Origin of the sequence: Paraburkholderia sp. BR10936, assembly GCF_040965735.1 — a bacterium.
In the GTDB taxonomy this organism is placed as follows: domain Bacteria; phylum Pseudomonadota; class Gammaproteobacteria; order Burkholderiales; family Burkholderiaceae; genus Paraburkholderia; species Paraburkholderia nodosa_A.
This window is the reverse complement of the sequence record NZ_JBFRCM010000006.1, coordinates 1-55,869: the sequence shown is the minus strand read 5'-3', so window position 1 is coordinate 55,869 and position 55,869 is coordinate 1. Positions and strand designations below refer to the sequence as shown.

Sequence of the window (55,869 nt, the reverse complement as noted above, 5' to 3'; positions counted from 1 at the left end):
TGCAACTCGCCATCGGCCTCGCGCGAGACGAAGCCGGGCAGGCCGTTGATGAAACCCGCGCGCACGAAAGTCGAGCCATTCTTGCGGAACAGGTCGGCTAGCTGCGCATGCAGCTTCATCACACTCTCGAAGCCGAACACCGGGCGGCCGATCGCCGGGCGCTTGCCGCCGCCGTCCGCGTGCAGGCTCACGTCATCGGCAAGCATGGCGCCCAGCGCGCTCATGTCGCCGCTGCGCGACGCCGCGAAGAACGCCTGCGCCAGTTCGAGGCCGCGCGCTTTCTCCACATGAAAACGCGGGCGCGCCTCTCGCACATGAGTGCGGGCGCGCGCCGCGAGCTGGCGGCATGCGGCGCTCTCGCGCCCGATCGTGGCCGCGACTTCGTCGAACTCGAGCCCGAACACATCGTGCAGCAGGAACGCCGCGCGCTCCAGCGGCGAGAGGCGTTCGAGCGCGAGCATGAGCGGCAGCGTGACGTCCTCCTGCTCGTCCTCTTCGACGACCGGGTCGGGCAGCCACGGACCGACATAGGTTTCGCGCTGATGCCGCGCCGATTTGAGCTGGTCGAGGCACATGCGCATCACCATGCGGCGCAGGAACGCCTCGGGCACGCGCACCTCGTCGCGCTCCACGTCCGCCCAGCGGATGAACGCGTCCTGCACGATGTCCTCGGCGTCGGCGACCGAGCCGAGCATGCGGTACGCCACGCGGATCAGCTTGCGCCGCAGCGGATCGAAACTCGCCGCGGCGTCCGTGAGGCCAGCGTCCGTCATGCGGCAACCATCTTCCTGGCCATGGCCTTCGCCGCCGCCGGATCGACCCACAGGCCGAAGCCGACCGCAAGGCGGTTCCAGCCGTTGATCACATTGATCATCAGCGTGAGCTTCACCTGCTCCTCCTCGGTAAAGTGGCCGGTGAGCGCCGCGCGTGCCTCCTCCAGCACATGACCTTCGGAAAGGCGCGTGAGGGCGTCGGTCCAGCCGAGCGCCGCGCGTTCGCGGTCGGTATAGCAAGGCGCTTCTTTCCACGCGGAAAGCAGGTAGAGACGCTGTTCGGTCTCGCCTTCCTCGCGTGCGTGGGCGGTATGCATGTTAAGACAATTCGCGCAGCCGTTGATTTGCGACGCGCGCACCTCCACCAACGCAATGAGGCTCGGCTCGAGGCTCCCGGACACGGCGAGCGAAGTGCCCATCCAGGACTTCATCAGGGTCGGGGCGGCGGCGAACAGGTCGAGCTTGGCAGTCATGTTGCATCTCCTTTCGGTTGGGTTGCCATGACATGACGAGACAGCCTGGGCCGCGTGTGACATTGGGCGAAAAAAGTTCGTTAGCGACAATTGCGCCGCCTCGGCCGGTATCACGGCCGGAGGCGGCTCGTCACGCTGCATCACTCTTTGGCCGACTGCGCCGCGGCTTGCTCGATGACCTTCGCCACTTCCGCCGGATGCGACATGTAGACCACGTGGCTCGAATTGATCTCGACCGTCTTGCTGCCTGCGCGCTGGGTCATGAAGCGTTCCAGATCGGGATTGATCGCACGGTCCGCCGTCGCCACGACGGCCCAGCTCGGTTTCGTTCGCCAGGCGGCGTGCGCGATCGGAACGCCGAATGACTGCGCGGCGGGCGTGACCTGCGAGATGGCCATGAAGCGGGCCTCGGCGGCGGGCAGGTCGGCGGCGAAATCCTCGTGGAAATTCGCCGGGTCGATATACAGGTGGCCGTCGGCGGTGGCCTTGATCGCCTGGGTGGCCGGCGGCGTCTTCTTCGTCAGTTCGAGCGGCGATTCTCCCGTATCGGGCTGGAACGCGGCCACATAGACGAGACCCGCGACCTTGTCGTCATTCCCCGCCTCGGTCACGACCGCGCCGCCGTAGCTGTGGCCGACGAGGATGCTCGGGCCGTCCTGGGCGTCGATCACGCGGGTCGTCGCCTTCACGTCATCGTCGAAGGACGTTTCCGGCTCCTGCACGACGGACACCTTATAGCCGTCGCGCGTGAGGATCTTCGACACGGCCTGCCAGCCCGAACCGTCGGCGAAGTAGCCGTGCACGAGCACGATGTTCTTGACCGGTGCGGCCGTGGCGGCCTGCGAGCCGAGCGCGGCGGCGCAAAGGGCAACGGCGGCGGCGATGCGGGTGACGTATGAGGAAATCTTCATTTTCATGCTCCAGGTGATTTTGAGGGCTCGACAGGGCGTAGCCTGTTCGATGCAGCCATCCTACTAGTAGGATGGCTGAGAAGCAAGAAAAAATTTGGAGGGTTTCGGGGTAGCAATGGGTTCCCGCTCCGCGTAAGCTGTCGGTAATTCAACCGACTAGATGGTAGGCAAAAATGACAGTAAGCGGCGAACTGACGGCCGACAGGATCATTGCGGCGGGACGGCAGCTCATCATGCGGCGCGGCTACAACGGCTTCAGCTATGCCGACATCGCGGATGCGATCGACATTCGCAAGGCCAGCATTCACCACCATTTCCCCGCCAAGACCGATCTCGTGGTGGCGGTACTGGACGCGTGGCAGGAAGCGCTCGACGCCGATGTGGCGGCGCTGGAGGCGAGCGGCGCGGACGCCATCGCACAGTTGCGCGCCTACATCGGCCATTGGGAGCGCTGCATTGCCGACGACACGGCTCCGTTCTGTGTCGCGGGCATGCTGGGCGCCGAACTGCCTTCGCTGCCCGAAGAAGTGGCTCAAGGGGTGAAGACGTTCTTCGATCACCTGACGGCGTGGCTCGAGCGGGTGCTCGAAGCCGGCGTGAAGGGCGATCTCCTCAAACTGGATTCGTCGGTTCACGCCGAAGCGGCCACGCTCGTCTCGCTGGTCTACGGCGCCATGCTCGCTGCGCGGGCGTATGCGAACGTCGAGCTGTTCAAGCAGGTGACCGAGGATGCGGTCGAAAGACTGGTCAAGCCTCGCAAACGCACCCGCTCCACCGGTCAGGCGACCGAGTAGCCGCCGTCGGCCACCAGAGCGTGGCCTGAAACGTAGCTCGAGTCGTCGGAGGCGAGGAACGCCACGATAGTCGCCATCTCCTGCGCGGTGCCCCAGCGGCCAGCGGGCGTGCCGGCGGCGAACTGCTGCTGCACTTCGGCCGATGGCCAGATGCCGCGATGATGGAACGGCGTCTCGATCAACCCCGGGCACAGTGCGTTTACGCGTATGCCTTGGCGGAACCATTCGATCGACGCCGATTTTGTCATGCCGACTACCGCGTGCTTGCTGGCGATGTACACCGACGCGTTCGCGAAACCGATCAGCCCGCCCATCGAGGCGTTGTTGATGATGCTGCCCGCGCCTTGCTCGAGCATGACCTGCGCTTCGTATTTCATCGCGTTCAGCACGCCGCGCACGTTCAGGTCGAAGACCATGTCGAATCTTTCGGAATCCTGTTCGATGAGCGGCGCGAATACGCCCTCGGTTCCCGCATTGTTGAAGGCGATGTCAAGGCGCCCGTAGGTCTGCACCGTGTAATCGACGAGACGCTCGATGTCGACCTCTTTCGAAACGTCCGCCACGAAGGTCGACGCTTCGCCACCCTCGCCCGAAATCTGCTGCACGAGCTGGTCGAGTTCGTCCTTGCGGCGGGCCGCCACGACGACCTTTGCGCCGCGGCGGGCGAGTTCGACGGCCGAAGCGCGGCCGATACCGGAGCTTGCGCCGGTCACGAGTGCAATCTTGCCTTCGAGCTGCCGTTGTGTGCTGATCGTGTTCATGATGTCGTCCTTTGTTCCAGTGGATATTGCGCAGGGTCTGGCGCGCTTGTCGCGGCTACATTGCCTCACGCCTGGAACGAAGTATGGATACGCAGCCCTCGAAGGTGAATGGAATAATCGCGCTTTCACAATTCCTGATTTGGGAATTTTCAACGACAATGGCTCGTCATTCTCAGCGCAGGAACAATCATGCTCAATCGCCTTGATCTCCTGAGGATCTTCCTGGCCGCCTCGTCGTGTACGAGCTTTCGCGAAGCCGCCGCGCGACTCGGCGTTTCGCCGCAAGTGGTCACGCGCGCGGTGCGTGAGCTGGAGGAGCAACTGAGGGAAACCCTGTTCCATCGCAATACGCGACGCGTGCAGATCACGACCTTCGGCCAGTCGTTCGTCGCACGCGCGCAGGCCGCGCTAGCAGGCGTCGACGGTCTGTTCGGCCAGGCAAGCATGAGCGACGACGCAATGGGCGTTGTGCGCATTACCGCGCCGTCAGCCTTGGGCCGCTACTACGTACAGCCGATTTTGATGGAATTGATGGCCCGCCATTCCGGTCTGATTGCCGATCTCAGACTCTCGGATGCCCCCTCGGCCGTCGTGGACGAGCAGATCGACCTGGGCGTGCGTGTGGGCGCAATTGGCGACAACCGGTTTGTCGCGCGCGCTATCGGTCCACTACCGGTGTGGACTGTCGCGTCGCCTGCATTGATCGCGCGGTTGGGAGAACCGAAGAACTTGAAGGACCTCGAAGCACTGCCTGTGACGTGCCTGATCGACCCCGCAAGCGGTCGTCCGTGGCCATGGATGTTCCGCGGCGAACGCCACTTCCAGCCGGCTGCACCTGCATTCGTAACCAACGATACTTCCGTGGAGGTCGAAGCAGCTTGCGCTGGAATTGGCTTCAGCCAATGCACCGAATATCTGATTCGGCCTTACATTCAGCGAGGTCAACTCGTCCGGCTTCTACCTCGCCTCGATCCCGATCCCTGGAAGCTATACGTCTACCGTCCCCAACGCGGCCCGGTGTCGAGGCGAGTCCGTGTCGTATTCGACGAACTGGTTGCCAGACTTCCCCTCGCAACGTTGCGTGTGTAGCTGGCGCGCCCCGAAGAGCGAACGTCAGTTCAACGCGAAAGCGAAGTCTGAAACCGGGCTAGAAACGCGTCGCCAGGAGTTTGATCCCGGCGATCCCGAATACGACAGCGCTGCGACCGTCGCCCAAAGCGTTGCTCGGCCCGGCACTCGCGGTGCCGACGAAGTACGCTGTGTAGCCAAGCAGCAGGTTGGTCGAGAAGAAGGCGTTTCCAGTCATGATTGAAAGGGGTTTCAAAACGTTGACATGCGATGCAAGCAAGCATGTTCCGGACGCTCCAGTGCCTGCTACTGGGGGGCAGGCGAATTCAAAAGCTTGCTCAACGGCTTCAGCGGGCCTATTGGGAAGAGCGAGAACGTCATCAAATGCGCTTTCCCCAAGGGCAGTGCCTCGAGCATTTCATGCGCTTGGTCGACGTCCGTTACGTTCAGGATGAATGCCACCCCGGCCCGGTCTTGCAGTGAATACCACTGATCAATCTTGCCCTCGAGGTAAAGCTGCGCCGTCTCGCGCACTTCGGTCGGCAGCGTGTGTTGGACAAGTTGCATGTCCGTGCCCGGCGGAAAAGTGCCGATCGCCAGAATCTTCGTGGTTGGCGTGGCAGGCATAGGCATGGTTTGCGACATGGAAACTCCAGCAGAAGCGACCAGCACAGAGGCGATGGTCGAATTAAGAAGAAGGCGTTTCATTCAGCGTCCAGTGACTGTGGTGCGAGCCGCTGATGCTCCGGACCAATGGCTGGTGCCAAGGTATCATCGCTATTCGCACGCGGCTATCCATCACATTGTTGACGGGCCATGAAGCAGAACTTCACAGTCAGGCAGGGCGCGCTGGACGGCGTGGAAGTGTTCCTGAGCGTTGCCCGGCATCGCAGTTTTCGCAAGGCGGCCGCGGAGCTCGGTGTGACGCCCTCGGCTATCAGCCAGACAGTACGTGTACTCGAAGCGCGCATTGGCGCAGCGCTCTTCATCCGCAACTCGCGCAGTGTCGGCTTGACCGAAGCCGGCGAACAGTTTTTCGCGCGCGCCAAGCCCGCCTTCGAGGAGCTGGTCGCCGCCAGTGAGCTGGCGCGTGGACTCGGCCAGCGACCGGCGGGATTGCTGCGCCTCTCCGCGCCGCGCGCGGTGATCCCCACTCTGCTTGAGCTGGTCACGTCGTTCTGCAAGGCTTATCCCGAGGTCGAGGTGGAGCTTGCTGCGAGCAAGGAGGTGACCGACCTTGCTGCCGAAGGCTTCGACGCCGCTGTCCGGCAGGGTCATCTCGTTGCTCCCGATATGGTCGCGGTGCCGATGACGCCGCCGTTCCGTCTCATCGTCGTCGGCAGCCCGGGCTACTTCGCCGGGTCAGGCCCGCCCGCTCACCCGAACGACCTGCGCCAGCATGCCTGCTTGCGATGGCGGCGGTCCAACGGCGCGCTCGCCCTATGGTCCTTCAACGACGAAGACGAGCCGATCGAGATCGCCGTATCCGGCCCCCTCATCGCCAGTGACTTTCCCACCGTGCTGGGCGCTGCGTCAGAAGGACTGGGCCTCGCCCAGGTACCCGAGCCGCTGGCCGCTGCCGGGTTGAGATCGGGTGAACTGATCGAGGTGCTGAAGGCCTACGCGCCGATGAGGCCGGGGGTGTTCCTCTGCTATCCGGACCGCCGGCAGGTCATGCCGAAACTGCGCGCGTTCATCGACCATTTGAAGAGCCGCACGGCGGGCGATGGAAAAGTCCGCGTAAAAGCTGATGCAAAACGCGCAGGGTCGCGAATAGAAAGCTGATGCCGCAAAGCATTCACAAACGCCGAACGCTAACAAACATCCCCTACGCCGCGCAGCGCGAAGCGCTCGCACCATCGTCCTACAATGTCGCATAGCCATACGTCGCCACGACATCACCGGTGCAAACCTCTCTTTCCCAGGAGCAGACGATGCCAAAGATGCACGTAGTGCAGGTAGCAAAACCCGGCGCCCCTCTCGAACTGGTCGAGCGCGATATTCCCGAGCCGCCCGAGGGACACGTCCTCGTCAAGGTGCAGGCCTGCGGGATCTGCCATAGCGATTCCCTCACGAAGGAAGGCCAGTGGCCCGGCCTGCAGTTCCCTCGCGTGCCCGGCCACGAGATCGCAGGCGTGATCGAAAAGCTTGGCCCGCGCGTCGACGAATGGAAGGTTGGTCAGCGCATCGGCGTGGGCTGGCACGGCGGACACTGCGGCCATTGCGAACACTGCCGTCACGGCGACTTCGTGCTCTGCAAGAACGGGCAGATTCCCGGCATCAGCTACGACGGCGGCTATGCCGACTACATGGTGGCGCCGCAGGAAGCGCTCGCACGCATGCCCGACGACCTCTCCGACGTCGACGCCGCGCCGCTCCTGTGCGCGGGCATCACCACCTTCAACGCGCTGCGCAACAGCGGCGCACGCGCGGGCGATGTCGTGGCGATTCTCGGCATAGGCGGTCTCGGCCATCTCGGCGTGCAGTACGCCCGCAAAATGGGCTTCGTCACCGTCGCCATCGCGCGCGGGCAGGACAAGGCGCCGCTCGCGAAACAGCTCGGCGCGCATCACTACATCGACAGTTCCTCGCAGGACGTCGCGCAAGCCTTGCTCGCGCTGGGCGGCGCGCGCGTGATCCTCGCCACGGCCACGAGCGGCAAAGCCATGAGCGCTGCGCTGGGCGGGCTCGGCCTGAACGGCAAGCTGATCATGATCGGCGTATCGGAGGAGCCCGTGGAAGTGCCGATCACGCAGTTCATCATGGGCCGCCACTCAGTGCAGGGCTGGCCCTCGGGCACCGCCGCCGATTCTCAGGATACCCTGGCATTCAGCGCGCTCTCGGGGGTGAAGCCGATGATCGAAGAATATCCGCTGTCGCGCGCGGCAGAGGCCTATGAACGGATGATGAGCGGCAAGGCGCGCTTTCGCGTGGTGCTCAAGCCCGGCGCCTGACGCGCATCGAGGCGAAGTACGGTGCGATGCGGCGCTGGAGGCCGGCACCGCATCGGCTTTTCACTACCGTCCCGTTTGCGGCCCGGCCTCGTCCTTCGCGAGGCCGGTCTCGTCGACATAGCGATCGACAGCACTGCTCACGGTCGGATCGAAGCGCTCCGGACCGATGTCTTCGAGCAAATCGAAGCGCTTGAGCTTGTCGCGCACCGGGTCCTTCATCTCAGCGAAATGCAGCGCGATGCCGCGCTCGCGCAACGTATGAGTCAGTTCGCGCAGCATGTCGGCGGACGTGACGTCCACACTCGTCACGGGCTCCGCCGCCACCACGACCCGGCGCACCGGCGTGGGCGACGCTTCCACCGCCTCCATCAGGCGCTGCTGAAATAATTCGGCATTCGCGAAAAACAGCGGCGCGTCCCAGCGAAACAGCACGAGTCCCGGCGTGCGCACCGCTTCGGGATAGCGCTCGATGTCGTGATAGCCGCGCACGCCCTCCACACGGCCGAGCACTGCGAAATGGGGCCGCCAGCCGTCCCAGAGGAATTCGATCACGGCGATCAGGACGGCAAGTCCAATGCCGGGAATCGCCCCGAAGACCGCGACTGCCACGAAGCAACCGATCGACAGCCAGAACTCCCACTGCTGAATGCGGTAGATGCGTTTGAGATCCGCGATTTCGAACAGGCCGAGCGCGGCGGCGATCACCACGGCGGCGAGCGCGCTATTGGGCAAATAGCGCAACAGATTCGGCGCGACCATGAGCAGCGCCGCCACGGCGAGCGCGCCGACTACGCCGGTTAGCTGCGTGCGGGCGCCCGCGGCTTCGGCAACCGGCGTGCGCGAGGCGCTGCTGCTGATCGGAAAGCCCTGGAACAAGCCGGCCGCGAAGTTCGCCACGCCGAGGCCCACCATCTCCTGGTTCGGGTCGACGCGCGCATGAAAGCGCGCTGCATAGGTGCGCGAGAGCACGCTCGTATCGGCGAAAGCGATCATCGCGACGGCCGCGCCGCCCAGCACGATCTTGACCAGGTCCGCGTTGGCGACCCATGGCAGCGAGAGTCCAGGCAAACCCTGGGGAATCGTGCCCAGCACTTTCACGCCCACGGTGTCGAGATGAAAGAGACTGACCGAGAGCGTGGCCACGATCACGGCAATCAGGATGCCGGGTACTTTATCGAAGCGCTTGAGCGCGAGGATCAGCACGAGGCTTCCCGCGCCCACGGCGAAGCTGTACCAGTTCGCCTCGCCGCGCGCGACGCCCTGGGCGAGGCTGAGCAGGTCTCTCATCGGCCCCTGCTCGTCGATGGAGATGGCGAAGAGCTTCGGCAACTGGCTAATGAGCACGGCGAGCGCAATGCCGTTCATGTAGCCGTAACGAATGGGCTTGGACAGCAGATCCGTGATGAAGCCGAGCCGCAACAGCCCCATGACCACGCAGACGAGCCCGGAAACGATCGCCATCATGCTCGCCACGCCGATGGCGCGTGCGGGGTCGCCGCCCGCTACCTGCACCACCACGGCGAGTATCGGCGCGGCAAGCGCGGAGTCGGGGCCGAGCACGAGAATGCGGCTGGGCCCGAAAATGGCGTAGGCCAGCAGCGGAATGATCGTGGCATAGAGACCGTATACGCCCGGCACACCGGACGCCGCCGCGTAGGCGATGCCGACCGGCACGAGCATGGTGGTCAGCACGAGTCCCGCAGCGAGATCGTTGAGCAACCAGGCGCGTTGATAAGTCCTGAACAACGTCACGCCGGGCAGCCAGCGCAACCAGGGCTGGCTTGCGCTGGCACTGGTGGGCTGTGCGTTGGGGGAAGCAGGTCTTTCCATTTCCATTGGCCGGTTAATTGTCGTGAGAATGCTGGCGCTGGGAATCGTGGAGCCGACGGCGTGCGCTAAAAAGAATAGGTGAAATATGCGTGTCACAAAAGACGCCGCAGTCCCCTGTCTTGACGCCGGAGTCCTGAGCGCGGACTCATGCTGCCCTCCGGCACTTTTTCGGGCATCGCCCGCGACCACTGCGCCAACCGGGTGCGCCGTATCGACCATCGCACTGCTGCGGTGCACAACACATCGCGCGCCGAGTTTTTGCGAGGCGCACCCAAAACCCCAAGCGGCATGGCTTTGCGGCCAACGGAGAAACTGGCACGCACTTTGCTGAACCCTCATGCGCGCCCAGCGATGGCGCGCAATGCACCGATTAACCGTCGAAGACGTCATGCCGACGACCACCGAATCCTCATGCTGCGCGTACTGCTCGTAACCGACACCGACAAGCCTATCGGCGACCTGCGCGACGCGCTCGCCAAGCTCGGCTACGACATGCTCCCCGAGCCCGCCACACCGCAGGCGCTGCATCGCGTCGTCGAGCGCGAGCGGCCCGACGTCATCATCATCGACACCGAGTCGCCCTCGCGCGATACGCTCGAACAACTCGCGGTGATGAACGCCACCGCGCCGCGCCCGGTGCTAATGTTCAGCCACGATGCCAACCAGCAGCTGATCCGCTCGGCCGTGAATGCGGGTGTGACCGCCTATCTCGTGGAAGGGCTCGCGAGCGAGCGCCTTGCACCGATCCTCGAAGTCGCGCTCGCGCGCTTTGCACAGGAAGCGCAGTTGCGCGAGCGTCTCACGCAGGCCGAAAACGAACTGGCCGAGCGCAAGCTGATCGACCGCGCGAAGCGCATCCTGATGGAGCAACAGAAGCTGACCGAACCCGCGGCCTACGCGGCACTGCGCAAACGCGCGATGAACGAGAGCGTGAAGCTCGCCGAAGTCGCCCGCCAGATCGTCGCGCTCGCGCAAGCGCAGGAACGACCCGATTGAGCAGGAACGAAGCTCGCCCATGAACGCCACCCCTATCCTCGCCGCGCCCGAGAAAACCCATCTGAAGATCGGCTTCGTGCCGCTCGCCGACGCCGCGCCGCTCGTCGCCGCGAAGCTGCTGGAGTTCGGCCACGCGCACGGCCTCACGCTCGAGCTCTCGCGCCAGCCCTCGTGGGCGGCGCTGCGCGACAAGCTGCTGTCCGGTGAGCTCGACGCCGCGCATTCGCTCTACGGCCTCGTGTATGGCGTGCAGCTCGGCCTGGGCGGCCCGCAGACCGACATGGCCGTGCTGATGGTGCTCAACCGCAACGGCCAGGCCATTACGCTCTCGAACCGTCTCTCAGATGCGCTCGCCGAACACGGCTCGCTGCCGCGCGCGCTCGCCACGCTTGCGCGCAAGCCCGTGTTCGCGCAGACCTTCCCCACCGGCACGCACGCGATGTGGTTGTACTACTGGCTCGCTTCGCAAGGCGTGCATCCGCTGCGCGACATCGAGAGCGTGGTGATACCGCCGCCGCAGATGGTGGCCGCGCTCGCCGAAGATCGCCTCGACGGCCTGTGCGTGGGCGAGCCGTGGCCAGGGCTCGCGCAGCAGCGCGGCGTAGGACGCACGATCATCGCGAGCGGGGCAATCTGGCCGGATCATCCCGAGAAGGTGCTCGCCTGCCGGCGCGATTTCGTGGTGCGCCATCCGAACACGGCGCGCGCGCTCGTACAGACGATGCTCGAAGCGTGCCGCTGGCTGGACGGCGAAGGCAATCGACGCGAGATCGCGCAATGGCTCGCGCGCCCGCAGATGCTGGGGGTGGACGCCGCGCTGATCGCGGCACGGCTCGAAGCGGACCCGGCATCGCACACGCCAGGCATGAAGTTCTTCGAGGAAGGCCGCGTGAACTATCCGCACGAATCCGAAGGCGTATGGTTTCTGACGCAGTTCGAACGATGGGGCATGCTCGCGCGCCGAAGCGACTATCGCGAGATCGCGCGCGGCTTGAACCAGACCGCGCTGTACGGGCAAGCGGCGGCGGCGATGGGAATCGCGCTGCCGGCAGAGACGGCCACCGCGCCGTTCGTCGATGGACGCGTTTGGGACGGGGAGGACGCGGTGGGGTATGTGGAGGGATTCGGTATCAAGGCGTAAGCGCGGCTGGCCGCGCCCAGCCGCTTACTTCACGACGACCTGCGTGTGCCCCACGACAGGCGGCTTCTCGAAGTACGGGCCGACGAGCCGGCGCCATTCCTGAAAGTCATCGGACTCGCGAAAGTGCACCATGTGATCTTCGACGGTATCCCACTGCACGACGAGCACATACTGGTTCGGCTCTTCCACGCCGCGCTGCAATTCCACGCTGCGGCAGCCGCGTGCGCGATGAAAGAGCGGCAGCGCCTGCGCCACGTTTGCCTCGAATTCGGCGTTCTTGCCTGCGCTCACCGTGATATGCGCCATCTCGTAGACCATCCTGTTCTCCTTGTGATTCGCGTTGATTCGCGTTGATTCGCGTTTGATCCGCCACTGCAGTCAGTGTGTTTTCAGGCGTTCGATGACTTCGTCCGCAATCGCGAGCGAAGCCGTCAGCCCAGGCGACTCGATGCCGTAGAGGTTCACGAGCCCGCTCACGCCGTGCTCGCGCGCGTCCTGGATCACGAAGTCGCCGCCATGCTTGCCCTCGGCCAGCTTCGGGCGAATGCCAGCATAACCCGGTTGCAGCGCGTCGTCAGGCAGCGCGGGCCAGTAAGTGCGAATCGCCTCGTAGAATTTCGCCGCGCGGCCTGGGTCCACGGTGTAGTCGATCGTGTCGATCCATTCCACGTCCGGACCGAAGCGCGCCTGGCCGCCCAGGTCGATCGTCAGATGCACGCCCAGGCCCCCTTCCTCCGGCACCGGATAGATGAGCCGCAAAAACGGCGCCGCGCCCGCCAGCGAGTAGTAATTGCCCTTCGCGTAGCGCCCCGGCGGAATCGATTGCGCCGGCACGCCTTCGATGCATGCCGCGATCTGCTGCGCGTAGAGGCCCGCACTGTTCACCACGCGCGTGGCGAGCAATTCCATCGGCTCGTCGCCGCCTACCTTGAGAAGCGTCGGCTGGCCCGGCCGCACGAGGCCCCCCGTGACCGGCGAGCAAAACGCGAGCATGCCGCCCGCCGCTTCAAAGTCGCCCTGTAGCGCGAGCATCAAACCGTGGCTGTCGACAATGCCCGTGGAGGGCGATTCGAGCGCCGCCACGCACTCGAGCGCGGATTCCCGTGCGCGCGCCTCGCCACGGTCGAGCCAGCGCAGGTCGTCCACGCCATTGGCGGCGGCCGCCGCGCGAATCGCGCGCAGCGCGTCGAGCTGCCCTTTGTGCGTCGCGACGATGAACTTGCCGCAACGGCTGAACTCCACGCCCTTCTCCTCGCAATACGCGTAAAGCTTGTGCTTACCTTGCACGCACAGCCGCGCCTTGAGTGAGCCTTGCGGGTAGTAAATGCCCGCGTGTATCACTTCGCTGTTGCGCGAGCTGGTGCCCGTGCCGATGGCGTTTTCCGCCTCGACGAGGACGGTTTCCCAGCCCTGCTGTGCGCACGCGCGCGCAACCGCGAGACCGACCACGCCCGCGCCGATCACGACGCAATCCACCGTATCCGTCATGAAACTTCCTTTCTCGTCACGCGAGTGCTGTTGCAACTGGCGTTATTTTGCCCAATTCGCGAGCCTTTCGTGAAAGGATGCGCACCATGAAAAAACGCCGCCCGATCAGCCGATCGGGCGGCGTCAAACAACTGCCGGAGATGATGAAGCTAGCGGTGCATCAGAAGTGCGTATGCAGGCCCACGCGCGCAACCGCCTGGCTCTGACCGCTCGAAGCGCCGTCCGAGGAGTTCATGCCGTTGATCTGCGCGAGACCGCCCGAGCTGGCGCGCTGGTACACGCCCAGCACGTACACGCTGGTGCGCTTGGAAAGCGCGTAATCGACGATCGCCGCGACCTGGTGCGCGTGGTTGTTGTCGACCACGTCGTTGCCCTTCATGTACATGTACGACGCGCCGGCGCTGAGTGCAGGCGTGAAGTTGTAGTGCGCGCCCACCGAGCCCTGATACACCGAGCCGCCGTTGGCCGAGTTGTGCACGGTGGTGAAGAGCGCGTTCGTGATCCAGCCGCCGAAACGGTAGTGCGCGCCGATACCCCAGTTGCGCACGCTCACGTCGCCTTCGCCCGTCACGACGGTCTTGAGGTTCGTATAGGCCGCGTTCACGCCGAAATCATGTGCCGAGTAGTTCAGCGCGAAGCTCGTGCCATTGGCCGTGCCGATCGAACCGGCCACGCCGCCGAAGCTGTACATCGCGCCCGCGCTGAAGCCGCCGAACGTCGGCGACAGATACTTCACCGAGTTGTTGACGGTTTCGCCAGCCATGCGGTCCCAGTCGAACGAACCAGTCGGGTTGTTCGGCAGCGCGAGCTTCTGGAACGGACCTGCGCGGAAATCGTAGAAATGGCCCGAGAGCTCCGCCGGATCGTTGCCCGCGAAATACAGCGAGTCCGTCATGAAGTCGTACTGGTTGCCGAGCGTGAGCTTGCCCAGCTTGTCGTTGCTCAGACCCAGAATCGACGTACGGCTGAAGAGACTCTTGTTCGGCATGAACGCGCCGTTGTCCACCTGGAACTGGTTGACGAGCTGGAAGAAGGCCTTCGTGCCGCCGCCCAGGTCTTCCGTGCCGGTCATGCCCCACAGGTTCGGGCCGTTCACGCCGTCGTCCATCTTGACGTTGTGCTTGCCGCCCTGGTTGCTCACGTAGGTAATGCCCGTGTCCATCATGCCGTAGAGCGTCACGCTGCTCTGCGCGAACGCCGGTGCAGCACACGCCATCACACCGATGGCCCCCGTAATCGCCCATGCAATCTTTTTGTACTGCTTATGATCCTGCATTCTCCAGGTCTCCTGTTTTGAACAAACCTGTTTATTCGAGCATCGAAGGGTAGCGCTCTCGCCGCCCCGAGATCCGGCGAGCCGCAAGCGAGCGCGCGGCATGTGGGGCCACGCGGGTCAAACGCGTTCGAGTGGGCAAAATGCCCACCCGAGCGCAAAAGTCAATCAGGAAATCAAACGGTCGGGCAAACGCTCAGACTGCGTCGGGCACCTTGCGCGTCTTCAGGAACGCTTCGAGGGTTTCGCCGCGCATACTGGCGTACATGCCGAGATTCGTGATCTTCACCACGCGCGCGAACTTCTCGAGCACGAAGAAGCACACGCCGTATTGAATGAGGCCGAGCCAGTCCGTAGCGTCGACGAGCGCGCGCTCCTCGCTGGTGAGCGCGGCGGCGTCGTAGGCGGCCGTGCGGTCGCGCAGCCACAGATCGCGCGCTTGCGGCAGGCGCATTTCCCAGAAGAAGCGATTCAGGCGCATGGCCTTCATGCTCTGGCGAATGTCGAAGGGGTAGGTGCCCGTCAGTTCCTCGATGCCAACCAGTTGCGGATTCATTGCTGGCCCTCTTCTTCGTACACCGTGACCGCCATCGCCGTGCTGGTCGCGAGATAGTAGTTGCGATGGACTTCGCGGATCTTGCCGCCCAGCGCCCCGCGCATGGCGAGCCACATGATCGTCTCGACGCTTTCGGCGCCGCCAAGGCGCACGTAGTCCACGTGCTTCATCCGTGCGAGGCGCTCCGGATCGTTCACGATCAGGTCGAGGAACTCCATGTCCCATTCGGTGTTGTTGTAACCGCTGCGCTCGCCGTGCACCTGGTGCGAAAGGCCGCCCGTGCCGACCACCACCACGTCGAGATCCTGCTCGAACGATTCGATCGCGCGGCGCAGCGCCTGGCCGATCCGGTAGCAGCGGTTCGCCGTGGGCAGCGGATACTGGAGCACATTCACCTGGATCGGCACCAGCGCCGCGGGCCAGCCGCCTTCGTGCGGCAGCATGAGCGAAAGCGGCGAGTTGCAGCCGTGGTCGAGCGGCTTGTCCTGGAAGATCGTGAGATCGAACTCGTCGTTGACGAGCTGCTCGGCAATATGGATCGCGAGATCGGGGTGGCCCGCGATGTCCGGCAGCGCGCGCTTGCCCGCGCCTTCGTCGGCGAACTCGTGCGTGGCGGAAACGCCCAGTGCGAAGGTGGGATAGCAGTCGAAGAAGAAGCTGTTGGCGTGGTCGTTGTAGAACATCACGAGCGCGTCCGGCTTGCGCTCGGCGAGCCACTTCGCCACCGGTTCGTACCCCTGGAAGAGCGGCGCCCACGCGGGTTCGTTCTGCTTGCCCTTGTCGTATGCCATGCCGATTGTCGGCACGTGCGATGTGCCGATGCCGCCCACTATTCTTGCCATGATCTTGCCCTCTGCTGCTGTTCATGCGGCGCACTCGCGCCGCGCTGGACCCGATGCGCCGGCAGACGCCTTCGATCCATCACTTGGGATACGAAATTACAAAAACGCCGCCCAAACCGTAAGCAAGGGTTAACCACGATTTTTTCCCTTTCCCTCATGAATTCAAGGCTTGTGCGCGCTTGCGCACATTCGGCCGATCGCGCAAACCCGCGCGCCGCAACGGTTTTTGGTATCCTGAAACCCTGTTGCGGGAAGTGCGGCCGATCCGCCCCGGCAACCTCCTCATAAACGAAACAGATATCAAAAGAACGAACTCGCAAGGGCCGCGCGCGCCATACGCCGCGCGCCTCGCCCGCTGCGATTCACGCATGACATGAACGGGACGACCCAGCAAACCATCGTGCAGGCGCTGCGCACGCGCATCCTCTCCGGCGAACTCGAGCCCGGCGAGCGGCTCGTCGAGGCGCAACTCGCCGAGCGCCTCGGCATTTCGCGCACGCCGCTGCGCTATGCGCTGAGTGTGCTCGCCACCGAAGGCCTCGTCGAGCGCTCGGGCGCGCGCGGCTACACCGTGCGGCGCTTTTCGGTGACCGACGTGCTCAACGCCATCGACGTGCGCGGCGTGCTCGAAGGGCTCGCCGCGCGCACGGTCGCCGAGCGCGGCGTGAACCAGGCGCTCGCGCGCGCACTCGAAGACTGTCTGCGCGAAGGCGACGCGATTTTCGCGGCCGGCGTGCTCGACAGCGAAGCGGAAACGCGCTACGCCGCGATGAACGGCCGCTTCCACGCACTGATTGTGGAAGCGGCGCACAATCTTGCGGTGAGTGCCGCGCTCGGGCTCAACGACAAGATTCCATTCGTCTCGCCGGGCACGGTGGTGTTCGACAAGGCCGCGCAGCAGCGTCAGTTCATGATGCTCTCGTATGCGCACCGCCAGCATCACGCCATTGTCGGCGCGCTCGTCAACGGCGAAGGCGCACGCGTCGAGGCGCTGATGAAAGAGCACACGCATATTTCGAAGGAGAGCCTCAATCTTTCGGTCGACCGGCTGCATCTGAGCGCGGTCGACGATGGCGCCGCCGCCGCAGTTGCCATGGTTGCCACGGTCGCCGCATGAGACACGGCGCGTATCCCACCCAAAACGACATGATCGAGCCGTGAGCCAGCCCGAACTCCTGAACCTCGCGCATCTGCGCGCTTTTCGCCTCGTTGCCGACACGGGCAGCGCCACGCGCGCCGCTTCGGCCTTGTATCGCGCGCAATCGGCCGTCACGCGCTCGGTGCAGGAACTGGAGACGGCGCTGGGCGCGCCGCTCTTCGAGCGCAAACCGTCGGGCATGCTGCCCACGGCCGTGGGCCGCGTGGTGCTCGAGCGCTGCGCGCGAATTTTTGGCGAACTGGAAGAACTCGCGCAGTGGTGCGCAGCGCGCCAGGCGCGCCGGCGCGCGTTGAGCGAAGGCACGCTTCCCGCGTATCTGCTCAACACCCGGCGGCTGCAGCTTTTCGTCGCTCTCGCGCGACACCGCCATATGCCGAGCACGGCCAATGCATTCGGCATCAGCCAGCCCGCCGTGAGCAGCGCCATGCGCGTGCTCGAAAGCGGCTCGGGTGTCACGCTCTTCCATCGCGGACCGCGCGGCGTGCTGCTCACGGCCGAGGGCGAGACCTTCCTGCTGCACGTGCGGCGCGCGCTCAACGAACTGCGTCACGTACCCGACGATATTGCGGCGCTGCACGGCAATATCCAGGGCGCGGTGACCGTGGGCGCGCTGCCATTGGGCCGCACGCTGATCCTGCCGGCCGCGATCGCGCGCCTTTCCGCGCAGCATCCGGGCGTGCGCGTCGTGACCGACGAAAGCGCGTATGAACTGCTCGTGGCGGGCCTGCGCGCGGGCGACGTGGACTTCGTGCTCGGCGCGCTGCGCGAAAACGATGCGGCAAGCGGCCTGGGCAACGAGCGATTGATGTCGGAAGACATGGTCGTGCTCGCGCGGCGCGATCATCCACTCGCGAAAAAGCATGGCCTCACGCTCAACGATCTGCGTGATGCTCAATGGATACTTTCACGCACGCATTCGCCTTCGCGCGGGCTGCTCGAAGCGCAGTTCCGCCGCGTGAAGCTCAAGCCGCCCCTGCCCACCGTCGAAACCGCCGATCTCGCCGTGATTCGCGGGTTGCTGCTTGGCACGGACATGATCACGGCGCTCTCGGCGCAGCAGTTGCACTACGAAATCGAATCGGGCCAGTTGGTGATTCTCGACGTGCCGCTGCAGCACACACGCCGCGATATCGGGCTGACGCTGCGCGCGCAGGGCTCGCCCTCGCCTGCGGCACGCGCGCTGATCGACGCGATCCGGCTCGCGGTAATGGAAGTTGCGCCCGCAACGCGTGTGGTGGAGGGCCGGCGCGCGGGGTGAATCCGCAAGCCACATGAGACGATCGTCAGCGAGAATCGAAAGTCCGAAGTGCAAAGCGTTGCGCTCGTTCAGTCCAGGCGCTTTTCGAACCAGTGATGGGCATACGGTTCGGCGTTGAATGCATCGACTTCGACGAATCCAGATTGCCTGTATAGCGATATCGCCTCACACAGCGTTCGATTCGTCTCCAGACGAATAACGCGCGCCTTGGCCTGGCGGGCACGTTTCTCCGCCTCGACGATCAAGCGGCGGCCGACGCCCATACCGCGTGCGGAAGGACTCACCCACATTCTCTTGAGTTCGGCCGGGGACTTCTTGTGGAATTTCAGCGCGACACAGCCGATCGGGTCGCCGTGGAGTCTCGCGACGATTAGCGCGCCTGCCGGCGCCGCCAGTTCGACAGCATCTGCCGACAGGCTCAGGGACGGGTCGAATCCGGCTTCAAAACGCTGGTCGAGTTCGCTGAAATACTGTTCAAAGCACCACCGCGCGTCACTGCTATCCGGGTCCTCGAGCGCAAAATGCACGAGCGATGCCTGCAGCAAACGTTCGACCTCGAACATGGCTTCGACCAGTCGCTGACGCTGTTTCTCTCCGAGAGGTTCGAGCACGCGTAACGCGACCGCGTCGGAGAGCCGTTCGAGTTCAGCCCTTTCGACGAGACCCGCCTCAGTCAGGCAAGCCCGGCGAACCCGGCGGTCTTTCGAATCGGTGAGGACAACGACCAGTTTTTGCCGCTCGAGCGACGCCAGCGTACGGCTGACATAACCCGAATCAAGACTCAGCCGCGCGCGCAGCGTACGGATATCCGCCCCTTCGACACCGATCTCCCATAGCAGGCGCGATTCACCCATCGGGCGGCCTCGTCCGAGGAAATGATCGTCGATAGCGCCGATGCTTTCCGCGACGATGCGGTTAAACCGACGAATCTGAGGAATCGAGGACGCGCTCATATCTCTGACTCTAGTCAGAGATATCGAATCCGTCAACCGCGCATGCATTGCCCCGCTCGTCGAGTCAAACAAATGCGATGCCAGGGTTAACCTCGATAAATATATGCATAACGCACGCCGTAATAGTGGAGATGAGAACGCTAACGTTTGCGCAGAGACTACGAGCAGGCAGGAACCAAGAACCCACTAACCGGAGTCATTGCGCCCGCATCGCGCTCGCAGCCTTCGTCACCGCCCTCGCGGGATGCGGAAATGCCGTTTCGGATTCGGACATCCAGTTCGTCACGGCCGCCATGCCGGCGCAATTCGAGGCGTTCCGCATGTACGGCGCGGTCCCCTTTCGCGACGGCTCACCCGGTTTGTCTGCTCATGCGCCGGCCAGGCTCCAGCAGGGCTGCGAGGCGGTCGTTCGTTCGGCGAAGGGCAGCTTTCGCGAGTCGGTGGTCCTCGACAGCGAATCGGCCGAGTACTTCGAACTCGATGTCTCGCGTACGCCCGACGGATGGACTGTGACAACCGACAGCCTTGCCGCACCGAGCGGCAACTCCGTGGGACTTCGCACCCAGTTCACGAACTGCCTGACCGCAATCAAGGACAAGCTTCGGGCCCAGCCGGAGCGGGTACAGTGAGCCATGCTCCCGCATGGCGAACGGGCAGCGTCCGTCCACAAGCAACGCCATGCCCGTTATGAAAGCGCTCTCGCGGCAAGCGAGTTAGCGCGCGGCCGGTCAATCCAGCGACGGCCCAATCTGCGCTGCGAGCGAATCGACCGGGCGTCTGCCTGCCATGGCTACCTCGATGCCCTGATCGGCAAATGCCTGCGCGATGGCCGTGCCGATCTTGCCGAGCCCGATGATTGCATAGCTCATTGCACCCTCCATTCGTATTCCTGAATAACAGAAAATCACTTTGGCCGATTGTGTGCATCGGTTGTCAGACCTGGCCGATGCCGCCGTCATTCATCAGATCCGCGCCCGTCATATACGAACTCTGTTCGGAGGCGAGAAAGAGTGCCGCGCTGGCCATCTCCTCGGCGCGGGCGAGTCGACCGAGCGGGACCATGCTTTTGTACATGCTCACCAGATCCTCGCGCGTCGCCGACTGGGCGTCGAGTATCGGCGTGTCGGTGACGCCAGGACTGAGCATGTTGACGCGAATGCCGCGATCCTTGAATTCGGCGGCCCAGGTGCGCGCATAGGAACGCAACGCGGCCTTGGTCGCCGCGTAGGCCGTGTGCCCGGGAATGCCCATGACGTGCATGGCCGAAGAAACCAGGATGATCGATCCGCCCCCTGTCATCATCGGCAGCAGCTTCTGCACCAGAAAGACGGGGCCGCGCGCCATGAGGTTGAATGCCTTGTCGAAATGCTCCGGGGTGATGGTGTCGATCGAAGCCTGCTCGGTAAAACCCGCGTTCGACACGATGATGTCCACGACACCCTTTTCTTCCCTGACCGCCGCGGCGACGCGGTCGAGGTCATCGAGGTTCGCGGCGTCGGCCTGGATCGCAGTCACGTTGCGTCCGATCAGTTTGGCAGCCTCTTCGAGCGGACCTTGCCTACGGCCAAAGATAAAGACGTGCGCGCCTTCGGCGACGAACCGCTGGGCAATCGCCAAGCCGATACCTGTCGTTGCGCCGCTAATGACGGCGACCTTGCCTGTGAGAGTCGACATTGAAAATTCCTGCTTGTTGGTGAACGGAATCGACATCGTAATTGCCGCCCCAACGAATGATAATCAGCGGAGTTATCATGAGATCTATTCTTCGAGGGAATGGGTCTCACGAGAGACATGCAATGGATCGATTTCACGAATTGAACGCCTTCATCGCCGTTGTCGAAGCGGGCGGCTTTTCCGCAGCGGCGCGTAGAACCGGCGATTCACAGTCCGCCATCAGCAAGGCGATCGGTGCGCTGGAAAAACGCCTCGGCGTGCAGCTATTGAACCGCAGCACACGCAGCGTGACTCTCACTGATCAAGGGCAGAAATACTACGAGCGCACCAAGCCGTTGCTCGACGAAATCGAGGTAACCGACAACGAACTGAGCAGCAGTACGCTCGATGTCTCGGGCCTGGCCCGCATCGCCGCCGCCTCGACGTTCGGCCGCCTGCACGTTCTCCCGCTCATTCCCGAACTGCTGTCGCGCCATCCTGGGCTTCGGGTCGATCTCGTGTTGTCGGATTTCGTTCGCGATATGGTGGAGGATCGAATCGATCTCGCGATTCGCGTGGGTACCATCAACGATCCAGATTCGGTCGTGCGGAAAATCGCGAGCACCCCGCTGGTCTGCGTGGGATCGCGCCGCTATTTCGAGCAACACGGCATACCGAAGGATCCTGCGGAACTCGCGAGGCACAATTGCCTCGTCTATGGCGGTCTGATGGAATCGGCGAACTGGCCGTTTCATGGGCCGCAAGGGCGCTTCAACGTGCCCGTCCAAGGCAACCTGTCGTCCAATAGCGTCGAGACGATACGATCGGCCGTGCTCGCGGGTGTGGGAATCGGCCTCTTCGCGAAGCTCTCGCTCTCCGCCGAACTCGAGCATCCCGACATCGTCACCGTGCTGGACGACTTCATTGGGGACGCCCGTGATGTCAGCATCGTCTGGCCGAGCCGTCGCTTCGTGCCTGCGCGCGTGCGCCGGATCACCGACTTTTTTGCGGATGCCCTACCGCAGCGCTTGTAGAAGCGCGACGGCCTCGAACGCAAGGCATCAGGCAATGCTCGCAAGCTGCGGGCGTCGAGTGCCTGCGTCGTTCGACATCGATTCGCGCACGTGGCGCGCGAATTCCTGCGCCGCGGGCTGAACCGTCGCGGGCAATCGCAGGCAGATCGCGAACGGTGGCAGCGCGGGCAAGCCGGTTGCTTGAGGCGCGAGCGTCTCGAGGTCGGCCGGCACCGTGGAGGCGAGCCAGGTCGTGATCGCGAGGCCCGCACGCACCGTCGCAGCGGTCGCCTCGATGTTGCCGCTCTCGAATACCGTGCGCCACGCAATGCCCTCCTCTGCAAGCGCGCCGAGCACGACCGGCCGGAAGGCACATCGCTCGTCCACCATCGACAGCGGCAACGGCCGCTTCTGCCAGGCATCGCTGCCGCACCCCTTGACCCACACCAACGGCTCGATGCGGACGACTTCGCCTTCGGCTTCGCTCTCGACATATTCGACCAGCGATATATCCACGCGGCCGCTATGCACCGCTTCGCTCAATTCCGGCGACGCCGCACACACGAGCGAAATCTCCACTTGCGGATGCGCATCGGCGAACGCCTTCATCGCCGGGGCGAGCGGTGTCACGAGATCGTAGGGCACGCCCACGCGCAGGCTGCCGCGCAGTGATCGGCCCGTCATATCGGCCCAGATTTCGTCGTTCAACTGCAGCAGCTGGCGCGCCTTCACGAGAAATGACTCGCCATGGCGCGATAGCTCCAGCTTGCGCGTCTTGCGCACGAACAGCAGGCAATCCAGCACGTCTTCGAGACGCTTCACCTGCTGGCTCACGGCGCCTTGCGTCATATGCAGCAGATTCGCGGCGACCGTCATGCTGCCGCTGTCGGCGACGGCAACAAAGGTGCGGATCAGATCGAGGTCGAGGTTTCGGCTCATGGATGCATTATGCCGCGTAATGAATCGCATCAGGATTATTGCCTTTGATGATGCGTCGGCGATCCGTACAGTGCAAGTTTCATTCTTCCGGATCTGCACCGATGACCTCGATCCTGCCGCTTCTCCTGTTTGTCGTCATTGCGACCGTGACGCCCGGCGGCGCCACCACGCTCGCCACCGCTTCGGGTGCGCGCTTCGGTTTCGCGCGTTCGATTCCGCTGATGCTCGGCATCGCGATCGGCCTGGCTGTGCTCGCCGCCGTCGCCGGGCTCGGCCTGGGCGGTCTGCTGCTCGCGCTGCCGTCGCTGCAAACGGCGGTCAAGGCAGTCGGCTCCGCGTATCTGCTGTGGCTCGCGTGGCGCATCGCGCGCAGCGGGCCGCCGAACGCAGGTAACGGCCCCGCGCACCCCATCACGCTCGTCAACGGATTCCTGCTGCTATGGCTCAACCCGAAAAGCTGGGCGATGACGATCGGCGCCGCGGCGTCGTTCGCGCTGCTCGCAAGCAGTCCGAACCGACTGGCGCTGCTGCTCAGCGCTGCGTTCGGCGTGGCCGCATGCGTCTCGCTCGCGCTGTGGTGTGCACTCGGCGTGCTGCTCGCCCGCCTCTTTCGCACGCCGCGCCATTGGCGCATCCTTAACCTTGCGATGGGCGTACTGCTCGCCGCATCCGTCATTCCAGCATGGAGATAACGATGTCTGGTCATCCGTTTGCCGAATCGTTCGACCTCGAAGCCGCATTCGCCGGCGTGTCCGATTACTGGTCACCGAAAGTCGTCGCCCAGGTCAACGATCAGTACGTGAAGGTTGCCAAAGTGCGCGGGCAGCTCGTGTGGCACGACCACGAGCACGAGGACGAACTGTTCTTCGTCGTGCGCGGGCACCTGAAAATCGAGTATGAGGACGGGCGTGTCGTCGATCTGCCCGCGGGCTCGATGCACGTCGTGCCGCGCGGCACGCTGCACAATCCCGTCGCAGAGGACGAATGCTGGGTCGTGCTGATCGAGCCCGTGCAGACATTGCATACCGGGCGCGTGGAATCGCCGTTGACGAGGACGATCGACGAGCAGTTGGGCCAAGCGCGCTGAGGCGGCCTGGCCCGCGGACATCGACATCGCCGCTTCAAACAAACACCTTTTGCAGCCGACTGGGTTGAGCGCGAAGATACTGCTTCGGCGCCCTGACCTGGGCTCCGAAGTGAGCGGCAGCGTGCCATGGCCAGCGCGGGTCGAAAAGCACCGCTCGGGCCAGCGCGATCAGATCGGCGTCTCCCGTGCTGAGGATTGATTCGGCTTGTTCGAACTCGGTGATCATGCCGACGGCGATGACAGGGAGCGTCGTCGCCTGCTTCACGGCCCGTGCGAAGGGAACCTGATAGCCGGGCCCGACGGGAATTTGCGCGGCGGGGTTCGAGCCGCCACTCGAGACATTGATCGCGGCGCAGCCCCTAGCCTCCAGTGCGTGGACAAAAGCGATCGCGTCGTGCACGGACCACCCGCCGTCCATCCAGTCCGTCGCGGAGATCCGCATCGTCACGGGGCGATCGTGCGAAAACGCGTCTCGCACGGCTTCGAAGACCTCGAGTGGAAAGCGCATGCGGTTTTCCAGCGAGCCGCCGTACTCGTCGTCCCTGTGGTTCGAGAGCGGCGAAAGGAATTGATGGAGCAGATACCCGTGCCCACCGAGGATTTGAATGAAGTTCAGGTCGAGCCGTGAGGCGCGTTGCGCGGCGGCCGCGAAGGCATCGCGAATCGCGGCTAGTCCGCTGCGGTCCAGGGCAGTGGGTGGTGTCTCACCGGCCGCGAAAGCAACCGGGGATGGGCCGTAGGTGTTCCAGCCGTTTGCGCGACCATGAGGAATCTGTGCGCCGCCGTCCCATAACTTCTGCCGCGAGCCTTTTCGGCCGGCATGGTTGAGCTGGATCCCAATCGGCGTGTCGGACCAGCGCCGAACGCTCTGCAGCACGCGCGCCATGGCGAATTCGCTCTCGTCGGAATAGAGCCCTACGTCGCCGTAACTCGTGCGCCCCCCGGGGGTGACCGCCGTCCCCTCGATGGTGAGCGCCGCCGCACCGGAAAGCGCCAGTTGGCCGAGATGAATCAGGTGCCAATCGTTCATCAGCCCTTCTTCGGCCGAGTACTGGGCCATCGGGGCGATCACGATCCGGTTGGCGAGGTTCAGGTTGCCGATCTGTATCGGCGTGAACAGCATTGGATGGCTCGAACCGGTGCCAGTCGTGGCGCCGCTATTCGCGGCGACTTTGCCTGCGGGTGTGGACATGAAAATCTTCTGCCGGGTGATGAGTGACAGGTAGATCGTAGTGGCCACATGACGGAGCGATAATTCGCAGATTCTTCATAAGCCCGATTCCCGACGAGAATAGCCATGAGCGGCAGCATGCGGCCGCGTCAGAGCGGTTATGCTGTGCGTCAACGCAGGAGGCATGCATGGCAGAAACGTGGCAATTCCAGGTCCGCATCACCGTCGTGCCCGAGTTGGCCGATGCGCTGCGGGACAACCGCTCCTACGCGGGGCGCGACTTACTCGAAGCCGTCTTGCGCGATCACGACGCCTCCTTGAAGTGCCAGTTCGACGCATTCGCCGATTATGTCGAAGAGGCGGAACGCGCCGGGCGGGAAAGTTATCCGCTATATCAATGGACGAAAGAGACGATCGCCAATCCAGCGAAAAAGGCGAAGTACCTGAAGTCGTTCGCGATATACGTTCGCGGTGAAGCGGTCTACGACAGGGAAAGCGCCGACGGGCTGTATGCTCGGCTCTCGGCCCTCGCTGACCAGCTGGGCATCGAAAGCGTGAACCGGTTCGACACGAACCCGGCCAACAATCCGCAGCCGCCCGCGCGCACGTGAGACAGACACCGGTTCTGCCGCATCGCACCATTGCCACGGGCCACCAGGCGCTTTGTACTTGCGCCAGATAGCACAGAAAATATGCCCCAGCCTGCAGACGGCATTCGTTAGAATCTATTTTCGTCGCGACAACAAACCCATCTGCATGGGTGCAGCAGCATCGAATCGCACATGCTGCTCACCTTGTTCATCCTTTATCGGAGGCGAGCGTGTCAGGTTTACTTCCCAATGTCGACCGCGAGGGACTCCTCGAATATTCAGTGGTTTACACCGACCGCTCGATCAATCACATGTCGCAGCTCTTTCAGGGCGTCATGCGGGATATCTCTAGCTCCCTGAAAAAAGTCTACAACGCGAAGTCGGTCGTGATCGTCCCAGGCAGCGGGACTTTCGGCATGGAAGCCGTTGCCCGGCAGTTCGCGACGAACAGGAAGTGCCTCGTCATTCGCAATGGCTGGTTCAGTTTCCGCTGGTCGCAGATTTTCGACATGGGCAGCATTCCCTCTGAATCGATCGTGTTGAAGGCGCGCCCGGTCGAACAGGGAAGGCAGGCCGCCTATGCGCCGCCCCCGGTCGAAGAAGTCGTCGCGGCGATCAAGGAGAACAAGCCCGATCTGGTCTTTGCGCCGCATGTCGAAACCGCATCGGGAATGATGCTGCCCGATGCGTATCTGCGCGCGGTGGCCGACGCCGTGCATGCCGTAGGCGGCATGTTCGCACTCGACTGCATCGCCTCCGGTACGGTCTGGGTCGACATGGAGAAAAGCGGCGTCGATATCCTGATCAGCGCACCGCAAAAGGGCTGGAGCGCGTCACCCTGTTGCGCGCTCGTCATGCTCGGCCCGCTCGCCCGCGAACGGATCGACGCAACGACCAGCACCAGCTTCGCCTGCGATCTTCGCAAGTGGCTGCAGATCATGGAAGCCTATGAGAGCGGCGGATTCGCTTACCACGCGACCATGCCCACGGACAGTCTCGCGACGCTGCGCGACGTGATCAAGGAAACCGAGGCATACGGCTTTGACAAGGTAATGGCGGAGCAGCTCGAACTCGGCAAGCGTATTCGCTCGCTGCTCGTGAGCAAGGGTTTCCGAAGCGTCGCGGCCGAAGGTTTCGAGGCACCGGGCGTCGTGGTCAGCTATTCGGACGACGACGGCATACGATCCGGCAAGAAGTTCGCCGATGCCGGCGTGCAGATCGCGGCTGGCGTTCCCCTCCAATGCGACGAGCCTGAAGACTTCAAGACCTTCCGTATCGGGTTATTCGGCCTCGAAAAACTGCATGACATCGAAGGCACGGTCGCGAGGTTCGCGAAGGCGTTGGACCGCATTCTTTAACCCGCTTCGTCAGGTCATCGCGAAGCGAAACGAGCGCCCTTGCGGCGCTCGTTGTCGTTTTGGCGCCTCGTGTGAAGTCAAACGCTGCGGACTCACGCGTCTGCCGGCGTGTCGACGTAGCGCAGACCCTTTTCGGCCAGGCGCTCGCGCATGCCGTAATAGTCGAGGCCGAGCGTGCCGCCCGCGAGCACCGCGCGCGTCTTTTCTTCCTTGGCGAGGCGCGCCTGGGTCGCTTCCACGACCTTCGCAACGGTGGCGAACGGCACCACGACCACGCCGTCGTCGTCGGCCACGATGACGTCGCCCGGGTGCACGATCTGCTGCGCGCACACCACCGGCACGTTCACCGAACCGAGCGTTTCCTTCACCGTGCCTTGCGCCGAAACGGCCTTCGACCACACCGGGAAGTCCATCGCCTTCAGTGCGCGCACGTCGCGGCAACCCGCGTCGATGATCAGGCCGCGCACGCCGCGCGCCGCGAGCGAGGTGGCGAGCAGCTCGCCGAAGTAGCCATCTTCGCAAGGCGAAGTGGGTGCAGCCACCACCACGTCGCCTTCGCGACACTGCTCCACGGCCACGTGCAGCATCCAGTTGTCCGAGGGCGGCATGAGCACGGTCACGGCCGAGCCCGCGATCGCGGCGCCCGAATAAATGGGCCGCAGATACGTGGCGAGCAGGCCGAGACGGCTTTGCGCCTCGTGCACGGTGGCCGTGCCGGCTTCCTTGAGGATTTCGATGTGACGCGCGTCGGCGCGCGGAATCTGGGTGACGACGACACCACGTTTCATGACAGATCTCCCACCACTGCGGGCGTCAGGCGCATATAGCCTTCCGCGTATTGAATGTCGCGCTTCGCCGTAATGCCGATGTTGCGCTTGGCCTGCACGCCGCGCTGTTGCGCGACACGCGTGTAGTACTCCCAAAGGTGTTCCTGGCCCGCCATGCATTCGATGGCGCGGCGTTTCACGTCCCACACTTCGGTGATGTCGAGGAAGGTGTTCGGAATCCACTCGCACTGCTCGGTCTGGTGCGGTTCGAATGCGTAGACCGGCGGCGCGCCGACGATCTTCTGCCCCGGATTGTGGCCTTCGGCCTGGGCGATGATGCGCGCTTCCTGCGCCACGTGCATCGCGAGCGGATGATCGAAGTTGTACGGGTCTTTCTGCGAATGGCTCAGCACGAACGCGGGCTGCACGTCGCGATAAACGTCGACGAGGCGCAGAAGCGCTTCATCGGAAACGCGCAGCGGGTAATCGCCCAGATCGAAGAACTCGCACTCCGCGCCCAGAATCTCGGCGGCGGCGAGCGCCTCCTCGCGGCGCGCGGCCTTCACTTTCTCGATGGTCATGTCGGGGCCCTTGCGCCAGAGCTTCGCAGACTCGCCGCGCTCGCCAAACGAGAGGCACACCACCTTCACGCGATAGCCGTTCTTCTTGTGCAGGGCAATCGCACCGCCCGCGCGCCATACGAAATCCGCGCTGTGTGCGCTCACCACGAGCATCGTTTTTTCAGTCATTTCCGGTTCACCAGACGTCGAACATCACGAAGCCTCATTGTAGGTTTGAGCGCGCCGTGCGAACCAACGAAAGGACTGCCGAAAGGCATCGAATCTGCTTATCGGCGCCGCATGGAACGCGCCTCGAAAACGGGCCAGGCCGCGTCTTGCCCATGCGGCGTCAAGCGTCGCGCTGTGCATTGGTTGAGCGCGCAACGACGCTGGACGACGCCGCGCGTTCGCGCGGCGCACGCACGCCTCGTGACCCCGAATTTCCCAACCTTTCGTTGCGCCCACATCGAATGCCTGACGCTGAAATTGTTGGGTAAACGCTGAATATACCTACTGACAGCAATATATAAATAACACGCATTCTCATTTGCAATACAATCCGCATACTTTTCCGGGCCGCTCGTGGGGCCAGCTCCGCGAGCCCTGTCTGCCCGGCAAAGCATAACCATTCGCCCGGAGCCTGCGCACAGCGCCAAGGCATCACGAGGCGCCAGCGCTACCTTCGCTACGACCTTTTTTATGTCCGCATCCCGTCTGCACCCGCCTTTCAATTTGCCTTCGCATTTCCCCGCTTCCCGGGTTGCGATCCTCGCCGCCATCGCCGTCGCGTTCAGCCTGCCCGCCGCGGCGTTCGCGCAAACCGCCGACGCGCCCGCCGCAGCGAGCGGCGCCGCCGCAACCGGTAGCGCCAGCAACGCCACGCTGCCCACCGTGAAGGTGCAGGCGTCCCAGGAAACGCTGCCGGGCGACCTGCAACCGACTTTTGGCGGCGGCCACGTGGCGCGCGGCGGCGATTTCGGCGTGCTCGGTTCGCAGAAGAACATCGACGTGCCGTTCAGCATGACCACCTACACCGCGAAGCTGATCGAGGACCAGCAGGCGCGCACCATTGCCGATGTGCTCTCGAACGATCCGGCCGTGCGCACCGCCTACGGTTACGGCAACTTCCAGGAGGTATACGTCATTCGCGGCTTCACGCTCGACAGCGACGATATCTCGCTCAACGGCCTGTACGGCATCACGCCGCGCCAGCTCGTCGAGACGGCTGCGCTCGAGCGCGTGGACATCTTCAAGGGTGCGAGCGCATTCCTGAACGGCGCGGCGCCCAACGGCACCTCGATCGGCGGCAGCGTGAACCTGCAACTGAAGCGCGCCGACGACAAGCCGCTCACGCGCGTGACGCTCGAAGGCAGCGCCTCGGGCGAGTTCGGCACGCATATCGACGTGGGGCGCCGCTTCGGCGACAACGACCAGTTCGGCATTCGCGTGAACCAGTACAACCGCGACGGCGAAACAAGCATCGACAGCGAAATGCGCCGCGCCAACCAGACGGCCGTGGCGCTCGACTGGCGCGGCGATAAGCTGCGTCTCGAAGGCGACTTCATGTATCAGCGTCAGCACGTTTCGGACGGCCGCCCCGTCGTCTACGTGCTCGGCGACGAGATTCCCAATGTCCCTTCGGCAACGCACAACTACGCGCAGACCTGGTCGTATAGCGACGCGGAAGACACCGTCGGCATCCTGCGCGCCGAATACGACTTCCTGCCCGGCTGGACCGCGTATGTGACGGGCGGCGTGCGCCACACGAACGAGCACGGCGAATACTTCTCGCCCTACTACACCGATCCCACGACCACCACCGGCTCGCGCCTGGGCGTCGTGCGCAAGGAAGGCGCGACCTCGGCGGAAACGGGCGTGCGCGGCCACTTCAACACCGGTCCGGTGAGCCACTTCGTAACCGCGGGCGCCTCGATCGTGCGCGTGGAAACGCAGTCGGGCTGGACGCTTTCCAATTCGTTCCCGACCAGCCTCTACAGCGGCGTGCAGGTGCCGTATCCGGCGACGGCCTATCAGGCCGGCATGGACGGCAACCCGCCGATCACGGCACTGAACCTGATGCGCAGCGTCTCGGCCTCGGACACGCTCGGCTTCTTCCACGACCGCGTGCTGTTTACGGTGGGCGTGCGTCACCAGGAGATCCTGTCGAACGGCTACTCGTCGTCGACGCTGCTGCAGACCTCGAACTACAACGACTCGATCACCACGCCGCTGTTCGGCCTCGTCGTCAAGCCGTGGGAGAACGTCTCGATCTACGCGAACCGCAGCGAGTCGCTTTCGGCGGGCGGCATTGCGCCTCAGGGCACGACGAACTACGGCGACCAGCTCGCGCCGGAGCGCACGAAGCAGTATGAAGTGGGCGCGAAGTACGACAACGGCAAGTACGGCGCGCAGCTCGCGCTGTTCCAGCTCGAAAAGCCGCAGACCTACACCAACAGCGCGGGCGCCTATGTGGCCAACGGCAACGAGCGCCATCGCGGCGTGGAAGCGTCGGTGTTCGGTGAGGTGTACAAGGGCGTGCGTCTGATCGCGGGCGCAACCTGGATCAACGCCGTGCAACTCGACACCGACGGGGGGTCGACCGACGGCAAGACCCCGGTAGGCGTGCCGAGCTTCCTGCTCAACCTGGGCGCCGAATACGACGTGCCCGGGGTGCAGGGCCTCACGCTTTCGGCACGCTGGACGCATACGGGTCCGCAGTATTTCGATGCGGCCAACACCATGTCGATCAAGGCGTGGGACACCGTGGACATCGGCGCGCGCTATGCGACGAACGTGTTCGGCCGTCCGACTACGTTCCGCGCCAATGTTTATAACCTCGCCAACAAGGCGTACTGGTCGTCGACCAACGGTGGCTATCTGACGATGGGCGCGCCGCGTACCGTGTTGTTCTCGGTGACGACGGACTTCTGACCGCCGATCGACAGCGCGTAGCTAGACGGACGAAGGGCCGGGCAGTTCATCTGCCAGGCCCTTTTTGCCTTTGGCGCATGTGTATGGGCGATCGACGTTTGCTACCCGCCCACCACCGTGATCGCAAACCCGTCCCAGCCTTTGCTGCCCACCGTCTGCACAGCCGTGGTCGCAAGCCGCCTGTCGTTTCCAAGCATGTCGAAGTAGCGACGCAAGCCGACCACATCGTCCTCGTGATGCGCGGGGTCGGCCACGCGCCCTTCGCGCACCACGTTATCGGCCACGATCACCGTACCCGGGCGCGAAAGCTGCAGCACGCGTTCGAGGTAATTCGGGTTGTTGCTCTTGTCCGCGTCGATAAACACGAAGTCGAACGGCGGCACGCCTTGCGCGACGAGCGCATCGAGCGATTCGAGCGCGAGGCCCGTCATGACCGTCACCTTCGCATCGAGCCCCGCCCGCGCGATGTTGGCCCGCGCAACGGCCGCGTTTTCCGGGCTGAATTCGAGCGACACCATCGCGCCGTCATCGGGCAGCGCGCGAGCGAGCCAGATCGCGCTATAGCCGCCCAGCGCGCCGATTTCGAGGATGCGCCGCGCGCCCTGGATGCGCGCGAGCAGATGCAGAAACTTGCCCTGATTCGGTGCCACGTTGATCGCGCGAAGGCCCGCTTTGGCGCTTGCGGCGAGCGCGCCGTCGAGCGCATCATCGGGACCGATCAGCCGCTCGCAGAACCAGTCGTCCACTGCTTGCCACGTTTGCTCGTTCATTACCCTGCTCCGCTTCTGGATCTGAGCCGCCAAGATTACCTCACCGCTCGCGACACTGCACATGCGCGAGGTGGCTGCATGCCCCATCGATTCGACGTCCTTAGTAATTGAATGGACCGGAGGGCCGGCTTTTGGCGCACCATCTCCGGCGACCGCGTTGCGCGCTCGCAACGCCACCGCCTTTCGTTGCGCGCGCAGGAATTGTCAAGCGCGCCGACCCGCCAGCCCAATCCGTGCGCCCAACTGTCAAACCGGCCGTCAGGCCGCGCCAGCCCGTCATCTGCGCGCTTTACGCAACGGGCATAAACACGTGCATTCATAGGGCGCGATCCTTGGCTCTCCGCTAAACTCCACCACACATTGACGCCGTTTCGAGATAACGCTTGGCGGCACCACGCCGCCAATAACCATAGCCGCTGTCTTTGCAAGATAAAGACAGCCACTGCGAAGAAAACAAAGGGCTGTTGCGATGCGACTCTCCGTTCAAGTTGGGCTGGGCGCGCTCGTCGCCGGATTACTGCTGGGGGCGAGCCTTTTCGCGGTGGACAAATCGGCTGTCGCCGCTACGCAGACGACAAAGGCGGCCGCGGCGGGAGCAAGCGACGTTCCCGCCTCCGCTCCCGCCGCAGCGCCAGTTGCGGCCTCCGCTGCGGCCGCTGCTTCCGCCCCTGTGACGGGGCCCGTTGTCATCCAGACGGCACCGGGCTCCGTCATTCCCGAGCCTGCCGCTTCGACGCCGCTCGGGCAGCCGCGCACGCGCACGTTCACGTTGCGCCAGATGGGTGCGTACGGGCCGATCCCCCTGCGCGGCCTCGATCCCACCGGCGGCATGAATGTAGACGTTCGCACCGACGAAGTCGTGACCAGCGCAAAGCTCAAGCTCGTCTACACCTACTCGCCCTCGCTGATCTTTTCGCTTTCGCATCTCAGGGTGTTTGTGAACGGTGAAGTCGTCGCGACGATTCCGCTCGTGAAGGAGACGGCCGGGCAGCTCGTGACGAGCGAGATCGATCTCGACCCGCGCCTTTTCACCGACTACAACCACATCACCGTGCAGATGATCGCGCACTACACGCTCGATCATTGCGAGGATGCCTATCATTCGAGCCTCTGGGCCGACATCAGCCCCGACACGTCGCTCACGCTCAACACGGCGGGCATCGTGCTGCCCGACGACCTCGGGCTCTTGCCTGTACCGTTCTTCGACCGCCACGACAATCGCCTCGTGCGCGTGCCCTTCGTACTCGCCGCCAACGCGGGCGTGCCCGTGTTGCACGCGGCGGGCGTCGTCTCGTCGTGGCTTGGCGCGCTCGCGAGCTATCGCGGCTCGCGCTTTCCGGTCTCGCGCACCGTGCCGCCCGACGCCAACGCCATTGCGCTCGTGCTGCCGGGCCAGGTGCCCGAGGGGCTGAACCTGCCGGAAATCAAGGGCCCCACGGTCTCGGTCATGGCGAACCCAGCCGCCGATCCGCAGTCGGGCCGCAAGCTCCTCGTGCTCGCGGGCCGCACGCCCGAGGAACTGCTGAACGCCGCCTACGCGGTCGCGCTCGGGCAGGCCGGCATGGCCGGCAACAGCGTGATGGTGAAGTCGATCGATCTCGGCCCGGCGCGCAAGCCCTACGACGCGCCGAACTGGGTGCCCACCGACCGCCCCGTGCTGTTCCGCGAGCTGGTGACGGACCCGCAGCAGCTCCAGGTATCGGGCTACAACCCGCCCGCGATCCGCGTGAATCTGCGCGTGCCCGCCGACCTCTATGCGTGGGCGCGGGGCAACGTGCCGCTCGACATCCGCTATCGCTACACGGCGCCTTCCGCATGGAACGACTCGGTGCTCAACGTGAGCATCAACGATCAACTCGTGCGCTCGCAACGGCTGCGTCCCGTCACGCGCGCCTCCGACGAAGCGCGTATCAACGTGCCGCTGCTTTCGGGCTCGGACACCCGTTCATCAACGAATCTGGAAATCCCCGCGTTCCGCGTGGGCAGCGACAACCAGTTCCAGTTCCAGTTTCATATCGATTCGCAGAAGACGGGGCTGTGCACCTCGACTGCCAACGATGTTGCGCGCGCGGCCGTCGATCCCGACTCGGTCATCGACTTCAGCGGCTTCGCGCACTACACATCGCTGCCCAACCTCGCCTACTTCGCGAACAGCGGCTATCCGTTCACGCGCATGGCCGACCTCTCCGACACGGCCCTCGTGATTCCGGACCAACCCGACACGAAGGATCAGGAAGCCGTGCTCACGCTGCTCGGCCACATGGGCCAGTGGACGGGCCTCCCCTCGCTGCGCCTGACGATCGTGCCCGCCAGCCAGGTGGACAGCGTGCGCGACAGCAACCTGCTCGTGATCGGTTCGGGCTCGGGCGCGCAACTGCTCGAAAAGTGGGGCAATGACCTGCCGCTTCTCATCGAGCGCGGCAAGACCGAGGTGACCACGCGCGACCAGCGCAGCGGCTGGCCCGGCTGGCTCGGCGGCACCGAGGACGAGGACCCGACGCCGTCGGGCCGCTCGATCGTTACGCTCGGCGGACCGATGGCGGCGCTGATCGCCTTCGAGTCGCCGCTGAAGTCAGGCAGGAGCGTGGTGGCGCTCGCCGCGACTTCGTCGGCGCAGTTCGGCGACGTGCTCGACGCGCTCCAGGACGGCGGCAAGATCTCGCAGATGCACGGCGATCTCACGCTCGTGCGCGAAGGCCAGGTGGAGGGCCTGCGCGTGGGCAACCGCTATTTTGTCGGCGATCTGCCGTGGTATGCGCGCGCCTGGGTGTTTATCTCGCGCTACCCGGCACTGATGGCGCTCGCGGGCATTCTGGCCGGTCTGATCGTTGCGCTCACCGTGTTCTGGGCGCTCGGCCGCATGGCCTCCCGCCGCTCCGGGACCTGACGATGCGTCCGGGTTTGGCTACGCTCGCGCCCGCTCTGGTGCCCCGGCTCATGCGCTGGCTCGCGGCGGGCGCGTTTGCCTGCGCACCGCTCGCAACATTGGCGCTGCTGATGCCGGCTGCGACAGCGCACGCGGCCGCGCCGGCCGCCGGCGCCAGCGCGAGCGCCAGTGCTGCAAAATCCGCTAGCCCCGCAGCCTGCGCGTGGCCCGCGTGGAACGCGTTTCGCAGCACGCTGCTGAGCGCCGATGGCCGCGTGATCGACGCGAGCACGCCGCGCCAGGTGACCGTTTCCGAAGGACAGTCCTACGCGCTCTTTTTTGCGCTGGTCGCGAACGACCGCGCGAGCTTCGACAAAGTCCTTACATGGACCGAAAACAATCTTGCGCAGGGCGACCTCGCCACGCATCTGCCGGCATGGATCTGGGGACGGCGCGACATCGGCGAGGACGGCAAGCCGGTTGCGGCGTCGGCAGCGTCTGGCACTTCAGGCGCCGCGCATGCCGGCGAGCCGCAGTGGGGCGTGATCGACAGCAACCCCGCCAGCGACGCCGATCTCTGGATCGCCTACACACTGCTCGAAGCCGGACGCCTCTGGAACGAGCGCCGCTACACCGCGCTCGGCACGGTGATGGCCCGCAACATCGTGCGCGAGGAAACCGCCGTGCTGCCGGGTCTCGGCCGCACGGTGCTGCCGGGACCCGTGGGCTTTACGATCGGCAAGGACGGCTGGCGCCTGAACCCGAGCTACGTGCCGCTCCAGGTCATGCGGCGTTTCATGCTCGCGCTGCCGGAGGCGGGCGAATGGAAGGCGCTGCTCGCCTCGTCGGCGAGACTCGTCAACGAGACCGCGCCCAAGGGCTACTCGCCCGACTGGGTCGAATATCACGTGAAAGGCGGCTTCGCCCCCGACGCGCAAACGCACGCCGAAAGCGCGTACAACGCTATCCGCGTATATCTGTGGGCCGGCATGCTCGCGAGCGACGACCCTCTGCGCGCCAGCACGCTCGCCACCTTCAGGCCGCTCGCGGATTTCGTCGGCGCGCACGGTTTTCCGCCGGAGCGCGTCGACACGACCACGGGCACAGCGGGGCCCAACGAGGGCAACGGCGGCTTTTCCGCCGCGGTCGCGCCGTATCTGTCGGCACTCGGCCGCAGCGATCTCGCGAACGCCCAGGTCGACCGCAGCCGCACGCTCGCGCAAAAGTCGCCGCCTGGCTACTACAGCAGCGTGCTGATGTTGTTCGGGCTCGGCTACCTCGACGGGCTGTACCATTTCGACGCGCAAGGCCGCGTTGCCCCAGCATGGACGAGCGCATGCCCCACGCCGCGCTGAACGCTCTCGTGTCTGCCCGCCGCGCCGCCCATCTGCGCAGTGCGCGCCGTGAGGCGCGGCGCGCGGCTGCGCACGCCTTGCGAGGCGAAGCGGTTTCACGCATGCCGCAACGCTTGTTGCCGAACATCGCACCGCGCCTCGTACCCAAACTCGTACCAAAACGCGTACCAGGATTCGCACCCAGACTCGCGCCGATCGTCGCGCTGCTCTTCGCGGCCTCGCCGTATCTGGCATCCGCGCAGGCGGGTCCGCAGCCGGCGGCCAACGCCGCCACGCCCTCCGCCCAGGCCGCGCAGTTGCTCTCGGCCGCACGCATGTGGGAAGGCAAGAATCGTCCGGATATCGCACGCGGGCTCGTGCAAAAAGCGCTGCTGTTCGACCCGCAGCAACCCGAGGCGCTCGCGTTGCTCGGCGAAATCGAGCTGCGCTCGAACCGCCCGGCCGAAGCCGCGAAAATCCTCGCGCAGCTCAAGAAAATCGCGCCCAATGCGAACGCAACGAAAGAACTCGACGACGCCTACCGCGTCGCCACGAGCGGCAAGATGGAGATGGCCCAGATCCGCCTGCTCTCGGCCGCCGGCAAGAGCGAGGAAGCCTCGGCGCGCCTGCTCAAGCTCTTTCCGAACGGCGCGCCCGCAGGCGATCTCGCGGGCGACTACTACCGCATCCTGGCCGGCACGACCGCGGGCCGCGCGCAGGCGATCAGCGAATTGCGCACGCGCGTGAAGCAGAATCCGAACGATCCCCGCCTCGCGCTGATCCTTGGCGACCTGCTCACCGACCGCGCCGACACGCGCATGGAAGGCCTCAACCTCATCTATCACGTGTACCAGCGCCAGGACAGCAACCGCGCGTTCGCGCTCGAACTGTGGCGGCGCGCGCTCGCGAGCGCGGGGCACGACGATCCCGCCTATTACGTGTGGTATCTGCGCTATCTGCAGGAAGTACCCGACGACTCCGACGCGAAGCAGACCGTCGCCGATCTCGGCAAGAAGCTCGGCGCGAAGGGCCAGGCGCAGGCGCAAGCCCTGGCGCAGAACCCATCGGCCGTCATTAGCGCGCCGCCGGCCACGGCCGCAGGCAACGCGCGAGCGTCAACCCAGGCGCGTGCACGGCCCCCCGGCCCCGGCGCCGCCGATCGTGCGCGCGGTCTGGCGCAACTCGATCGCGGCGATCTCAAGGATGCCGAAACCTCGCTGCAAAGCGCGCAGCGCGCGAACCCCAACGACGGCGAAACCATCGGCGCGCTCGGTCTCGTGCGGCTGCGCGAAGGCCGCCACGACGAAGCGCGCGAGCTGTTCGCGCGCGCCCTCAAGCTCGACCCGGACAACGCCGGCAAGTGGCGCAGCCTCGGAAAGACGGCCACCATCTGGGGCACCATTGCGAAGGCGCGCGAAGCCAATTCGCAGGGCAAGCCCGAAGAAGCCGAAACGCTCGCGCGCGAGGCGCTCAAGCTCGATCCGGGCAACACGACTGCCAGCGATATCCTCGGCAACGCGCTCATCGCGCAGAAGAAGTGGCCCGAAGCCGAAGCCGTGCTGCGACCGCTCGTGAACGCGCCGAAGCCCGACATGGACGCGCTGCGCGGCCTCGTGACCGTACTGCGCGAAACGGGCCGCGAAAGCGAGATCGAGCCGCTCATCGCCGCCACGACGCCGCGCGTGAGCGGTTCGAGCGCGGAGCAAAAGCAGCTGCACGCCGAACTGCTCTCGATCCAGGCGGACCAGCTGCTCGCGGACAACCGCAAGAGTCCGGCCATCGCGAAACTCGAAGAAGCCGTGCGCCTCACGCCCGACGACGCATGGACGCGTTTCAGGCTCGCGCGCCAGTACCGTGATCTGGGTCTGCCCGCACTAGGCCGCCAGGTCATGGAAGACGGCCTCAAGGTCTCGCAGGCGCCCGACATGCGCTACGCCACGGCGCTCTATCTAAATTCCGTGGACGACGTCGATGCGGCCGCCGCGCAACTCGACGCGGTGCCCGAAGCACAGCGCAGCGAAGGTATGCGCGAACTGATGGGCAATCTCGCCGCGCAGAAGAAGATCGCGCAGGCCCGCCAGCTCATCGCTCAGGGCAAGGAAGACGAGGCGCGCGCGCTGCTCGATTCCGCCGCCGCCAACGCGAACGCGGCCAACGACCCGCAGATGCTCGCCACGGTCGGGCGCGAGTGGATCGCGATCGGCGAGCCGGACCGGGGCCTGAAGCTCGTGCAGGACTGGCTCGCGGCGCACCCCGACGACCCGGCGGCGAACGGCGCGCGCGTGCGCTACGGCGAGCTGCTCGCGGCGGCCAACCGCGACGACGCGTGGGCGAACTGGATCGACGCCACGCGCGATCAGCCCGGCATCACCGACGAACAGAAGGCCAGTCTCGACGACCAGGAGCTGCGCCTCGTCGCGCGCGAAACCGGCCGTCAGATCGAGGCGGGCGACCTGACGGGCGCCCGCCATACGCTCGACGCCGTGCCGGACCGCCTCAAGACGACCAAGCGCTGGCGGCTCGAAGACGTCGATCTGCGCGAGGCGAAGGGCGACTACAAGGGCGCAATGGGCTCCGCGCAGAAGGTGCTCGTGACGCAACCCGACGACGCCGATGCACGCCTCGCCGTTGCGCGTATGCTGGAGCGCATGGGCCGAGACCGGGAGGCCGCCGACATGGTGCGCGCAGTGCTGGCCGACACCGCGGAGAACGACATCGACACGCGCCTTGCCGTGGCGCGGCGCTTCACCGCGCTCGGGCTGAACGACGAGGCTTCCGCCGTGGTCGATCCGTTGCGCGAGCAGTATCCGGACAACCCGGACATTACGATCCAGGCGGGGCGCGTTGCGCAGGCGCGCGGCAACTACAACGAAGCCGCAAGCCTCTATCGCACCTCGCGCACGCAGGAAGTGGCCGAAGGCACGCGGCCGGACGCCGACGGCACGACGTCGGCAGGCCGCGCGCTGCAGGGCCTGGAAGACCGCAAGCAGGGGCAGGTCGCGACCGGCTGGTATCAGTCGAACCTCTCGGGCGACCCCGGCATTTCCGAGCTGCACGCCACCGAAGTCCCGCTATACGTTCGCATTCCTGATGGCTATACGGGCCACTATTTCTTCCACGCCGATACGGTCTATCTGAATGCGGGCACGCTGCCCGGCAACGACCTCGACATCGCGTACAAGTACGGCAAGATCGCCGCGCTCGGCAACGCCGGGCTCGGTTCTGTCAACGAGACCGCGACGGGCGTCGCGCTCGCGGCGGGTTACGAGTTCAGCGGTGCGAACAATAGCTGGCGCGCCGACATCGGCAGCACGCCGGTGGGCTTCCCGATCACGAGCGTGCTGGGCGGCATTCAGTATCGCCACGACTTCCCGAGCGGTTCGTCGCTCTCGCTCGACGTCTCGCGCCGCCCTGTGACCGCGAGCCTGGTTTCCTATGCGGGCGGCATCGATCCGGTCACGGGCGAGAAGTGGGGCGGTGTCGTGCGCAACGGCTTCACCGTGCGCGGCGCGCAGGACTTCGGGCCGGGCACGATCTTCACGAGCATCGGCTTCGGCCTGCTGACCGGCACCAACGTGGAGACGAACCAGGAGTTCAAGGTTCGCAGCGGCTACGACTGGTCGGTGTTCAAGCGGCCCGACCAGATCGTGTCGAGCGGCCTCACGCTCAATTACTGGAAGTACTCGAAGAACGAACACAACTACACGTTCGGTAACGGCGGCTACTACAGTCCGCAGAGCTATTTTTCGGTCAGCATTCCGCTCGACTGGACCGGACGCTACAAGAAGCTTTCCTGGGAGATCGACGGATCGGTGGGCATGTCGTTCACGAACGAGAACGAGTCGCCGTTCTACCCGACGCGCCCAGGCCTGCAGGCCCAGGCGCTCGCGTTCATGAGCGCCAACGACCTCGGTTCGCCGTTCTTTGGCGGCGGCTCGGGCGGCGGCTTCAGCTATGCGGTCGAAGCGGCGGCCGAATATCGCGTGACGGAGCACTTCGTGGTGGGCGGCCGCTTCCGGCTCGACCGCTCGCGCGACTATGCGCCGAACGTAGGCGTGCTTTACCTGCGCTACTTCTTCTCCCCGCAAAAGGGTCCGGTGCCGTTCCCGCCGCGGCCGGTCGTCCCTTATTCGGCCTACTGACATGGCCACGGAGCGAGCGCGCATGACGACGATGAAAACCGCGACGATGAAATCCGCGAGACGAGCAATACGATGAACGATCCCGCCACCCTTTCCGCTGCGCCCGCCGGCGCCGGCCGCGATACGCGCCGCTCGCTGTTCTCGCGGCTCGCGCGCCGCGAGCCGCTAGCGATCGACGGCCTGCCGGCCTCGCTCGCTTCGCTCGGCGCGGGCCAGGTGCACGTGGTCTACGCGAGCGCCTCGCCCGCGCGCGACGCGCTGTTCTGGCAAACCGCCGCCGCCGCGCTCACAGGTCCCGCCACCGTCCTTTCCACGCGCGACGGCGCGAGCCTCACGGCGGCGCTGCGCGATCAAGGCGTCGATCTCGACAAGAGCGGTTCGACGCATGCATGGGCAAACGTCTGCGCGCTACGCACACTGCCGGAGCGCGACGGCGCGCAGGTGCTGATCGAAGCGCTCAACGCGCTCGCCGGGCAGTGCGCCGCGCCCGAAAGCCAGTTCTTCATCGAAGGCGCGGAGGCGTTCTTCAACTGGCAGGACCCCGCCGCGCTCGCAGCTCAGGGCGCGCAGCTCGCGGGCTGGTGCGCGCAGCATCGTTACGGCGTGCTGATGGTGGCAGCGCCGCCCGGCCTCGGCGACGATCAGGAGCATCCCGAACTCGCCGCCTTCCAGGCGCGCTTCGCGGGCGCCGCACAATTGCACCAGGTGCAGGGGCAGTATCACTGGGAAGTCGCGTTCTGGCGCGCGGGCGATGCCGTGCACGGCAGCCGGAGCGTGCCGCTGCGCTTTTCCGCCGCCGATCACCGGCTCACGGTTTCCGGCGGCACCTTCGAAACCGAGATCGGCGAGGCGGGCTTGCTCGCACCCGACGAAGGCCGCGTGATCGTTTCGCGCGACGCGATGTTGCACGAGCGCGTACTGCCGCCGGCCTGGCAGATCGTCGATAACAACGAGGCCGCCGTGGCCGCCGCGCGCACTTCGGTCGCGGCCACGGTGATTCTCGAATTCAGCGTGAACCGCGACCTCGAAATGCTCGCGGAGCAGGTGCACACGCTGCGCCTGCAGTGCGGCGAAGCGCTCAAGATCATCGTGCGCGAGGACGCCGTGGCCATGCGCTACGAGTCGCTCATGCTGAACCTGGGCGCGAACCGCGTGATCGCGCGGCAGACGCCGCTCGCGCAGGTCGAGGCCATCGTCGACAGTCTGCAGGGCCAGGTGTATTCGCGGCCCATGCCCGCCGACTATCGTGCGGCGCTCGCCGCCGTGGTGCATGGCGAAGAGAGCGGCTACGTGGGCGCGGCACACTTCGTCGAACTCGTGCGCGCGGCGGTGGAGCGCAGCCGCGTGATCCAGCTGCCGAGCGTGCTGATTCGCCTCGCGCTGATGCCGGAAGTCGCGCACGTGGATGCGCTCAAGGCGTGCCATCTGCGCCGCGCGGGCGACATCGTGACGGCGAGCGGCGACAGCCTCTACGTGTTCTTCTTCGCCTGCCGTATGAGCGACGCCGACGCCGTGTGCCGGCGCGTGTTCCAGCGTTCGCTCGCGGAGCTGTTCCAGGGCGAGGAGCGCTACGGCGACGGCCGCGCGATCGCGGAGGCGCTGGACACGCTCGGCGAGGAAATCGACACCACGCCGCCGCCCGACTATTCGGGCTGGCTCGCGATCAATGAGGGGCAGCCCGCCGCGCCCGCGGCCGTCTCGGTGCAGGCCAACGGCCAGACCGTGCCGCCCGCGGCGGCTTCCGCGATCGCATCGGGCTCAGCGACGGCAGCCACGACAGAAACCGCAGTGCCGGAACCCGCAGTGCCCGTCAACATCGCTCCCATAAACGGCGACCTGTTGCCCGCGCTCGACGCCGCCGCGCGCACCGACAACGCGAAACCGCGAGCCGCGCCGCAGCGCGCGCCGCTGCCGCTCAAAGCATAGGAGAGCGACATGAACATCTTCCTCGGTTACTTCGTCTGGGGCTTGATACTGGCCGTGCCGCTCTACTGGATCGGCTGGCGCCTGCGGCTCGCGCGCTTCGTGCCCATGTGGCTGCGCCCCGCGCGCTCGCGCCCGCTCCAGCTCCCGCCGCAGGTCGACGCCCTGCTGATTCGCGGCCAGCGCCGTTTCAGCCAGACGGGGCCGCGCCGATGAAGACCATCGCCATCGTCTCCAGCGTGGGCGGTGCGGGCCGCACCACCCTCACCGCCGCGCTCGCCGGTCTGCTGGCGGCGCGCGAACATGTTGCGCTCGCCGCGGAATGCGACCCGCGCAACGTGCTGGCGCTCCATTTCGGGCTGCGCGAGAGCGCGCGCGAAGGCCTCATCACGCATCTAGCGGGCGGCCCCGGCGCCGACGACGCCTGGTCGCGCGCCGCGCTGCAAAGCGACGACGGCGTGCTCGTGCTGCCGTGGGGCAGCCTCGCTGACGGCCATGCATCCGATGACCCGCACGACGACGACGCCTGCGCCCTGCTCGACGCGCGCCCCGGCTGGCTGCGCGAACTGCTCGCCCGCGTGGACCTGCCGGCGCAGACGATCGCGCTCGTCGATGCGGGCACGTGGCCCTCGGCGCACGCGCGTCAGGCGATCGACGCCGCCGACCTCGTGCTCGGCGTCCTCACACCCTGCGCCGCCGCCTGCGCGACGCTGCCGCGCCTGATCGCCGCGCTCGTGCGCGCACAGAAGCGCAGCGTGTTCGTCGCCAATGCGGTCGTACCCGCGCGCCAGTTGCACATGGACGTCGTTTCACTGCTGCGCGCGCGCCTGGGCGCCGCCATGCTCCCGTATCTCGTGCATGCGGACACCGGTGTGCCCGCCGCACTCGCCGCGGGAGAAAACTTCTGCCTGAGCGCGCCCAGCTCGCAGGCCGCGCACGACCTTCACGGCATCGCCTCGTGGCTCTCGCACTGGAGCACGGGTGCGAGCCTCGATGCGCCCGACGAACTGCTCGCGCAACACGTCGCGCGCGGGAGCACGTCATGATCCGCGAGCGCATCGCTGCCCTGTGGACGGCGTTCTGGTTGTCGCTGCGCCGCGCGAGCGCGCCCGAGTTCAATCTCGCGCCCGACGCGCCGGGTGGCCAGTGGCTGCTGCGCGCCTTCTTCCGGCCGCCGCGCCCGGGCCAGCGCGACGTGCCCGCGCTCGCCTTCGCGCGGCTCGGCAAGGACATCCGCCAGCGCCTGAACATCGGCCGCGACCGCACCGCTGGAGCGTGGCTCCTGCGCATCTTCCTGCGCCCGCGGCGCCCGCGTCAGCGTCTCGCCGCCGATCTGCGCAAGCTTCACAAGGCGCCGCAAGGACACCATCGCTTCGCACTGCGCGCGTGGCTCGACAGGCGCCTCGAACCCGTCTATCGCCGCGCCTCGCGCGCGAGCGCGGCAGTCGGCGCGCGGCTGCCCGACGTGCCGTGGGAAGGCATCGAGCAGCACCTCGAAAAGCTTTCGGCGGCGCTCGACAGCGTGCCCTACCTGCGCCAGGGCCTCCTGTGGCTCGCGTTCGTCGCGGCTGTCGCCGTGTGCACGACGCCGCTGCCGTTCGCCGGCCAGGTGCTGCTGTTCCTGCTCGTGTACGTCGTGGTGATGATCGCGCGCCGCCTGCCGGGGCGCCTCGCCACCATGCTCATGGTGATGCTGTCGATCCTCATGACGGGCCGCTACGTCTGGTGGCGCAGCACGCAAACACTGCATCTTTCGAGCCCTGCCGAGGCCATCGTCGGCTACATCCTCTACGCGGCCGAGCTTTACACGTGGATCGTGCTGATCTTCGGCTACGTGCAAACCGCGTGGCCGCTGCGCCGCAAGCCGCAGCCGCTGCCCGACGATCCGGCCGACTGGCCGACCGTCGACCTCTACATTCCGACCTACAACGAGCCGCTTTCAGTGGTGCGGCCAACCGTGTTCGCGGCAAGCTCGATCGACTGGCCGCGCGACAAGCTGCGCGTCTACATCCTCGACGACGGCGACCGCGACGAATTCCGCGACTTCGCGCGCGAGGCGGGCGTGGGCTACCTGCGCCGCGACGAACACACGCATGCGAAGGCCGGCAACATCAATCACGCGATGCCGCTCACGCAGGGCGAGTACATCGCGATTTTCGATTGCGACCACATCCCCACGCGCTCCTTCCTGCAAACGACCATAGGCGTCTTTCTCGCCGATAAGAAATGCGCGATGGTGCAGACGCCGCACCACTTCTTCTCGCCCGATCCGTTCGAGCGCAACTTCGACACGTTCCACCGCGTGCCGAACGAAGGCAGCCTCTTTTACGGGCTGATCCAGGACGGCAACGACTTCTGGGACGCCACGTTCTTCTGCGGCTCGTGCGCGGTCATCAAGCGCTCGGCGCTCGAGCGCATTGGCGGCATCGCGACCGAGACCGTGACCGAGGACGCCCACACCTCGCTGCGGCTGCATCGCCACGGCTATACGTCGGCCTATCTGCGCACCGTGCAGGCGGCGGGCCTCGCCACCGACAGCCTCGCCGACCACATCGGCCAGCGCATCCGCTGGGCCCGCGGCATGACGCAGATCTTCCGCGTCGACAATCCGTGGATCGGCAAGGGACTCTCGTTCTTCCAGCGCATGTGCTACAGCAACGCCATGCTGCACTTCTTCTACGGCTTCCCGCGGCTCATCTTCCTCGTGATGCCCGGCGCGTACCTGTATTTCGGACTGCACGTGATCAACACGCCTGCGCCCGTGATCCTCGCCTACGTGGTGCCGTATCTGGTGATTGCCGCGATTGCCAACTCGCGCATCCAGGGACGCTACCGGCACTCGTTCTGGGCCGAAGCCTACGAGTCCGTGCTCGCGTGGTACATCGTGCTGCCCACCACCATGGCGCTCATCAATCCGAAGCTCGGCAAGTTCAACGTGACCTCGAAGGGCGGCCATATCGAGCACGAGTATCTCGACTGGACGATTTCGAAGCCCTACCTCGTGCTGCTCGCGATCAACGTGTGCTCTGTCCTCGCCGGTATCGGCCGCCTCACGATCTGGCGGTCAGACGAGCCCGCCACCGTGTTCATGAACCTCTTCTGGGCCGGCGTGAATCTCACCATTCTCGGGCTCGCGCTCGGCGTGGCCAAAGAGGCGAAGCAGGTGCGCGTGGCGCACCGCATTCCGCTGCGCGTGCCCGCCATGCTCACGCTGCCCGACGGCCGCACGCTCGCGTGCAAGACCGAGAACTATTCGATGGGCGGCCTCGGTCTCATGCTGCCCGCCGACGCCGTAGCGAAGCTCGAACCCGGCGAGCGCATCAACGTGACGCTCGCGCGCGGCGTGCTGGAGCACGATTTCCCCGCCGTGGTCGCGCGTCTGGCCGACCGGCGCCTCGGCGTGCGCTTCGTCGGCATGACGATGGAGATGGAGCGCAAGCTCGTGGAATGCACGTTCGGCCGCGCCGATGCCTGGCTCGAATGGGAGGACGTGCCGCCCTCCGACGCGCCGCTGCACGGCCTCATTCAGCTGATCGAGCTGAGCTGGCAAGGCTACATGCGCCTCATCGACGCGTTCTTCGACGCGCTGGAAAACTTCTTCACGCGACGCCGGGCCGGCCAGGTCCGCCAGCCCTGATAACCGGAACCACCGCTACACCCTGGAACGCGAAACACTATGGGTCTCTGGAATCTCTACTTCCTCGCCAAGCTGTACCTCTACTCGATCGGCACGCTCAAGCCCGAGTGGTGGATGAACTTCGCCTTCGTCATCCTGCTGCTCGTGCCGCTGCACAGGCGGTGGCTGCGTATCGCGCGCGATGGGATCGCCGTGATCGTGGGCATCGCCATTGCGTACCACGAGTCGAGCATGCCCGACATCGGCCGGGCGATCTCGCAGATCCCCGTGCTCCTCACCTTCACGCCCTCGTACATGTTCGAGCTCACTCGGCGCGTGATATCGCTGTCGATGGCCGTGTCGGCGGTGATCGCCGTGCTGCTCTACTTCCTCATCAACCGCTGGGTGCGCGTGACGACGCTCGTGTTGATCGCGCTCGTCGTCATGCCGGTCTGGCAGGGCGTGGGCTCGTTCGTGGCGAATGCGACCGCCAACGCTTCACTCGCCAGCAACGGCGACGAGGACGGCGGCACCGGCAAGAAGCGCGACGAGCAGTCGGGCAGCTACGACCAGCAGCTCGCGGCGTTCCGCGCCAACGAGGAAGGCCGGCACGTGAGTTTCACGCCGCTCACCACCGATGCGAACGCGCAGTTCGACATCATCATGGTGCACATCTGTTCGCTCTCGTGGAACGACATGGATGTCGTGAAGATGCGCAACAACCCGCTCTTCTCGCGCTTCGACTATATCTTTCAGAACTTCAGCTCGGGTGCCAGCTATAGCGGGCCCGCCGCGATCCGCGTGCTGCGCGCCACCTGCGGGCAAGCGCCGCACAAGGCGCTCTACGACCCCGCGCCTGCCGAGTGCCACCTGTTCGCGCAGCTCGCGCAGGCCGGCTACACGCCGAACGCGCTGCTCAACCACAACGGCCGTTTCGACAATTTCCGCAGCACGGTGATCAGTGAAATCGGCGTGCCGGGCGTGACGATCCCCGCGAACGAAGGCTTCCCGGAGTTCATGAAGGAGTTCGACGGTTCCGCGCTGGCCGACGACTACGACGCGCTTTCGCGCTGGTACAAGCAGCGCATTGCCGCTGGCGGCGGGCCAGTCGCGCTCTACTACAACACGGTCTCGATGCACGACGGCAACCGGCTGCCCGCGCCGAACGACAAGCTCACGAGCCTGCAGTCCTACCCGATTCGCCTGCAGCGGCTGCTCGGAGACGTCGACAAGCTGATCGACCTCGTCGCGCAGTCGGGCCGCAAGGCGGTGATCGTCTTCGTACCCGAACACGGCGCGGCGCTGCAGGGCGAAGAGAACCAGATTGCCGGCATGCGCGAGATCCCCACGCCGAACATCGTCCACGTGCCGGTGGGCGTGAAGGTGGTGGGGCTGCCGGCCGGCAGCGAGCACACCGGCGGCGTGACGACGATCGACACGCCCACGAGCTATCTCGCGCTCGCGCAGCTGCTTTCGAATCTCGTGGCGCACAGCCCGTTCGCCACCGGCGCGCCGCCGCTCGCGCAGTATGCGAACAACCTGCCGCAGACACGCATGGTCGGCGAAAACGAAGGCACGGTGACGATGACGACGCCAACCGGCTATGTGATCCATACGCCGGACGGCGTGTGGGTGGAGGGCAAGTGATGGCGATGCGCTTGTGGGGATCCAGCCGGCGTTCGCGCAGTGGTCCCGCGCTGCCGAGCGATATCGACGCGCTCGCGCGTCTCGTCGAGGGCGTGGACCGCGACCGCTATCTCGACGTTCAAGCCGAGGACGCCTGGCAGGCGGCCGCGAAGCGCTGGCCGCTGGTGGCGGCCGTGCTGCAGTTGCCGGTGGAGGCGGAAAAGGGCTGAGCTCGCGCGCGAACTCGCCTCTGCGGCGCGCTCAGAAAGCGCTGCGCTCCACGCGTTGCGCGAGGACGCAGCGCTCCAGCGGCATGCAGGTCAGCGGACGGCCCATGGGCGCGAAGTCGCGCCGCGCGAATGCCGCGGGCTCGGGATGGTCGCCAGCGTAGCGGGACCCGTACCGGTGAGTGCCGCTTCGCGGGTCATTGCGCCAGTTCCTCAGTGATCCTGATGATCCCTCATCTGACGCGTTTGTACGTCAGTCACCGAATCGAACAACGCCTCGGCACGCGCCAGTTCGTCCAGCGCGTGATCGAGCCGTGATTGCGCGGCGCCATAGGCGAGCGGCGCGGCCACGTGGTCGTGGGCCTCGGCACGCAGGGCGCGAAATGCCCGGTCGACGTTGCGGCTCGCCTCAAAAAAGCGTTGCGCGGCCTCGGCCTCTTGTGAACGGATGTGAATCGCCATGGAAGAGTTCCATTGTGAGCTGGGTCCAGTCTCCCGCCCGGGAGACATGGCGCGTTCTTGCGCCGCCAAGCCGTGAAGACGCCGTGTGATCGGCAGGCGGCACGTCGAAGAGATCGCGCGTGACGCCGCGCGCCTGCTGCGCGCAGGCTTCGCTGCGCACGCGTTTGGTGAGATCTGTGTAGGTGTCGAAGTCGCCCATGCGCGATGCCTCGTGAATGGCCGCGAGGTCGCGCGCCTTGACGAGCGTGGGCTGTGTGAGTCGCACGAAGTATGGCGCCTCCAGCTCCGCCGTGAACACGAGAGGATGGCTCTTGCCGCCCGCCTGGGCGGCGCGCTCGACGCAATCCACCACCACCGTGCCCTGCGAGCGGCATGGCGGTTTCGCCGTGCTCACGCTGCGCAGCCGCTCCGGAACCACCCGCAGTGAGCTGCCGACGCTCAGTTCGGTTGGCGAGACGCACACGAGCGCGTAGTGATGCTCGCGTGCGGCGCCCGAGGGCAGCGTGGCGCTGCTCGTAACGAACACATGCTGCGGAAGCTGGCGCACCTGACCGCTCGCGTCGACCCACGCATTCCAGACGACCACGCCGGCACGCTTGCCGCGGTTGTCTTGCATGGCGCGCGGGCGGCTTGCCGCCGGCGAAAACAGCGCGAGAAGCGAGCCGGTGCGCAGCGCGGCGATTTGAGCGCTGTTGCCAAGCGACTGGCCGATGCCCCACAGGAAGCGCCCTCCGCCCTGCCGACGCTCCCACTCCTTGCGCAGGATCAGCGTGGGGAGATCCACGCCGGCCTCTGGCCCGATACGGGACCAGCAAAACGTGGGCGGTAGGTGTTTTAGTGCCATCGACTTCCTCGGAATGCAGCCGCCCGCCGATTTCGGCGAGCAATTCAATAACCGTTACTGTATAGGTATAATGCATGACATGGAAGCCCCAGATACTCATTTTCCGGTGCAGGAACTGCTGCGGCGGTTATCGGACGATTCACGCTCTGCCAGCGAAATTGCGCGGCTTTCCGGAGTCAGCCAGCCTACTGTCTCGCGTCTTCGCACGTCGAACGGGCGGCGGGTACGCCGGAGCGCATCATTCAATAAGCTATGCAGTTTCTATGGTGTGAAGGCGCTGCCGTCCAGCCGGCACGCGGCTGCCTACAACGAATTGCTGCGCAATGCGATCGTCGAGGCGTGGGACGGTTCGGAAGAGCACGGCCGCGCGCTGCTTGTCGTCATCAAGGGATTGAAAGACTTGAGGGAACGGGGCGCGTAGATTCGCCTGGATGGGTTGGGGCGGTGCGTTTTGCGCGGGGGCGCCAAAGGTAACCATCCATGGGAAATTCGGCGTGCATTTCGGGGCTACAGGGGCGCCACGAACCGTGCGGAGGCCATGACTGGCCGGCCAATCCCCATATGTGGTGACCTTTGCGTTATCCTGCGCCGCGGGCAACTCAAACGTATGATGTGAGTGCGCACACCGCAGCCGCCCGATCGCAATGTTCGACACTTGCCACCAGAGCACCGCGCCCATCATGTCCGCCGACACTGCCCCCGCCCACACGAATGCTCCCGCCACGCTGCGCGGCCAGTGCCTTTGCGGCGCCGTGCGCTATGCGGTAGCCAATGCGTTCCGCTACGCATTCAATTGCCACTGCTCGCAGTGCCGCCGCGCCACGGGTTCCGCGTTCAAGCCGTTTGCGGGCATCGAAAGCGAGGCGCTGCGACTCACCGAGGGCGCAGGGCAGACGCTGGTCTACGGCGATCCGCAGGCCGCCCACGACATCCATTGCGGCCGCTGCGGCTCGCTGCTCTATTCAGTCGTGCGCGAAGGAGCGTATGTGCACGTGACGCTCGGCACGCTGACCGATCCGCCGGCCATTCGCCCCGCCGGCCATATCTTCGTGCGCTCGAAAGCGCCGTGGTTCGAGATCGCCGACGCGCTGCCCCAATACGACGAATTCCCGCCCTGACGACGCTGCGTGCAGCGTGGCCGTCGCGCGGCGCCAGCGGCGAGCGTGGCAGCGGCCATACCGGTATCGCCGCGCGACTGCCTCTCGTTGCGTCGATCGGCTAGTCTCGAAGCGTCCCTTCCTCTTGTCACAGGAACCGCGAGCCCCATATGGACTCCATGACGATCGAGACGTACACGAGTGGCGCCGCAAACTACGCAGCCGAATGGGCGAACCAGTCTGCGCCCGACGACCTCTATGCGCGTCTCATGCGGTATTTCCGGCCCCACGGAAGGACCGTGGATATAGGCTGCGGGTCGGGCCGCGACGTGGCATGGCTGAACGCCCATGGTTACCCCGCGACGGGCTACGACGCGTCGGAGGGTCTGATCGCCCGCGCCACCGCTGACCACCCGCAGTGCGCTTTCGGTCTGGCCACGTTGCCCGAGCTAGAGGGCGTGCCCGCCGCGAGCTTTGACAACGTCCTGTGCGAGACCGTGATCATGCATTTGCCCGTCGCGCAGATCGGCCCGGCCTGCCGCCGCCTCGTCGAACTGCTCGAGCCGGGCGGCGTGCTCTATCTGAGCTGGCGCGTCACCGACGGCGACAGCGCGCGCGACCCAGCGGGGCGTCTATATAGTGCGTTCGATCCGGCGCTCGTCACCAGCCAGCTCGAGGGCACGACCATCGCGCTCGACGAGGAGGCGGTCAACCGGTCCTCCGGCAAACGCGTTCAACGCATTGTCGCGATTCGCGCGTGAGCGCTGCCACGCATGGCGACCGGACAACGGGGAATATCAACGTGCCATAGGCCAGGCGAGTGACAAAAACGTGAACTTCTCACTTGAAAAATGGTCTAAGGGACTCATGTAGGAAATATGTAAGGTGAAGCGCTACCCAAACGATACGACCCTGAAGGCGGTCAATGTGCCGCAAACACGACGATTCAGGTTGCCTCGCATGCCGTAACGCACTACCATACGCGGTCTTTCTGCATTGCACGAAAATCCAGGCTGCCACGTCGTCAGACGTTTGGCGCTCGCTTGGCGGGACCGGCATGCGCCCCCGCCCACTCCCCTGCAATTTCGTCATCGCCAGGACGCCACGCCGCTGGCGCGTGACCCTTTTTGCCCTTGTCGGGCTATCCCTTCGAGGAGAATGTATTGACAAGCCATGACCGGGACGACGCGCTGACCTCGTCTGCCCGCCCCGCACGCCGCTCGTCCAAAGACAAGACCGGCGATACGACGCCCATGGACGCAGGCTCGCAACTCGAAAAACGCCAGCATCAAATGCGGGCGCTCATCAAGCTCGGCCGCGAACGCGGTTATCTGACCCACGCGGACATCAACGACCATCTGCCCGACAACTTCGCGCAGACGGCCGCGCTGGAAACGATCGTCGCCACGTTCAACGACATGGGCGTGCAGGTGTACGAGCAGGCGCCCGACGCCGACACGCTGCTCCTGAACGAAGATTCCCGCGCCGACCAGCAGGCCGACGACGAAGCCGACGAAGAAGTCGAAGTCGCGCTCTCGACCGTCGACTCCGAATTCGGCCGCACGACCGACCCCGTGCGCATGTACATGCGCGAAATGGGCTCGAGCGAGCTGCTCACGCGCGCCGGCGAAATCGAAGTGGCGAAGCGCATCGAAGACGGCCTCCAGGAAATGATCCAGGCGATCGCGGCATGCCCGTCGATCGTCGCGACCATCCTCGCCGACGCCGACCGCGTCGCGGCTGAAGAGATGCGCATCGATGAACTCGTCGACGGCATCGGCAGCGACGAAGCGGCGCAGGAACCGGCCACGGCGGCCGACGCAGACGCGAGCGAAGAAGTCGAAGCCCAGGCATCGGAAGAAGAAGAGTCGGACGACTCGAGCGACGACGAAGACAGCGACGCCGACAACAGCAAGGCGAACGAAGCCCTGCTCGCGCAACTGAAGGCAGACAGCCTCGCGATCTTCGCGCGCGTTCGCGCGCTGTTCGAACAGATGGCCTGTACGACGGACGCCAATGCGCGCGCTACGGCCCTGGAAATGAAGATCTGCGCCGACATCCAGACGGAACTCGCGCCGATCCGCTTCACGGCCCGCACGATCGACCGCCTGTGCTCGCTGCTGCACGAGCAGGTCGCGCAGATTCGCGCGATCGAGCGCAACGTGCTCTCCATCGTCGTCGATCGCTGCGGCATGCCGCGCGAAGCCTTCGTCGAGCAGTTCCCGGGCCACGAAACCGATCTGGACTGGGGCGTGCGCGCCGCAGCCGCGTCGAGCAAGTACGGTCCGTCGATCGAGCGCAGCCTGCCGGCTATCCAGGCGGAGCAGCGCAAGCTCGCCGAGATCGAAGCGGCCGCATCGCTGTCGCTGCAGCAGATCAAGGCGATCAATCGCCGCATGACCGTCGCCGAATCGAAGATGCGTCAGGCGAAGGGCGAGATGGTCAAGGCCAACCTGCGTCTCGTGATCTCGATTGCGAAGAAGTACGTGAACCGCGGCATGCAGTTCCTCGACCTGATCCAGGAAGGCAACATCGGCTTGATGAAGGCGGTGGACAAGTTCGAATATCGCCGCGGCTGGAAGTTCTCGACGTACGCGACGTGGTGGGTGCGTCAGGCCGTGACGCGCGCGCTCGCCGACCAGGCGCGCACGATCCGCGTGCCGGTGCACATGATCGAAACGATCAACAAGCTCAACCGCATTTCGCGCGAGATCCTGCAGCAAACGGGCATGGAAGCGCATCCGGCGGACCTCGCCGCGCGCATGGGCATGACCGAAGAGAAGGTGCGCGGCATCCTCAAGATCGCCAAGCAACCGGTCTCGCTCGAAAGCCCGGTAGGCGACGACGGCGACGCGACGCTCGGCGACATGATCGAGGACGCAGGTTCGGCCTCGCCGGCTGATGCTGCGATTCACGCGAACATGCGCGCTGCCATCGACGAGGCGCTCAAGGCGCTCTCGCCGCGCGAAGCGAAGGTGCTGCGCATGCGCTACGGCATCGACACGACGTCGGACCACACGCTCGAAGAAGTGGGCAAGCAGTTCGACGTGACGCGCGAGCGTATCCGCCAGATCGAAAGCAAGGCGATGCGCAAGCTGATGCACCCGAGCCGCGCAGACAAGCTGCGTCCGTTCCTGGAGCGCTAAGCGGTTTTACTGCTGCGCTCCGTTGAGCTGGATTGAAAAAAGCCCGTCACCTTCCGGTGACGGGCTTTTTCTTTATGCGGCGCGAGCGCCGCCGGTCAGTCCGTGCCGTATTTCGGCGAGTGCGGACCGTAGAGCAGGCCCGTCGGCGGCCCCGCGTGCAACAGACGATAGCTCGTGACACCTGCGATATCGTGGCTCTTGTCGGTCAGCGAATTCGCGACCTGCTTGATTGCCGCCACCACCAGCATGCCAATCAGGCCGCCGCCACCGCTGTTGTTGCCTTCGTTGCTGCTGGCGCTGGCCGCGCCTTGCCACAGCACTTTGCCGGATTTCAGATCGACGAGTTTCGCCGTCGCCGTCACCACCGTCGCGCTGTCGATCACACGATATTGCGTCCCGAATTGCGTGATCTTCGAGTACACCACCGCATCGGCGCCGAAGATCTCGCGCAGCTTCTCCGGCGGGGTCTGCTGGATGTCGCCTGCCGTCGTCAGTCCGTTCTGCTTGAACGTCTCCTCCATGACCGCGACCGGAATCACGTAGTAGCCCGCCTCGGCGAGCGGCATCGTCATCTGGGAGAGCATGCTGTTCGATGCATTCACATCCGTCGTCGCGTTGTCGGGCGGCAGCACGAGGATCGAGCGCGGGCGCGCATTCTTGAACGCCGTGTAATCCGCGTGCTTGACCGGCTGTGCACAAGCGGCCAGCAATGCGAGCGCGGACAGAGCCAGCCAGAGCTTGAGAGTGGAAAATCTGGACATATCGGTACGCTCGCTTATTGTTGTTTCGGTTTCTTCATGAGGAAGTCCATATAGGTCGACGACTCCGGGAAGAGGTGCTTCTCGGCGTCGAATTCCTGCATGGCTTGCGTGTCGTTGCCGACGTTCGCGTAGAGCATGCCCAGTTGCGCGTGGAAGCCTGGCGGCGGCGTGTTGCCCTTCGCGCGGATTTCCTGCAGCGACTTCTCAAGCGCATCGATCTGTTGCTGCGGTGCCTTCTCGCCCTTCAGGTAGTCGTAGACCCCGGGCTGATAGCCGCTCCACTGGTAGAGCGGCGGCGTGGTGTTCGCGCAGCCTGCGAGCAGCAGCATTGCCGCCGTGATGGGCAGGCAGAGCCCCCGAAGCGTGCCGATGTATTTCATGAAAACCCCGTATGAGTAGTTGTTCTGATTCAGCGTGACGCGCGGCCGACGTAGGCGGTCAGTGTGCGGAGCGCAGTGCGCCCGCGTCGACCTGGTCGGCCAGATGGTTGACTGCTTCCTGGATCGCGAGCTCGAGCACCTTGCCATTGAGCGTCGAGTCGTAGCTCGCGGTGCCGCCAAAGCCAATGATCTCGCGGTTCGAGAGGCTGTACTCGCCCGCACCCTGCGCCGAAGCGACGACTTCCGAAGTCGTGGTATCGACAACGTTGATGCTCACCTTCGCGTAGGCGATCTGGTTCTTTCCGCTGCCGAGAATGCCGAACAGCTGGTGATCGCCGACTTCCTTGCGACCGAACTCGGTGACGTCGCCGGTAATGACGTAGTTGGCGCCCTTGATCGCCTGGGCCTTCCTGGTGAAGCCCGCTTCCTGGCGGATCTCGTCAAGGTTGTCGCGATCGAGCACGCTGAAGCGGCCGCTTTGCTGCATCGACGTGATCAGGATGGTCTTGGCCTGCCCGCCGAGCCGGTCGATGCCGTCGGAGAAGATGCCGCGCATGTAGCTCGAGCGATTATCGAACTTGCCGACTGCGATCTGCACCGGCTTACCGACGGGCGGGCGCTGCGCGCTGGTGACAGGCGGCACGGGCAGCGAACGCGACGATTCGGTCGCGCAACCGCCAAGGGCTGCGATGGTGGCGGCGGCGAGAAGCGCACCCCACGTCTTGGACGACTTCATGAATTCTCCTTGTTGTCAGGGCAAAAGAGGCTGGACAAGGGAGATCGGCGAGATGCGGAGCCAGACGGCGGCGGCGTGCACGCGGAGCACGCAGGGCGTCCCCGCAAGCGTCGTTGCGGCGGAGATAGAGGGCGCAGTGCCTCGCTGCGCGCGCAAGTCATTCCATCGGTCGTGCATGTTTCTCGCTTCCCGCACGCGAGCGCATGCGCAGAAGCTCCCCGGTTTTTATTCGTGTAGCGTGTGATCTTTAGTTTGTAGTTAATGACTACACACGCGTCTATCGGCCGGATTAGGGAAAAACTTTAGGAAAGCTGCGATTTAATGCGAATTAGATTTTTATTTGCGCGACTTCTGAGGCGTATTGACGCACGCATGAAATGCTATTTAAAGCGATTTGGAGATTTTCGCTATCGACTGCGAATAAGTCAGGTCGCAGAAAATGATCGTTCTTTCTGGCGCCCAAACGCCAGAACCCCGGTTCTCTTTCGGAGACACCGGGGTTCTGGACTTGCTGCATAAGGAGCCTGACGATTACCTACTTTCACACGGGCAATCCGCACTATCATCGGCGTGGAGCTGTTTCACGGTCCTGTTCGGGATGGGAAGGGGTGGGACCAGCTCGCTATGGTCATCAGGCTTG

Annotated in this window: 51 protein-coding genes, 1 rRNA gene and 2 pseudogenes (1 of these 54 only partly in view); 28 read left to right on the top strand and 26 right to left on the bottom strand. The window is 65.1% G+C overall.

Translation table 11 applies throughout. The features are described 5' to 3' along the window. From AB4Y36_RS14785 to AB4Y36_RS14775, 3 genes are all read right to left on the bottom strand, one after another. Window positions 1-773: the 5' portion of a sigma-70 family RNA polymerase sigma factor gene (locus tag AB4Y36_RS14785; RefSeq protein WP_342949063.1), read on the bottom strand. The gene continues 85 nt to the left of window position 1, outside the view; 773 of the gene's 858 nt are visible here — the first part of the coding sequence; the start codon lies at window positions 771-773; its stop codon lies beyond the left edge, outside the window. Beyond that, complete coding sequence (locus AB4Y36_RS14780) at window positions 770-1,246, bottom strand: carboxymuconolactone decarboxylase family protein (protein WP_368683388.1); 477 nt, start codon at window positions 1,244-1,246, stop codon at window positions 770-772. The genes AB4Y36_RS14785 and AB4Y36_RS14780 overlap by 4 nt, the downstream gene beginning before the upstream one ends. Before the next feature lie 140 nt (window positions 1,247-1,386). Further along, entirely contained in the window at window positions 1,387-2,157 is a 771-nt protein-coding gene (locus AB4Y36_RS14775) for an alpha/beta fold hydrolase (RefSeq protein WP_368683387.1), read from the bottom strand. A 173-nt stretch (window positions 2,158-2,330) separates the two neighbouring features. On the opposite strand from AB4Y36_RS14775, the gene AB4Y36_RS14770 reads away from it, so the two are divergent. Continuing rightward, window positions 2,331-2,951, top strand: a complete 621-nt coding sequence (locus AB4Y36_RS14770) for a TetR/AcrR family transcriptional regulator (protein ID WP_069265788.1) — start codon at window positions 2,331-2,333, stop codon at window positions 2,949-2,951. On the opposite strand, the gene AB4Y36_RS14765 is transcribed toward AB4Y36_RS14770, so the two are convergent. After that, window positions 2,936-3,712: an SDR family NAD(P)-dependent oxidoreductase gene (locus tag AB4Y36_RS14765; RefSeq protein WP_069265787.1), complete on the bottom strand. Its 777-nt coding sequence runs from the start codon at window positions 3,710-3,712 to the stop codon at window positions 2,936-2,938. The two genes, AB4Y36_RS14770 and AB4Y36_RS14765, sit on opposite strands and share 16 nt — an antisense overlap. Window positions 3,713-3,901: 189 nt before the next feature. On the opposite strand from AB4Y36_RS14765, the gene AB4Y36_RS14760 reads away from it, so the two are divergent. Next, a complete protein-coding gene (locus tag AB4Y36_RS14760) occupies window positions 3,902-4,801 on the top strand; it encodes a LysR family transcriptional regulator (protein WP_368683386.1) in 900 nt (299 codons plus the stop codon). A gap of 130 nt (window positions 4,802-4,931) precedes the next feature. Here the strand turns inward: AB4Y36_RS14760 and AB4Y36_RS14755 are convergent. Both AB4Y36_RS14755 and AB4Y36_RS14750 read right to left on the bottom strand, forming a co-directional pair. Then, window positions 4,932-5,018: pseudogene (locus AB4Y36_RS14755) on the bottom strand (LysE family translocator); the annotation flags it as partial. Between the two features lie 68 nt (window positions 5,019-5,086). Next, on the bottom strand, window positions 5,087-5,488 hold the full coding sequence (locus AB4Y36_RS14750) for a hypothetical protein (protein ID WP_342949066.1): 402 nt from the start codon (window positions 5,486-5,488) through the stop codon (window positions 5,087-5,089). Window positions 5,489-5,596: 108 nt separating this feature from the next. Between AB4Y36_RS14750 and AB4Y36_RS14745 the strand changes: the two genes are divergently transcribed. Then, complete coding sequence (locus AB4Y36_RS14745; protein WP_368683385.1) at window positions 5,597-6,565, top strand: LysR family transcriptional regulator; 969 nt, start codon at window positions 5,597-5,599, stop codon at window positions 6,563-6,565. A 149-nt stretch (window positions 6,566-6,714) separates the two neighbouring features. Next, window positions 6,715-7,734 (top strand): alcohol dehydrogenase, encoded by a 1,020-nt coding sequence (locus AB4Y36_RS14740; RefSeq protein WP_069265783.1) that lies wholly within the window; start codon window positions 6,715-6,717, stop codon window positions 7,732-7,734. 63 nt (window positions 7,735-7,797) lie between these two features. Here AB4Y36_RS14740 and AB4Y36_RS14735 read toward each other — a convergent pair whose 3' ends face one another. After that, a complete protein-coding gene (locus AB4Y36_RS14735) occupies window positions 7,798-9,564 on the bottom strand; it encodes a SulP family inorganic anion transporter (RefSeq protein ID WP_368683384.1) in 1,767 nt (588 codons plus the stop codon). A gap of 411 nt (window positions 9,565-9,975) precedes the next feature. On the opposite strand from AB4Y36_RS14735, the gene AB4Y36_RS14730 reads away from it, so the two are divergent. Together AB4Y36_RS14730 and AB4Y36_RS14725 are read left to right on the top strand one after the other, a co-directional pair. Then, the gene (locus AB4Y36_RS14730) at window positions 9,976-10,560 is read left to right on the top strand and encodes an ANTAR domain-containing response regulator (protein WP_368683383.1); all 585 of its coding nucleotides are present in this window, start codon (window positions 9,976-9,978) and stop codon (window positions 10,558-10,560) included. A gap of 19 nt (window positions 10,561-10,579) precedes the next feature. Next, on the top strand, window positions 10,580-11,701 hold the full coding sequence (locus tag AB4Y36_RS14725; protein ID WP_368683382.1) for a CmpA/NrtA family ABC transporter substrate-binding protein: 1,122 nt from the start codon (window positions 10,580-10,582) through the stop codon (window positions 11,699-11,701). Between the two features lie 24 nt (window positions 11,702-11,725). Here AB4Y36_RS14725 and AB4Y36_RS14720 read toward each other — a convergent pair whose 3' ends face one another. The 5 genes from AB4Y36_RS14720 to AB4Y36_RS14700 form a co-directional block, all read right to left on the bottom strand. Further along, window positions 11,726-12,019: an antibiotic biosynthesis monooxygenase gene (locus AB4Y36_RS14720; RefSeq protein ID WP_028202455.1), complete on the bottom strand. Its 294-nt coding sequence runs from the start codon at window positions 12,017-12,019 to the stop codon at window positions 11,726-11,728. A gap of 60 nt (window positions 12,020-12,079) precedes the next feature. Further along, complete coding sequence (locus AB4Y36_RS14715) at window positions 12,080-13,189, bottom strand: NAD(P)/FAD-dependent oxidoreductase (protein ID WP_368683381.1); 1,110 nt, start codon at window positions 13,187-13,189, stop codon at window positions 12,080-12,082. A gap of 160 nt (window positions 13,190-13,349) precedes the next feature. Further along, window positions 13,350-14,405, bottom strand: a complete 1,056-nt coding sequence (locus AB4Y36_RS14710; RefSeq protein WP_342949106.1) for a porin — start codon at window positions 14,403-14,405, stop codon at window positions 13,350-13,352. A gap of 253 nt (window positions 14,406-14,658) precedes the next feature. Then, window positions 14,659-15,018, bottom strand: coding sequence for a protocatechuate 3,4-dioxygenase (locus tag AB4Y36_RS14705; RefSeq protein ID WP_324157852.1), 360 nt, complete (start codon window positions 15,016-15,018; stop codon window positions 14,659-14,661). Then, window positions 15,015-15,860, bottom strand: a complete 846-nt coding sequence (locus tag AB4Y36_RS14700) for a gallate dioxygenase (protein ID WP_069265777.1) — start codon at window positions 15,858-15,860, stop codon at window positions 15,015-15,017. Before AB4Y36_RS14700 ends, AB4Y36_RS14705 begins: the two co-directional genes overlap by 4 nt. Window positions 15,861-16,233: 373 nt before the next feature. Between AB4Y36_RS14700 and AB4Y36_RS14695 the strand changes: the two genes are divergently transcribed. Together AB4Y36_RS14695 and AB4Y36_RS14690 are read left to right on the top strand one after the other, a co-directional pair. After that, window positions 16,234-16,977 carry a GntR family transcriptional regulator gene (locus tag AB4Y36_RS14695; RefSeq protein WP_368683380.1) on the top strand — a complete coding sequence of 248 codons (744 nt, stop codon included), beginning with the start codon at window positions 16,234-16,236 and terminating at the stop codon, window positions 16,975-16,977. Window positions 16,978-17,017: 40 nt separating this feature from the next. After that, window positions 17,018-18,277, top strand: a complete 1,260-nt coding sequence (locus AB4Y36_RS14690; protein ID WP_342949074.1) for a LysR family transcriptional regulator — start codon at window positions 17,018-17,020, stop codon at window positions 18,275-18,277. Between the two features lie 68 nt (window positions 18,278-18,345). On the opposite strand, the gene AB4Y36_RS14685 is transcribed toward AB4Y36_RS14690, so the two are convergent. Then, window positions 18,346-19,230, bottom strand: coding sequence for a GNAT family N-acetyltransferase (locus tag AB4Y36_RS14685; RefSeq protein WP_368683379.1), 885 nt, complete (start codon window positions 19,228-19,230; stop codon window positions 18,346-18,348). Window positions 19,231-19,361: 131 nt separating this feature from the next. Here AB4Y36_RS14685 and AB4Y36_RS14680 point away from each other — a divergent pair, with 131 nt between their 5' ends. Then, the gene (locus tag AB4Y36_RS14680; protein ID WP_141710721.1) at window positions 19,362-19,859 is read left to right on the top strand and encodes a hypothetical protein; all 498 of its coding nucleotides are present in this window, start codon (window positions 19,362-19,364) and stop codon (window positions 19,857-19,859) included. 105 nt (window positions 19,860-19,964) lie between these two features. On the opposite strand, the pseudogene AB4Y36_RS14675 reads toward AB4Y36_RS14680, so the two are convergent. Together AB4Y36_RS14675 and AB4Y36_RS14670 are read right to left on the bottom strand one after the other, a co-directional pair. Continuing rightward, a pseudogene (locus AB4Y36_RS14675) lies at window positions 19,965-20,099 on the bottom strand (NAD(P)-binding domain-containing protein); the annotation flags it as partial. 64 nt (window positions 20,100-20,163) lie between these two features. Then, entirely contained in the window at window positions 20,164-20,904 is a 741-nt protein-coding gene (locus AB4Y36_RS14670) for an SDR family NAD(P)-dependent oxidoreductase (RefSeq protein WP_069265773.1), read from the bottom strand. Window positions 20,905-21,026: 122 nt separating this feature from the next. Between AB4Y36_RS14670 and AB4Y36_RS14665 the strand changes: the two genes are divergently transcribed. Further along, complete coding sequence (locus AB4Y36_RS14665; RefSeq protein ID WP_368683558.1) at window positions 21,027-21,917, top strand: LysR family transcriptional regulator; 891 nt, start codon at window positions 21,027-21,029, stop codon at window positions 21,915-21,917. A 27-nt stretch (window positions 21,918-21,944) separates the two neighbouring features. On the opposite strand, the gene AB4Y36_RS14660 is transcribed toward AB4Y36_RS14665, so the two are convergent. Continuing rightward, window positions 21,945-22,835, bottom strand: a complete 891-nt coding sequence (locus tag AB4Y36_RS14660) for a LysR substrate-binding domain-containing protein (protein WP_368683378.1) — start codon at window positions 22,833-22,835, stop codon at window positions 21,945-21,947. A gap of 101 nt (window positions 22,836-22,936) precedes the next feature. Here AB4Y36_RS14660 and AB4Y36_RS14655 point away from each other — a divergent pair, with 101 nt between their 5' ends. After that, entirely contained in the window at window positions 22,937-23,527 is a 591-nt protein-coding gene (locus tag AB4Y36_RS14655) for a LysE family translocator (RefSeq protein ID WP_069265770.1), read from the top strand. A 2-nt stretch (window positions 23,528-23,529) separates the two neighbouring features. Beyond that, window positions 23,530-23,922, top strand: coding sequence for a cupin domain-containing protein (locus AB4Y36_RS14650; protein ID WP_069265769.1), 393 nt, complete (start codon window positions 23,530-23,532; stop codon window positions 23,920-23,922). 34 nt (window positions 23,923-23,956) lie between these two features. Here the strand turns inward: AB4Y36_RS14650 and AB4Y36_RS14645 are convergent, their stop codons facing one another. Beyond that, window positions 23,957-25,045, bottom strand: a complete 1,089-nt coding sequence (locus tag AB4Y36_RS14645) for an NADH:flavin oxidoreductase/NADH oxidase (protein WP_141710732.1) — start codon at window positions 25,043-25,045, stop codon at window positions 23,957-23,959. A gap of 236 nt (window positions 25,046-25,281) precedes the next feature. Here AB4Y36_RS14645 and AB4Y36_RS14640 point away from each other — a divergent pair, with 236 nt between their 5' ends. Both AB4Y36_RS14640 and AB4Y36_RS14635 read left to right on the top strand, forming a co-directional pair. Beyond that, the gene (locus tag AB4Y36_RS14640; RefSeq protein WP_368683377.1) at window positions 25,282-25,704 is read left to right on the top strand and encodes a hypothetical protein; all 423 of its coding nucleotides are present in this window, start codon (window positions 25,282-25,284) and stop codon (window positions 25,702-25,704) included. Between the two features lie 209 nt (window positions 25,705-25,913). Further along, window positions 25,914-27,041: an aminotransferase class V-fold PLP-dependent enzyme gene (locus AB4Y36_RS14635; protein ID WP_368683376.1), complete on the top strand. Its 1,128-nt coding sequence runs from the start codon at window positions 25,914-25,916 to the stop codon at window positions 27,039-27,041. Window positions 27,042-27,133: 92 nt separating this feature from the next. Here AB4Y36_RS14635 and AB4Y36_RS14630 read toward each other — a convergent pair whose 3' ends face one another. Together AB4Y36_RS14630 and AB4Y36_RS14625 are read right to left on the bottom strand one after the other, a co-directional pair. Further along, entirely contained in the window at window positions 27,134-27,829 is a 696-nt protein-coding gene (locus tag AB4Y36_RS14630; protein ID WP_069265766.1) for a 4-carboxy-4-hydroxy-2-oxoadipate aldolase/oxaloacetate decarboxylase, read from the bottom strand. Then, window positions 27,826-28,557, bottom strand: a complete 732-nt coding sequence (locus AB4Y36_RS14625; RefSeq protein ID WP_368683375.1) for a PIG-L deacetylase family protein — start codon at window positions 28,555-28,557, stop codon at window positions 27,826-27,828. Before AB4Y36_RS14625 ends, AB4Y36_RS14630 begins: the two co-directional genes overlap by 4 nt. Window positions 28,558-29,067: 510 nt before the next feature. Between AB4Y36_RS14625 and AB4Y36_RS14620 the strand changes: the two genes are divergently transcribed. Next, on the top strand, window positions 29,068-31,299 hold the full coding sequence (locus AB4Y36_RS14620; protein WP_368683374.1) for a TonB-dependent receptor: 2,232 nt from the start codon (window positions 29,068-29,070) through the stop codon (window positions 31,297-31,299). 101 nt (window positions 31,300-31,400) lie between these two features. Here AB4Y36_RS14620 and AB4Y36_RS14615 read toward each other — a convergent pair whose 3' ends face one another. Beyond that, complete coding sequence (locus AB4Y36_RS14615) at window positions 31,401-32,069, bottom strand: O-methyltransferase (RefSeq protein WP_368683373.1); 669 nt, start codon at window positions 32,067-32,069, stop codon at window positions 31,401-31,403. Window positions 32,070-32,538: 469 nt separating this feature from the next. Between AB4Y36_RS14615 and bcsB the strand changes: the two genes are divergently transcribed. The 9 genes from bcsB (at window position 32,539) to bcsR (ending at window position 47,806) form a co-directional block, all read left to right on the top strand. Next, on the top strand, window positions 32,539-34,956 hold the full coding sequence (bcsB, locus tag AB4Y36_RS14610) for a cellulose biosynthesis cyclic di-GMP-binding regulatory protein BcsB (RefSeq protein WP_368683372.1): 2,418 nt from the start codon (window positions 32,539-32,541) through the stop codon (window positions 34,954-34,956). Between the two features lie 2 nt (window positions 34,957-34,958). Beyond that, the gene (bcsZ, locus tag AB4Y36_RS14605) at window positions 34,959-36,290 is read left to right on the top strand and encodes a cellulose synthase complex periplasmic endoglucanase BcsZ (RefSeq protein ID WP_368683371.1); all 1,332 of its coding nucleotides are present in this window, start codon (window positions 34,959-34,961) and stop codon (window positions 36,288-36,290) included. Further along, a complete protein-coding gene (locus tag AB4Y36_RS14600) occupies window positions 36,272-40,411 on the top strand; it encodes a cellulose synthase subunit BcsC-related outer membrane protein (protein WP_368683370.1) in 4,140 nt (1,379 codons plus the stop codon). The genes bcsZ and AB4Y36_RS14600 overlap by 19 nt, the downstream gene beginning before the upstream one ends. Before the next feature lie 72 nt (window positions 40,412-40,483). Next, complete coding sequence (gene bcsE / locus AB4Y36_RS14595) at window positions 40,484-42,337, top strand: cellulose biosynthesis protein BcsE (RefSeq protein WP_342949088.1); 1,854 nt, start codon at window positions 40,484-40,486, stop codon at window positions 42,335-42,337. Between the two features lie 9 nt (window positions 42,338-42,346). After that, entirely contained in the window at window positions 42,347-42,550 is a 204-nt protein-coding gene (locus AB4Y36_RS14590) for a hypothetical protein (RefSeq protein WP_069265761.1), read from the top strand. Next, window positions 42,547-43,380, top strand: a complete 834-nt coding sequence (gene bcsQ, locus AB4Y36_RS14585) for a cellulose biosynthesis protein BcsQ (protein WP_368683369.1) — start codon at window positions 42,547-42,549, stop codon at window positions 43,378-43,380. The genes AB4Y36_RS14590 and bcsQ overlap by 4 nt, the downstream gene beginning before the upstream one ends. Further along, window positions 43,377-45,971, top strand: a complete 2,595-nt coding sequence (gene bcsA / locus AB4Y36_RS14580; RefSeq protein WP_368683368.1) for a UDP-forming cellulose synthase catalytic subunit — start codon at window positions 43,377-43,379, stop codon at window positions 45,969-45,971. Before bcsQ ends, bcsA begins: the two co-directional genes overlap by 4 nt. A 39-nt stretch (window positions 45,972-46,010) precedes the next feature. Next, on the top strand, window positions 46,011-47,597 hold the full coding sequence (bcsG, locus tag AB4Y36_RS14575; protein ID WP_368683367.1) for a cellulose biosynthesis protein BcsG: 1,587 nt from the start codon (window positions 46,011-46,013) through the stop codon (window positions 47,595-47,597). A gap of 11 nt (window positions 47,598-47,608) precedes the next feature. Continuing rightward, complete coding sequence (gene bcsR, locus AB4Y36_RS14570) at window positions 47,609-47,806, top strand: BcsR/BcsP family cellulose biosynthesis protein (RefSeq protein ID WP_368683366.1); 198 nt, start codon at window positions 47,609-47,611, stop codon at window positions 47,804-47,806. Window positions 47,807-48,016: 210 nt separating this feature from the next. Here bcsR and AB4Y36_RS14565 read toward each other — a convergent pair whose 3' ends face one another. Further along, window positions 48,017-48,265 carry a hypothetical protein gene (locus AB4Y36_RS14565; protein ID WP_069265757.1) on the bottom strand — a complete coding sequence of 83 codons (249 nt, stop codon included), beginning with the start codon at window positions 48,263-48,265 and terminating at the stop codon, window positions 48,017-48,019. Beyond that, on the bottom strand, window positions 48,213-49,109 hold the full coding sequence (locus tag AB4Y36_RS14560; protein WP_368683365.1) for a hypothetical protein: 897 nt from the start codon (window positions 49,107-49,109) through the stop codon (window positions 48,213-48,215). The genes AB4Y36_RS14565 and AB4Y36_RS14560 overlap by 53 nt, the downstream gene beginning before the upstream one ends. 79 nt (window positions 49,110-49,188) lie before the next feature. Between AB4Y36_RS14560 and AB4Y36_RS14555 the strand changes: the two genes are divergently transcribed. From AB4Y36_RS14555 to rpoD, 4 genes are all read left to right on the top strand, one after another. Beyond that, window positions 49,189-49,530, top strand: coding sequence for a helix-turn-helix transcriptional regulator (locus AB4Y36_RS14555; RefSeq protein WP_069265969.1), 342 nt, complete (start codon window positions 49,189-49,191; stop codon window positions 49,528-49,530). 259 nt (window positions 49,531-49,789) lie between these two features. Beyond that, a complete protein-coding gene (locus AB4Y36_RS14550) occupies window positions 49,790-50,227 on the top strand; it encodes a GFA family protein (RefSeq protein ID WP_368683364.1) in 438 nt (145 codons plus the stop codon). Window positions 50,228-50,376: 149 nt separating this feature from the next. Further along, on the top strand, window positions 50,377-50,967 hold the full coding sequence (locus AB4Y36_RS14545; protein WP_069265755.1) for a bifunctional 2-polyprenyl-6-hydroxyphenol methylase/3-demethylubiquinol 3-O-methyltransferase UbiG: 591 nt from the start codon (window positions 50,377-50,379) through the stop codon (window positions 50,965-50,967). A gap of 402 nt (window positions 50,968-51,369) precedes the next feature. After that, entirely contained in the window at window positions 51,370-53,352 is a 1,983-nt protein-coding gene (rpoD, locus tag AB4Y36_RS14540) for an RNA polymerase sigma factor RpoD (RefSeq protein WP_069265967.1), read from the top strand. A 95-nt stretch (window positions 53,353-53,447) separates the two neighbouring features. On the opposite strand, the gene AB4Y36_RS14535 is transcribed toward rpoD, so the two are convergent. The 4 genes from AB4Y36_RS14535 to rrf all read right to left on the bottom strand — a co-directional run bounded on the left by AB4Y36_RS14535 (window position 53,448) and on the right by rrf (window position 55,865). Further along, window positions 53,448-54,113, bottom strand: a complete 666-nt coding sequence (locus AB4Y36_RS14535) for a DUF799 domain-containing protein (protein WP_368683363.1) — start codon at window positions 54,111-54,113, stop codon at window positions 53,448-53,450. A 14-nt stretch (window positions 54,114-54,127) separates the two neighbouring features. Then, window positions 54,128-54,493, bottom strand: a complete 366-nt coding sequence (locus tag AB4Y36_RS14530; protein ID WP_368683362.1) for a DUF4810 domain-containing protein — start codon at window positions 54,491-54,493, stop codon at window positions 54,128-54,130. A gap of 58 nt (window positions 54,494-54,551) precedes the next feature. Then, on the bottom strand, window positions 54,552-55,229 hold the full coding sequence (locus AB4Y36_RS14525; RefSeq protein ID WP_069265752.1) for a CsgG/HfaB family protein: 678 nt from the start codon (window positions 55,227-55,229) through the stop codon (window positions 54,552-54,554). Window positions 55,230-55,751: 522 nt separating this feature from the next. Further along, a 5S ribosomal RNA gene (gene rrf / locus AB4Y36_RS14520) occupies window positions 55,752-55,865 on the bottom strand. Between the last annotated feature and the right edge of the window lie 4 nt (window positions 55,866-55,869).

Coding starts and splice junctions, on each gene's coding strand:
- AB4Y36_RS14780 (WP_368683388.1), bottom strand. CDS start 1,246: ATGACTGCCAAGCTCGACCTGTTCGCCGCCGCCCCGACCCTGATGAAG.
- AB4Y36_RS14775 (WP_368683387.1), bottom strand. CDS start 2,157: ATGAAGATTTCCTCATACGTCACCCGCATCGCCGCCGCCGTTGCCCTT.
- AB4Y36_RS14770 (WP_069265788.1), top strand. CDS start 2,331: ATGACAGTAAGCGGCGAACTGACGGCCGACAGGATCATTGCGGCGGGA.
- AB4Y36_RS14765 (WP_069265787.1), bottom strand. CDS start 3,712: ATGAACACGATCAGCACACAACGGCAGCTCGAAGGCAAGATTGCACTC.
- AB4Y36_RS14760 (WP_368683386.1), top strand. CDS start 3,902: ATGCTCAATCGCCTTGATCTCCTGAGGATCTTCCTGGCCGCCTCGTCG.
- AB4Y36_RS14750 (WP_342949066.1), bottom strand. CDS start 5,488: ATGAAACGCCTTCTTCTTAATTCGACCATCGCCTCTGTGCTGGTCGCT.
- AB4Y36_RS14745 (WP_368683385.1), top strand. CDS start 5,597: ATGAAGCAGAACTTCACAGTCAGGCAGGGCGCGCTGGACGGCGTGGAA.
- AB4Y36_RS14740 (WP_069265783.1), top strand. CDS start 6,715: ATGCCAAAGATGCACGTAGTGCAGGTAGCAAAACCCGGCGCCCCTCTC.
- AB4Y36_RS14735 (WP_368683384.1), bottom strand. CDS start 9,564: ATGGAAAGACCTGCTTCCCCCAACGCACAGCCCACCAGTGCCAGCGCA.
- AB4Y36_RS14730 (WP_368683383.1), top strand. CDS start 9,976: ATGCTGCGCGTACTGCTCGTAACCGACACCGACAAGCCTATCGGCGAC.
- AB4Y36_RS14725 (WP_368683382.1), top strand. CDS start 10,580: ATGAACGCCACCCCTATCCTCGCCGCGCCCGAGAAAACCCATCTGAAG.
- AB4Y36_RS14720 (WP_028202455.1), bottom strand. CDS start 12,019: ATGGTCTACGAGATGGCGCATATCACGGTGAGCGCAGGCAAGAACGCC.
- AB4Y36_RS14715 (WP_368683381.1), bottom strand. CDS start 13,189: ATGACGGATACGGTGGATTGCGTCGTGATCGGCGCGGGCGTGGTCGGT.
- AB4Y36_RS14710 (WP_342949106.1), bottom strand. CDS start 14,405: ATGGCGTGTGCTGCACCGGCGTTCGCGCAGAGCAGCGTGACGCTCTAC.
- AB4Y36_RS14705 (WP_324157852.1), bottom strand. CDS start 15,018: ATGAATCCGCAACTGGTTGGCATCGAGGAACTGACGGGCACCTACCCC.
- AB4Y36_RS14700 (WP_069265777.1), bottom strand. CDS start 15,860: ATGGCAAGAATAGTGGGCGGCATCGGCACATCGCACGTGCCGACAATC.
- AB4Y36_RS14695 (WP_368683380.1), top strand. CDS start 16,234: ATGAACGGGACGACCCAGCAAACCATCGTGCAGGCGCTGCGCACGCGC.
- AB4Y36_RS14685 (WP_368683379.1), bottom strand. CDS start 19,230: ATGAGCGCGTCCTCGATTCCTCAGATTCGTCGGTTTAACCGCATCGTC.
- AB4Y36_RS14680 (WP_141710721.1), top strand. CDS start 19,362: ATGAGAACGCTAACGTTTGCGCAGAGACTACGAGCAGGCAGGAACCAA.
- AB4Y36_RS14670 (WP_069265773.1), bottom strand. CDS start 20,904: ATGTCGACTCTCACAGGCAAGGTCGCCGTCATTAGCGGCGCAACGACA.
- AB4Y36_RS14665 (WP_368683558.1), top strand. CDS start 21,027: ATGGATCGATTTCACGAATTGAACGCCTTCATCGCCGTTGTCGAAGCG.
- AB4Y36_RS14660 (WP_368683378.1), bottom strand. CDS start 22,835: ATGAGCCGAAACCTCGACCTCGATCTGATCCGCACCTTTGTTGCCGTC.
- AB4Y36_RS14655 (WP_069265770.1), top strand. CDS start 22,937: ATGACCTCGATCCTGCCGCTTCTCCTGTTTGTCGTCATTGCGACCGTG.
- AB4Y36_RS14650 (WP_069265769.1), top strand. CDS start 23,530: ATGTCTGGTCATCCGTTTGCCGAATCGTTCGACCTCGAAGCCGCATTC.
- AB4Y36_RS14645 (WP_141710732.1), bottom strand. CDS start 25,045: ATGCTGTTCACGCCGATACAGATCGGCAACCTGAACCTCGCCAACCGG.
- AB4Y36_RS14640 (WP_368683377.1), top strand. CDS start 25,282: ATGGCAGAAACGTGGCAATTCCAGGTCCGCATCACCGTCGTGCCCGAG.
- AB4Y36_RS14630 (WP_069265766.1), bottom strand. CDS start 27,829: ATGAAACGTGGTGTCGTCGTCACCCAGATTCCGCGCGCCGACGCGCGT.
- AB4Y36_RS14625 (WP_368683375.1), bottom strand. CDS start 28,557: ATGACTGAAAAAACGATGCTCGTGGTGAGCGCACACAGCGCGGATTTC.
- AB4Y36_RS14620 (WP_368683374.1), top strand. CDS start 29,068: ATGTCCGCATCCCGTCTGCACCCGCCTTTCAATTTGCCTTCGCATTTC.
- AB4Y36_RS14615 (WP_368683373.1), bottom strand. CDS start 32,069: ATGAACGAGCAAACGTGGCAAGCAGTGGACGACTGGTTCTGCGAGCGG.
- bcsB (WP_368683372.1), top strand. CDS start 32,539: ATGCGACTCTCCGTTCAAGTTGGGCTGGGCGCGCTCGTCGCCGGATTA.
- bcsZ (WP_368683371.1), top strand. CDS start 34,959: ATGCGTCCGGGTTTGGCTACGCTCGCGCCCGCTCTGGTGCCCCGGCTC.
- AB4Y36_RS14600 (WP_368683370.1), top strand. CDS start 36,272: ATGCCCCACGCCGCGCTGAACGCTCTCGTGTCTGCCCGCCGCGCCGCC.
- bcsE (WP_342949088.1), top strand. CDS start 40,484: ATGAACGATCCCGCCACCCTTTCCGCTGCGCCCGCCGGCGCCGGCCGC.
- AB4Y36_RS14590 (WP_069265761.1), top strand. CDS start 42,347: ATGAACATCTTCCTCGGTTACTTCGTCTGGGGCTTGATACTGGCCGTG.
- bcsQ (WP_368683369.1), top strand. CDS start 42,547: ATGAAGACCATCGCCATCGTCTCCAGCGTGGGCGGTGCGGGCCGCACC.
- bcsA (WP_368683368.1), top strand. CDS start 43,377: ATGATCCGCGAGCGCATCGCTGCCCTGTGGACGGCGTTCTGGTTGTCG.
- bcsG (WP_368683367.1), top strand. CDS start 46,011: ATGGGTCTCTGGAATCTCTACTTCCTCGCCAAGCTGTACCTCTACTCG.
- AB4Y36_RS14565 (WP_069265757.1), bottom strand. CDS start 48,265: ATGGCGATTCACATCCGTTCACAAGAGGCCGAGGCCGCGCAACGCTTT.
- AB4Y36_RS14560 (WP_368683365.1), bottom strand. CDS start 49,109: ATGGCACTAAAACACCTACCGCCCACGTTTTGCTGGTCCCGTATCGGG.
- AB4Y36_RS14555 (WP_069265969.1), top strand. CDS start 49,189: ATGGAAGCCCCAGATACTCATTTTCCGGTGCAGGAACTGCTGCGGCGG.
- AB4Y36_RS14550 (WP_368683364.1), top strand. CDS start 49,790: ATGTCCGCCGACACTGCCCCCGCCCACACGAATGCTCCCGCCACGCTG.
- AB4Y36_RS14545 (WP_069265755.1), top strand. CDS start 50,377: ATGGACTCCATGACGATCGAGACGTACACGAGTGGCGCCGCAAACTAC.
- AB4Y36_RS14535 (WP_368683363.1), bottom strand. CDS start 54,113: ATGTCCAGATTTTCCACTCTCAAGCTCTGGCTGGCTCTGTCCGCGCTC.
- AB4Y36_RS14530 (WP_368683362.1), bottom strand. CDS start 54,493: ATGAAATACATCGGCACGCTTCGGGGGCTCTGCCTGCCCATCACGGCG.
- AB4Y36_RS14525 (WP_069265752.1), bottom strand. CDS start 55,229: ATGAAGTCGTCCAAGACGTGGGGTGCGCTTCTCGCCGCCGCCACCATC.